The organism is Streptomyces prunicolor NBRC 13075 (genome assembly GCF_000367365.1).
Taxonomy (GTDB): domain Bacteria; phylum Actinomycetota; class Actinomycetes; order Streptomycetales; family Streptomycetaceae; genus Streptomyces; species Streptomyces prunicolor.
Genome location: NZ_BARF01000136.1, coordinates 1 through 48,692 on the forward strand (window position 1 = coordinate 1; position 48,692 = coordinate 48,692).

The 48,692-nt window shown below is 69.4% G+C and carries 54 protein-coding genes, 3 pseudogenes and 2 riboswitches; of the genes and pseudogenes, 31 read left to right on the top strand and 26 right to left on the bottom strand.

Going from position 1 to position 48,692, the window contains the following annotated elements; all coding sequences use genetic code 11:
• On the bottom strand, positions 1-542 hold a 542-nt coding region (locus tag SPR02S_RS50295; protein WP_019064655.1), incomplete at its 3' end, for a TerD family protein.
• Between the two features lie 261 nt (positions 543-803).
• Here SPR02S_RS50295 and SPR02S_RS50300 point away from each other — a divergent pair.
• The 3 genes from SPR02S_RS50300 (at position 804) to SPR02S_RS50310 (ending at position 4,315) form a co-directional block, all read left to right on the top strand.
• On the top strand, positions 804-2,036 hold the full coding sequence (locus tag SPR02S_RS50300; RefSeq protein ID WP_019064656.1) for an alpha/beta hydrolase: 1,233 nt from the start codon (positions 804-806) through the stop codon (positions 2,034-2,036).
• Between the two features lie 360 nt (positions 2,037-2,396).
• A complete protein-coding gene (locus SPR02S_RS50305; RefSeq protein WP_019064657.1) occupies positions 2,397-2,861 on the top strand; it encodes a hypothetical protein in 465 nt (154 codons plus the stop codon).
• 119 nt (positions 2,862-2,980) lie between these two features.
• Positions 2,981-4,315: a Vps62-related protein gene (locus SPR02S_RS50310; protein WP_019064658.1), complete on the top strand. Its 1,335-nt coding sequence runs from the start codon at positions 2,981-2,983 to the stop codon at positions 4,313-4,315.
• Between the two features lie 207 nt (positions 4,316-4,522).
• Here SPR02S_RS50310 and SPR02S_RS50315 read toward each other — a convergent pair whose 3' ends face one another.
• The 4 genes from SPR02S_RS50315 to SPR02S_RS50330 form a co-directional block, all read right to left on the bottom strand.
• Positions 4,523-5,728, bottom strand: a complete 1,206-nt coding sequence (locus tag SPR02S_RS50315) for an alpha/beta hydrolase (protein ID WP_019064659.1) — start codon at positions 5,726-5,728, stop codon at positions 4,523-4,525.
• Positions 5,729-5,818: 90 nt separating this feature from the next.
• Positions 5,819-7,399, bottom strand: a complete 1,581-nt coding sequence (locus tag SPR02S_RS50320; protein ID WP_019064660.1) for an AMP-binding protein — start codon at positions 7,397-7,399, stop codon at positions 5,819-5,821.
• 811 nt (positions 7,400-8,210) lie between these two features.
• Complete coding sequence (locus SPR02S_RS50325) at positions 8,211-8,420, bottom strand: DUF2180 family protein (protein ID WP_019064661.1); 210 nt, start codon at positions 8,418-8,420, stop codon at positions 8,211-8,213.
• Complete coding sequence (locus tag SPR02S_RS50330) at positions 8,417-9,589, bottom strand: cation:proton antiporter (protein WP_019064662.1); 1,173 nt, start codon at positions 9,587-9,589, stop codon at positions 8,417-8,419. The genes SPR02S_RS50325 and SPR02S_RS50330 overlap by 4 nt, the downstream gene beginning before the upstream one ends.
• A gap of 35 nt (positions 9,590-9,624) precedes the next feature.
• Positions 9,625-9,708, bottom strand: a riboswitch (Fluoride riboswitch).
• Between the two features lie 113 nt (positions 9,709-9,821).
• Between SPR02S_RS50330 and SPR02S_RS50335 the strand changes: the two genes are divergently transcribed.
• Together SPR02S_RS50335 and SPR02S_RS50340 are read left to right on the top strand one after the other, a co-directional pair.
• The gene (locus SPR02S_RS50335) at positions 9,822-10,244 is read left to right on the top strand and encodes a universal stress protein (protein WP_019064663.1); all 423 of its coding nucleotides are present in this window, start codon (positions 9,822-9,824) and stop codon (positions 10,242-10,244) included.
• Between the two features lie 180 nt (positions 10,245-10,424).
• Complete coding sequence (locus tag SPR02S_RS50340) at positions 10,425-10,922, top strand: hypothetical protein (protein ID WP_019064664.1); 498 nt, start codon at positions 10,425-10,427, stop codon at positions 10,920-10,922.
• A gap of 11 nt (positions 10,923-10,933) precedes the next feature.
• On the opposite strand, the gene SPR02S_RS50345 is transcribed toward SPR02S_RS50340, so the two are convergent.
• Positions 10,934-11,281: a DUF190 domain-containing protein gene (locus SPR02S_RS50345; RefSeq protein WP_019064665.1), complete on the bottom strand. Its 348-nt coding sequence runs from the start codon at positions 11,279-11,281 to the stop codon at positions 10,934-10,936.
• Positions 11,282-11,409: 128 nt separating this feature from the next.
• Between SPR02S_RS50345 and SPR02S_RS50350 the strand changes: the two genes are divergently transcribed.
• From SPR02S_RS50350 to eno, 3 genes are read left to right on the top strand one after another with little or no spacing between them, the layout of a single operon-like run.
• Positions 11,410-11,910 carry an inorganic diphosphatase gene (locus SPR02S_RS50350; RefSeq protein ID WP_019064666.1) on the top strand — a complete coding sequence of 167 codons (501 nt, stop codon included), beginning with the start codon at positions 11,410-11,412 and terminating at the stop codon, positions 11,908-11,910.
• Entirely contained in the window at positions 11,907-12,662 is a 756-nt protein-coding gene (locus tag SPR02S_RS50355) for a 2,3-bisphosphoglycerate-dependent phosphoglycerate mutase (protein WP_019064667.1), read from the top strand. The genes SPR02S_RS50350 and SPR02S_RS50355 overlap by 4 nt, the downstream gene beginning before the upstream one ends.
• 60 nt (positions 12,663-12,722) lie before the next feature.
• On the top strand, positions 12,723-13,997 hold the full coding sequence (gene eno, locus SPR02S_RS50360; RefSeq protein ID WP_019064668.1) for a phosphopyruvate hydratase: 1,275 nt from the start codon (positions 12,723-12,725) through the stop codon (positions 13,995-13,997).
• A gap of 81 nt (positions 13,998-14,078) precedes the next feature.
• A riboswitch (Fluoride riboswitch) is annotated at positions 14,079-14,154 on the top strand.
• Positions 14,155-14,436: 282 nt separating this feature from the next.
• Here eno and SPR02S_RS50365 read toward each other — a convergent pair.
• From SPR02S_RS50365 to SPR02S_RS63670, 6 genes are all read right to left on the bottom strand, one after another.
• Positions 14,437-14,763, bottom strand: coding sequence for a hypothetical protein (locus SPR02S_RS50365; RefSeq protein WP_218006612.1), 327 nt, complete (start codon positions 14,761-14,763; stop codon positions 14,437-14,439).
• Positions 14,764-14,795: 32 nt separating this feature from the next.
• On the bottom strand, positions 14,796-15,170 hold the full coding sequence (crcB, locus tag SPR02S_RS50370) for a fluoride efflux transporter CrcB (RefSeq protein WP_019064669.1): 375 nt from the start codon (positions 15,168-15,170) through the stop codon (positions 14,796-14,798).
• A complete protein-coding gene (locus tag SPR02S_RS50375; protein WP_019064670.1) occupies positions 15,167-15,514 on the bottom strand; it encodes a DUF190 domain-containing protein in 348 nt (115 codons plus the stop codon). Before SPR02S_RS50375 ends, crcB (SPR02S_RS50370) begins: the two co-directional genes overlap by 4 nt.
• Positions 15,511-15,996 (bottom strand): fluoride efflux transporter CrcB, encoded by a 486-nt coding sequence (crcB, locus tag SPR02S_RS50380; RefSeq protein ID WP_019064671.1) that lies wholly within the window; start codon positions 15,994-15,996, stop codon positions 15,511-15,513. Before crcB (SPR02S_RS50380) ends, SPR02S_RS50375 begins: the two co-directional genes overlap by 4 nt.
• A 377-nt stretch (positions 15,997-16,373) precedes the next feature.
• Positions 16,374-17,201 carry a phosphatase PAP2 family protein gene (locus tag SPR02S_RS50385; protein ID WP_019064672.1) on the bottom strand — a complete coding sequence of 276 codons (828 nt, stop codon included), beginning with the start codon at positions 17,199-17,201 and terminating at the stop codon, positions 16,374-16,376.
• Positions 17,202-17,440: 239 nt separating this feature from the next.
• Positions 17,441-17,590 (bottom strand): hypothetical protein, encoded by a 150-nt coding sequence (locus SPR02S_RS63670; RefSeq protein ID WP_158698007.1) that lies wholly within the window; start codon positions 17,588-17,590, stop codon positions 17,441-17,443.
• Between the two features lie 91 nt (positions 17,591-17,681).
• On the opposite strand from SPR02S_RS63670, the gene SPR02S_RS65445 reads away from it, so the two are divergent.
• The 3 genes and pseudogenes from SPR02S_RS65445 (at position 17,682) to SPR02S_RS65455 (ending at position 18,974) form a co-directional block, all read left to right on the top strand.
• Positions 17,682-17,978 carry a hypothetical protein gene (locus SPR02S_RS65445; protein WP_245607769.1) on the top strand — a complete coding sequence of 99 codons (297 nt, stop codon included), beginning with the start codon at positions 17,682-17,684 and terminating at the stop codon, positions 17,976-17,978.
• A 524-nt stretch (positions 17,979-18,502) separates the two neighbouring features.
• Positions 18,503-18,727, top strand: a pseudogene (locus SPR02S_RS65450) (penicillin-binding transpeptidase domain-containing protein); the annotation flags it as partial.
• An 88-nt stretch (positions 18,728-18,815) separates the two neighbouring features.
• Positions 18,816-18,974, top strand: coding sequence for a hypothetical protein (locus SPR02S_RS65455; protein ID WP_019064677.1), 159 nt, complete (start codon positions 18,816-18,818; stop codon positions 18,972-18,974).
• Between the two features lie 148 nt (positions 18,975-19,122).
• Here SPR02S_RS65455 and SPR02S_RS50415 read toward each other — a convergent pair whose 3' ends face one another.
• Positions 19,123-19,653: a MarR family winged helix-turn-helix transcriptional regulator gene (locus SPR02S_RS50415; RefSeq protein WP_019064678.1), complete on the bottom strand. Its 531-nt coding sequence runs from the start codon at positions 19,651-19,653 to the stop codon at positions 19,123-19,125.
• 158 nt (positions 19,654-19,811) lie between these two features.
• Between SPR02S_RS50415 and lgt the strand changes: the two genes are divergently transcribed.
• The gene (gene lgt / locus SPR02S_RS50420; RefSeq protein ID WP_019064679.1) at positions 19,812-20,696 is read left to right on the top strand and encodes a prolipoprotein diacylglyceryl transferase; all 885 of its coding nucleotides are present in this window, start codon (positions 19,812-19,814) and stop codon (positions 20,694-20,696) included.
• Positions 20,693-21,523 carry a phosphatase PAP2 family protein gene (locus tag SPR02S_RS50425; protein ID WP_019064680.1) on the top strand — a complete coding sequence of 277 codons (831 nt, stop codon included), beginning with the start codon at positions 20,693-20,695 and terminating at the stop codon, positions 21,521-21,523. Before lgt ends, SPR02S_RS50425 begins: the two co-directional genes overlap by 4 nt.
• Here SPR02S_RS50425 and SPR02S_RS61340 read toward each other — a convergent pair.
• Together SPR02S_RS61340 and SPR02S_RS50430 are read right to left on the bottom strand one after the other, a co-directional pair.
• The gene (locus tag SPR02S_RS61340) at positions 21,478-21,672 is read right to left on the bottom strand and encodes a hypothetical protein (RefSeq protein ID WP_078623250.1); all 195 of its coding nucleotides are present in this window, start codon (positions 21,670-21,672) and stop codon (positions 21,478-21,480) included. The genes SPR02S_RS50425 and SPR02S_RS61340 overlap by 46 nt on opposite strands.
• Before the next feature lie 25 nt (positions 21,673-21,697).
• Positions 21,698-23,155, bottom strand: coding sequence for an MFS transporter (locus tag SPR02S_RS50430; protein ID WP_174447615.1), 1,458 nt, complete (start codon positions 23,153-23,155; stop codon positions 21,698-21,700).
• A 104-nt stretch (positions 23,156-23,259) separates the two neighbouring features.
• Between SPR02S_RS50430 and SPR02S_RS50435 the strand changes: the two genes are divergently transcribed.
• Both SPR02S_RS50435 and SPR02S_RS50440 read left to right on the top strand, forming a co-directional pair.
• Complete coding sequence (locus tag SPR02S_RS50435) at positions 23,260-23,523, top strand: three-helix bundle dimerization domain-containing protein (RefSeq protein WP_245607770.1); 264 nt, start codon at positions 23,260-23,262, stop codon at positions 23,521-23,523.
• A gap of 244 nt (positions 23,524-23,767) precedes the next feature.
• The gene (locus SPR02S_RS50440; protein ID WP_019064683.1) at positions 23,768-24,397 is read left to right on the top strand and encodes a uracil-DNA glycosylase; all 630 of its coding nucleotides are present in this window, start codon (positions 23,768-23,770) and stop codon (positions 24,395-24,397) included.
• A 313-nt stretch (positions 24,398-24,710) separates the two neighbouring features.
• On the opposite strand, the gene SPR02S_RS50445 is transcribed toward SPR02S_RS50440, so the two are convergent.
• Positions 24,711-25,388: a DUF429 domain-containing protein gene (locus tag SPR02S_RS50445; protein ID WP_019064684.1), complete on the bottom strand. Its 678-nt coding sequence runs from the start codon at positions 25,386-25,388 to the stop codon at positions 24,711-24,713.
• Positions 25,389-25,455: 67 nt separating this feature from the next.
• Complete coding sequence (locus SPR02S_RS50450) at positions 25,456-26,610, bottom strand: PD-(D/E)XK nuclease family protein (protein WP_019064685.1); 1,155 nt, start codon at positions 26,608-26,610, stop codon at positions 25,456-25,458.
• 158 nt (positions 26,611-26,768) lie between these two features.
• On the opposite strand from SPR02S_RS50450, the gene SPR02S_RS50455 reads away from it, so the two are divergent.
• The 5 genes from SPR02S_RS50455 to SPR02S_RS50475 all read left to right on the top strand — a co-directional run bounded on the left by SPR02S_RS50455 (position 26,769) and on the right by SPR02S_RS50475 (position 32,704).
• On the top strand, positions 26,769-27,542 hold the full coding sequence (locus SPR02S_RS50455; protein WP_019064686.1) for a hypothetical protein: 774 nt from the start codon (positions 26,769-26,771) through the stop codon (positions 27,540-27,542).
• Positions 27,543-27,723: 181 nt separating this feature from the next.
• Complete coding sequence (locus tag SPR02S_RS50460; RefSeq protein WP_019064687.1) at positions 27,724-29,001, top strand: EfeM/EfeO family lipoprotein; 1,278 nt, start codon at positions 27,724-27,726, stop codon at positions 28,999-29,001.
• Complete coding sequence (efeB, locus tag SPR02S_RS50465; RefSeq protein ID WP_019064688.1) at positions 28,998-30,215, top strand: iron uptake transporter deferrochelatase/peroxidase subunit; 1,218 nt, start codon at positions 28,998-29,000, stop codon at positions 30,213-30,215. Before SPR02S_RS50460 ends, efeB begins: the two co-directional genes overlap by 4 nt.
• A gap of 198 nt (positions 30,216-30,413) precedes the next feature.
• Positions 30,414-32,294 carry a phospholipase C gene (locus SPR02S_RS50470; RefSeq protein ID WP_026151641.1) on the top strand — a complete coding sequence of 627 codons (1,881 nt, stop codon included), beginning with the start codon at positions 30,414-30,416 and terminating at the stop codon, positions 32,292-32,294.
• A gap of 146 nt (positions 32,295-32,440) precedes the next feature.
• Positions 32,441-32,704: a NucA/NucB deoxyribonuclease domain-containing protein gene (locus tag SPR02S_RS50475; protein ID WP_078623251.1), complete on the top strand. Its 264-nt coding sequence runs from the start codon at positions 32,441-32,443 to the stop codon at positions 32,702-32,704.
• Positions 32,705-32,747: 43 nt separating this feature from the next.
• Here the strand turns inward: SPR02S_RS50475 and SPR02S_RS50480 are convergent, their stop codons facing one another.
• Together SPR02S_RS50480 and SPR02S_RS62040 are read right to left on the bottom strand one after the other, a co-directional pair.
• Positions 32,748-33,194: a hypothetical protein gene (locus tag SPR02S_RS50480; protein ID WP_026151642.1), complete on the bottom strand. Its 447-nt coding sequence runs from the start codon at positions 33,192-33,194 to the stop codon at positions 32,748-32,750.
• A 304-nt stretch (positions 33,195-33,498) separates the two neighbouring features.
• Positions 33,499-34,509 carry a hypothetical protein gene (locus SPR02S_RS62040; protein ID WP_086021735.1) on the bottom strand — a complete coding sequence of 337 codons (1,011 nt, stop codon included), beginning with the start codon at positions 34,507-34,509 and terminating at the stop codon, positions 33,499-33,501.
• A 435-nt stretch (positions 34,510-34,944) separates the two neighbouring features.
• Between SPR02S_RS62040 and SPR02S_RS50485 the strand changes: the two genes are divergently transcribed.
• The 3 genes from SPR02S_RS50485 to SPR02S_RS63675 all read left to right on the top strand — a co-directional run bounded on the left by SPR02S_RS50485 (position 34,945) and on the right by SPR02S_RS63675 (position 35,854).
• Entirely contained in the window at positions 34,945-35,154 is a 210-nt protein-coding gene (locus SPR02S_RS50485) for a hypothetical protein (RefSeq protein ID WP_019064692.1), read from the top strand.
• Between the two features lie 108 nt (positions 35,155-35,262).
• A complete protein-coding gene (locus SPR02S_RS59410; protein ID WP_158698008.1) occupies positions 35,263-35,610 on the top strand; it encodes a hypothetical protein in 348 nt (115 codons plus the stop codon).
• Entirely contained in the window at positions 35,597-35,854 is a 258-nt protein-coding gene (locus tag SPR02S_RS63675; RefSeq protein WP_158698009.1) for a hypothetical protein, read from the top strand. The genes SPR02S_RS59410 and SPR02S_RS63675 overlap by 14 nt, the downstream gene beginning before the upstream one ends.
• Positions 35,855-36,350: 496 nt before the next feature.
• On the opposite strand, the gene SPR02S_RS63680 is transcribed toward SPR02S_RS63675, so the two are convergent.
• A complete protein-coding gene (locus SPR02S_RS63680; RefSeq protein WP_158698010.1) occupies positions 36,351-36,569 on the bottom strand; it encodes a hypothetical protein in 219 nt (72 codons plus the stop codon).
• 454 nt (positions 36,570-37,023) lie between these two features.
• Positions 37,024-37,161, bottom strand: a complete 138-nt coding sequence (locus SPR02S_RS64235; RefSeq protein ID WP_245607771.1) for a hypothetical protein — start codon at positions 37,159-37,161, stop codon at positions 37,024-37,026.
• A gap of 248 nt (positions 37,162-37,409) precedes the next feature.
• Here SPR02S_RS64235 and SPR02S_RS58270 point away from each other — a divergent pair, with 248 nt between their 5' ends.
• Both SPR02S_RS58270 and SPR02S_RS50515 read left to right on the top strand, forming a co-directional pair.
• Entirely contained in the window at positions 37,410-38,222 is an 813-nt protein-coding gene (locus tag SPR02S_RS58270) for an alpha/beta fold hydrolase (RefSeq protein WP_245607772.1), read from the top strand.
• Between the two features lie 93 nt (positions 38,223-38,315).
• Positions 38,316-38,801: a CBS domain-containing protein gene (locus SPR02S_RS50515; RefSeq protein ID WP_019064697.1), complete on the top strand. Its 486-nt coding sequence runs from the start codon at positions 38,316-38,318 to the stop codon at positions 38,799-38,801.
• Between the two features lie 11 nt (positions 38,802-38,812).
• Here SPR02S_RS50515 and SPR02S_RS50520 read toward each other — a convergent pair whose 3' ends face one another.
• Positions 38,813-39,559, bottom strand: a complete 747-nt coding sequence (locus SPR02S_RS50520; protein WP_019064698.1) for a DUF4118 domain-containing protein — start codon at positions 39,557-39,559, stop codon at positions 38,813-38,815.
• Positions 39,560-40,346: 787 nt separating this feature from the next.
• On the opposite strand from SPR02S_RS50520, the gene SPR02S_RS50525 reads away from it, so the two are divergent.
• Together SPR02S_RS50525 and SPR02S_RS61350 are read left to right on the top strand one after the other, a co-directional pair.
• The gene (locus SPR02S_RS50525) at positions 40,347-40,766 is read left to right on the top strand and encodes a hypothetical protein (protein WP_158698012.1); all 420 of its coding nucleotides are present in this window, start codon (positions 40,347-40,349) and stop codon (positions 40,764-40,766) included.
• Between the two features lie 33 nt (positions 40,767-40,799).
• Positions 40,800-41,144 carry a hypothetical protein gene (locus tag SPR02S_RS61350; RefSeq protein ID WP_245607773.1) on the top strand — a complete coding sequence of 115 codons (345 nt, stop codon included), beginning with the start codon at positions 40,800-40,802 and terminating at the stop codon, positions 41,142-41,144.
• A 524-nt stretch (positions 41,145-41,668) separates the two neighbouring features.
• On the opposite strand, the gene SPR02S_RS50530 is transcribed toward SPR02S_RS61350, so the two are convergent.
• From SPR02S_RS50530 to SPR02S_RS50540, 3 genes are all read right to left on the bottom strand, one after another.
• Complete coding sequence (locus tag SPR02S_RS50530) at positions 41,669-42,499, bottom strand: glycoside hydrolase domain-containing protein (protein ID WP_019064700.1); 831 nt, start codon at positions 42,497-42,499, stop codon at positions 41,669-41,671.
• A 97-nt stretch (positions 42,500-42,596) separates the two neighbouring features.
• Positions 42,597-42,770, bottom strand: a complete 174-nt coding sequence (locus SPR02S_RS64240) for a hypothetical protein (protein WP_019064701.1) — start codon at positions 42,768-42,770, stop codon at positions 42,597-42,599.
• Positions 42,771-42,873: 103 nt separating this feature from the next.
• Positions 42,874-43,692, bottom strand: coding sequence for an RHS repeat-associated core domain-containing protein (locus tag SPR02S_RS50540; protein WP_026151644.1), 819 nt, complete (start codon positions 43,690-43,692; stop codon positions 42,874-42,876).
• 49 nt (positions 43,693-43,741) lie between these two features.
• On the opposite strand from SPR02S_RS50540, the gene SPR02S_RS50545 reads away from it, so the two are divergent.
• The 4 genes and pseudogenes from SPR02S_RS50545 to SPR02S_RS65460 all read left to right on the top strand — a co-directional run bounded on the left by SPR02S_RS50545 (position 43,742) and on the right by SPR02S_RS65460 (position 47,260).
• Entirely contained in the window at positions 43,742-45,334 is a 1,593-nt protein-coding gene (locus SPR02S_RS50545; protein ID WP_019064702.1) for an ISL3 family transposase, read from the top strand.
• Between the two features lie 45 nt (positions 45,335-45,379).
• Positions 45,380-45,916 (top strand): annotated as a pseudogene (locus SPR02S_RS50550) (transposase); the annotation flags it as partial.
• Between the two features lie 398 nt (positions 45,917-46,314).
• Positions 46,315-46,632 (top strand): hypothetical protein, encoded by a 318-nt coding sequence (locus SPR02S_RS58275; protein WP_158698013.1) that lies wholly within the window; start codon positions 46,315-46,317, stop codon positions 46,630-46,632.
• 211 nt (positions 46,633-46,843) lie between these two features.
• The gene (locus tag SPR02S_RS65460) at positions 46,844-47,260 is read left to right on the top strand and encodes a hypothetical protein (protein WP_019064705.1); all 417 of its coding nucleotides are present in this window, start codon (positions 46,844-46,846) and stop codon (positions 47,258-47,260) included.
• An 845-nt stretch (positions 47,261-48,105) separates the two neighbouring features.
• Here the strand turns inward: SPR02S_RS65460 and SPR02S_RS50565 are convergent.
• Positions 48,106-48,384: pseudogene (locus tag SPR02S_RS50565) on the bottom strand (transposase family protein); the annotation flags it as partial.
• Between the last annotated feature and the right edge of the window lie 308 nt (positions 48,385-48,692).

Genomic DNA, 48,692 nt, shown 5'->3' on the forward strand with positions numbered 1-48,692 from the left:
TCGCCCGGTCCGGACTGCTCGGCGGCGCCCATTTCCAAGGTGAAGACCGACGGGTCGCTGTCGAACCCGCGGATCATGTCGTGGAACTCCCAGGCACCAGAGCCGTCCCTCTTGAACTCCGCGATCGTCGTGGCGGTCGCGTCGGCGACCCTGGCGAAGTCGTCTGCCAGTAGTTCCCTGTATCCCTCGACGACCAGCACACCGGCATTGGCCATGTCGCCGAAGGTCCGGCGCCCGCCGTCCTGATGGATGGCCACCCCCACCACGACCCGGCCATAGGCGGATGCCAGCCGGTCGAACTCCAGACTCATGACCTCGACGTAGCCCAAGCCCAGCCCAGTCCGGCTGTGCCGGGACATGTTGATGGTGCCGTCGGGTGACCGGCTGTCGTAGTGGACGACATAGACCGGCCGCCCGTAGACGTCGTCCGCGGAGTAGGTCGCGGCGATGATGTCGAGATGCCGAGGCTGTTCCCCCAGGGGACTCGGATCCCACTTGAGTCGCACCTCGACCTTCCCAAGCCCCTTGCCCGCGCTGCTCACCGGACACCACCCTTCCCGCATCGAACCATCCCACGACCGGCCGGCCCCTACTCGTCAAGTATGGCCTGTGACCAGCCACTTGATGCTTCCTTGACGGCCTCCGGCCCGAGCCGGCAGCACGCGAGACCACCTCTTCAGGCCAGCCGACGGATTCCTGCCCCCTGCTCAATATGCCGACAGACCAGGGCAGTTGGTCTTCCGTCCGGTCACGGCGCGCTCGCACGTGTGTACGTCCACGGAGGAGGGTTGTACGCTGCAAAGGTGGAGGGGGACAAGTATCGCTTCGGGGAGTACGAGCTGGACCTGGGTCGGCACCAGCTCTGCCGAGCCGGTGAGTCGGTTCACGTCGAGCCGCGGGCCCTGGACCTTCTGTGCTGTCTGGTCGCGCACCGGGACCGGGTGGTGACCAAGAACGAGTTGCTGGACGAGGTGTGGGGTGACCGCTTCGTCAGCGAGGCTGCCCTGACCACGGCGCTGCGGACCGCGCGGCGGGCCGTGGGGGACACCGGAAGCCTGCAGCAGGTGATCCGTACTGTGCACCGGCGGGGATACCAGTTCGTGGCCCCGGCGGAGGCCGTCGGAGACAGCCCTTCGGCCGAATCCGGTCAAGAGGGCGGTGTCGAGCCGCCACCAATACCTGCCCCCACCGGCGTCGACCGTCAGACGATCCGGTTCTGCCGGGCAGGCGACGGCACCCGGATCGCCTATGCCTCCGTCGGGTCGGGCCTGCCTTTGCTCAAGGCGGCCAACTGGATGAGCCACCTCGACCTGGAGTGGACGACGCCGGTGTGGTCGCACTGGCTGCGCGGCCTCGCGCGCAACCGCCGACTGGTCCGGTACGACGAGCGGGGGTGCGGCCTGTCGGACTGGGCGGTGCCCAGCTTCACGTTCGACGACTGGGTCGACGATCTCGAAACCGTGGTCGATGCCGTGGGGCTCGACCGTTTCCCCCTGCTCGGCGTGTCGCAGGGCGGCGCGGTGGCGGTCGCCTACGCCGTACGCCATCCCGAGCGGGTCAGCCGGTTGATCCTCGCCGGCGCCTACGCCCGGGGACGCCAGGTACGGGCCCAGAACGATGTGGAGCGCGAGGAGGCGGCTCTCGATCTGGATCTGGCCCGGGTCGGATGGCTCCACCAGGACGCCAAATTCCTGCGGGTCTTCGCCTCCCAGTTCCTGCCCGAGGGCACGCCGCAGGAGTGGGAGGAGTTCATCACCTTCCAGCGGCAGACGACGTCGCCCGCCAACGGGGTACGTTTCCTGGAGGAGTTCGCCCGGATCGATGTGTCCGACATCGCCCACCAGGTGCAGTGCCCGACGTTGATCATCCACTCGCGGGACGACGAGCGAGTTCCTGTCTCGCAGGCCGGCGAACTGGCCGCGCTCATTCCGGACAGCCGGCTGGTCCTGCTCAAAAGCCGTAGTCACCTGCTGACCGCGTTCGAACCGGCCTGGGACGAGTTCCTCACCCACATCGACGCCTTCCTGGCGGAGTGACCTCGAAGCGGGTGGCCGGCCGGAGCCGGACCAGGCAATCGGCTGCCCGCGGTAGCGACCGACGAGGTCGGTGACCGCCACCTCACCGCTCTGGTGCTCGGGCACCGGGGCCGTCCCCTGCTGCTCTCCCCCTCCCCTACACGTCGTGAAGGCCCCGTTCGGGACACCCCACACCCGCTCGCCACGCAACCTGAGGACGCGCGCCCTCAGCTCGCCCTCAGAGAAGCCTCAGACCGCCCCCAAGCTCCAGACCGGGGTATGGCCGAAGCTCGAACTACGCCAGGCCGAGGGGCTCTTGACGAACATCGCACCCAAGCCTGGCCTTCATCCAAGAGAGACACGAGAGAAGAGGGACAGTCGATGCGACTCGACAACACCAGGACGTCCGGCACCATTCGGACTCGACGGGGGCTGGCGCTGCTGATCGCCTCGGGGGCGGGGCTGGGTGCCCTGCTGCTGGGAACGGTGCCCGCGCAGGCCAACGACACGACCAAGGTCGTCTCGGCGGACGGCCAGTCGGTCACGTTCGCCACGAGTGACAGCAGCCGGGACGTCAGCGGAAGCGTCTCCTTCGTGGTCAACGCGGACGGCAACTGGTCGATCACCGGGACCGGGCACAACTCGCACCTCCTCGTCCGCACGTTCCACTGGACCTGTGATCTGACGTGGGACGCGGCGACCGTCACGCACGCCACCGGGGACAAGGCCGTGCCCGGCAAGAAGACCCGCACCATCAGCTCGACGGCGTACGACCCGAACATCCAGGCGGACTTCGCCGACATCGCCGACCACGGGAGGGCCGACTGCGACATCGTCATCGGCTAGTCGCACACCGTTCGCACAGGCCGGCGCGGTGCCGGCCCGGCAAGACCACGGGCGTCCGTGAAGCCGTTCGACGCCTTCACGGACGCCATTTCGGAACACCACAGGGGGAACCCAGACACATGATCACTCAGCGCTACGGCGACCTGGAGGTCGCCTACACCACGCAGTGGCACGCGAACCCGTACCCGTACTTCCCGGCCGGAGTCCCCGCGGGGGACGAGCAATGGCGCGCCCTGGGCGCAGTCTTCGCGAACAATGCATCTTCGACGACGTGGCCGGGCGGCGAGTTCGGAGGGCTCCTGGTCAAGGATCTCTCCTCCGGCCAGGACCTGCTCCGGCCGCCCGTGGACTTCCAGGAGGTGGGCCGTTTTGCCCCCTGGACGTCCCGCGACGCCGTCATCTGGCGACCCGTCCCGCCCGCCGGCTACGTCGCCCTGGGAGACGTGGTGACCATGCACACAAGCGCGGGGGATGTCAAGCCCAGCACCTCTGAGTTGGGCCTCGTGTGCGTCAAGCAGGTGCACGAAGGACGCGCCTATGTACGCCGCGGCGAACTCGGCCGGCTCCCGCTTCGGGTAAATGGATCAGGGGAGGCCCTCTGGGCCGTCACGACCCCGCTGTTCCCGGCGGACGACACCGAGGAGCATCTGCTCCTGCCGGCCGCCACCTTCAGCTGCGGACCCGACACGCCGCACGCGCCGACGGCCGTGACCTGGGTGCTGGACCTGCCGGCCTCCGTCGACAAGACCGGCTACGCCCCGGAGATGACCCTGACGTCCTACAACCCGCCCCCGGCCCAGGCGATCGTCACCGACCGGACCGTGACCGTGCCGTACCACATGGTCAAGGACGATGGGCGCACCGAGGCGTGGAAGGTGGCCAACTCACCCTTCTACAAGATCCAGCGCAAGCGTCAGTACGATCTCGTCCGCCACGTGGACTACCGGGGCTCGGGCAGCGGGACGATCCTCGAGGAGATCCAGCAAGGCGTCTCGGAGGAGAGGGGGCAGGAGTTCTCGCAGAACGTCGGGATCTCCGTCAGCGTCACCGCGGGCGTGGAGGCGTCGGCCAAGCCCTTCGGCATGGGGGCCAGCTCCTACGCGGAAGCCACGGTGAGCGCGTCCCTCGAACTCGGGTACACCTCGCGCTACAGCGTGTCCACCTTCGAGAACAAGGCGGTGAGCGTGTCGTACGACGTGCCCGCCGACCATGCCGGCGCGCTGTGGACCGACACTCATCTGCTGGTCCCGATCCGGGGCGACGGCACCCTGGTCACCAGCGCCAACCTGAAGCTGAACTCCGGCAGCTACGTGGGCCGCACCTTCCCGCACCTCGACGCCACCAAGATCGTCGTCGCCCGCAAGTTCTCGGACGAGGAGATCAAGGCCGCCCAGGACATGGGGATCGACCTCAAGATCCTGACCGAATCCGACGTCACCGAGATCCAGCAGTAACCGTCACCTGGCGGGCAACAGGGGCCCACCGGCCGACGCTGTGCCGGTGGGCCCTCGCCCGTCGCTCATCTCTTCCCGGCATGGCCACGGACTGTGCGACCGCCACACCCACCGGAGCGCGACCGGCATCCGCACGCAGTCGGCGATACGGCCGTGCACCGCGCCGCGCGGGGCCCTCTCGTCAGCGCAGGCGTTCCGTCTGCCGGGCTACTCGGAGAGGAAGTTGTAGAGGTGGGTGAGGAAGGTGGGCCATGCGGGGTCGTCCGCGGTGAACAGGTGGTTGCGGCTTTCCAGGAGGACCAGCCGGCTGTCGGGGATGAGCGTGGCCAGCTCCAGAGCCTGTGCCACGGGGACCCGCGCGTCGTCACGGGAGTGGACGATCAGCGTGGGGCAGGTCACCTGGTGGGCGATGCCCGAGACGTCGATGCGGGCGAACTCCTCCAGGAAGCGCAGGCCGTTGGCGGGCGAGGTCGTCTGCCGTTGGTAGGCGGCGAACGCGTCCCATTCCGCGGGAGTGGCGTCGGCGAGGAACTGGGCCGCGATGTAGCGCAGGAAGCTGCTGTCCTGGGATCGCCATCCGGCGCGGGCGATGTTGAGGTCGACCTCGGCGGCATCGCGCTCGTCGTCACTGCCCGCGCGGATCTGCAGCCCCCGGGCGTAGGCCGAGGTGAGGATCAGATGGCTGACCCGCTCGGGACGGCGCGCGGCGTAGGCGACCGCCACCGCACCGCCCTGTGACACGCCGAGCAGCGGAAAGCGGTCGAGGCCGACGGCGTCGACCACGGAATCGAGGTCGTCGACCAGGTCGTCGAGGGTGAAGCTGGGCACCGTCCACTCGGAGAGCCCGCAGCCCCGCTCGTCGTAGCGGATGAGTTGCCGGCCACGGGTGAGGCCGTCGAACCAGTGGGCCCACATCGGGTTGGTCCGGTCGAGGTCGAGGTGGGTCAGCCAGTTGGCGGTCTTCACCAGGGGCGGGCCTTCGCCGGTGAGGGCGTAGGCGATGCGTGTGCCGTCGACCGACCGGCAGAAGCGGATGACCTCGTGATCGGCTTCCGTAACGGGTGCAGCGGCGGGAGGAGAGAGCGGCGTGCTGGAGAGCACTGTCGTACTCGCGACGAACCGATGGCTGTGCGGGCTCACGGTGCGAATGAGCTGTTGCCCGGTGTCGCTGTCACCGATCGCGAGGCGGGCCGTGCGCAGCCAGTCGGCGAGCGCGGCCTCACTGACCGTGCGTCCGCGCCCCATCCTGTCGCACAGTTCGTCCTCGGACACGACACGGTCGCGGTGCTCGACCAGGAGGCACAGCAATTCGAGGGCCCGGGGCTCGACATCGACCCGCTGTCCACCGCGGCTGAGCCGACGGCGGTCCGCGTCCAACGCGTACTGCCCGAACTGATAAACCGCGCCGCCCACACGAAAACTTTACAACATCCCTTCATATTAAGGGAGTTGTGAGCCCTCTGGGCCGGCCCGGGCGCCGGGCCGGCGGGTACGGCCGGCGCCTCAGGAGCGCGCCAGCTCGCGATCCCTCAGCTGGCGCCGCAGGATCTTTCCGGAGGCCGCCTTCGGCACCGCCTCGATGAACTCGACCCGGCGGATCCTCTTGTACGGGGCGACCTGGCCCGCGACGTGGGCGATCACCTCGGCGGCGGATATCAGCACCCCCGTCATCGGCACCACGAACGCCTTGGGTATCTCGTTGCCCTCCTCGTCATAAACGCCGATCACTGCCGCGTCCGCGATGCCGGGATGCTGCACCAGGATCGCTTCCAGCTCGGCCGGCGCCACCTGGTAGCCCTTGTACTTGATGAGTTCCTTGACCCGGTCGACGATGAACCAGTTCCCGTCCCCGTCGACGCGGCCGATGTCGCCGGTGTGCAACCAGCCCTCCGCGTCCACCGTCGCGTCGGTGGCCTCCGGGCGGCCGAAGTAGCCCTTCATCACCTGCGGCCCCCGGATCCACACCTCACCCGGTTCGCCCGCCGCCGCGTCCAGCCCGGTGACCGGGTCGACCAGCCGCGCCTCGGTCGACGGGAGCAGGCGTCCGACACAGGCGGCGGGCTCGTCGACGTCGCCGTCGGCATGGAGGTGCGAGACGGGGGACAGTTCCGTCATGCCGTACCCCTGCCCGATCTCCACGCCCAGCCGGGCTGCCGCTGCCGCCTGCACCCCGGCGTCCAGCGGCGCCGCGGCACAGATGATCCGCCGCAGGTGCGAGAGGTCCAGATGTCCGACCGCAGGGTGTTTGGCCAGCGCCAGCATCACCGGCGGGGCGACGTACGCGTGAGTGATGCGGTCGCGCTCCAGGCTGCTCAGGAACGCGTCGAGATCGAACCGCGCGTGCACATACACGGTCGCACCGCGCAGCAGCGCGTTGTTGAGCAGTGCGGTCAGCCCGAAGATGTGGAAAAAGGGCAGGATCGCGATGATCCGGTCGCCCTCGCCGACCCGATGCAGGGCGTCCACCTGATCGAGGTTGGTGCACAGGTTGCGGTGGGTCAGCATGACTCCCTTGGGCACACCCGTCGTACCGCTCGAATAGGGCAGCACGGCGACGTCCACAGCCGGATCAATCCCGAACGCCGGCACCTCGCCGTCGCTGAGCATCCCCAGCACCGTCCGGTGACCGTCGGCCGTGTCACAGACCAGGATCTCGATGTCCCGGCCGATCATGCGCCTGACCACCCCGACCGCCGCCCGCGCGGTCTCGACCAGCGCCGACACGCTCACCATCAGCCGCGCCTCGGAGTCGATCAGTTGTTTCGCGATCTCGGCCGGCGTGGCCAACGGCGACAGCGTGGTCACCGTCCCGCCCGCGGTGGTGGCGGCGTAAAGGACCACGGGGAAAAGGATCGTGTTCGGCGAGTGCAGCGCGACCACATCCCCCTTACCGATGCCTTCTGCGGCAAAACCCGCCGCGAGCTTGCGGACCAGCCCTGCCAACTCGCCGTAAGTCAGTGTCCGTCCGCTGGCCACGTCCACCATGGCGGGCCGCGAGCCACGCCGCGCAGCATCGCCGAGCACGCGTTCATGGAGGGGACGGTCGATGTCGGGGACATCCGGGTACCTGCTCTTGTAGATCACGGGAACTCCGTTTCTCGGTCTGTAGCGTTGGCCGGAACCGCCGGTTGTCGGCGCGGTGGGCGACGACGGGCTTTGGAATCGAACGGTCCGCGCGCGGCCGGGGCGTTCGGACCGCAGTACGCGTGCCGCACGAGGCAGGCGCGAGCTGACACCTGCCCCGTAGGCGCCGGCCAGGAAGCGGACCGGCCGACTGCGCAAGTGGAGCCCGTCGGCATGCATCGGCGTCACCTGGCGACTGGGCCGGTCGACGTTGGACAGCTCGATCATCGGTCCTGCCACCGGGCTGTCCTTGGCGGAACTCTGAGCCTTTTCTGAGGACGGGCTGAGGGCGACCGCCTTGGCGGGTCGTACCGACCAAGGGCGCCATCTGCCGCGTCCGCCCCATGACACGGCGCCAGCCGGATCGATCTACGACACTTCCGGAGTCCCACTGGGCTGGAAGTGATTCCGCGAGGGCGCTGTCCACGACTTGTCGCGCCCGCTTCCGAGATCGCGCGGGCTGCGGAATCATCGGAGTCGGATCCGCCGCAGCCGACGAGTGCGAACATCAGCACGGCGGCGGGAGCGGCGGCCAGGACGCGACGGGGCATTGCACGCGTCAGGTTTCTCCGGAGCGGTAAGGGGGGTGGAGCCGGGAGACCGGACTTCCGGGGGAACGTCAACGACCCCAGGAACACGCCTTCCAGAGCAAGCCCAGAGAAACGACAGCGGCAGACCAGCAAACGGCCAATCTTTCGCCACCGCCCCTGTCACGCCGGTGCCCGGGCCGCTAGGCCGCAGCCAACGCGCACCCGGCTCCCCAGACGTCTTCCTACTCTCCGGCCTCCGCCTTGCAGCAGAGCGTGCAGGTGATGCGCCGCGCGGGATGCGGAAGCGTGGCGAGGCCCATGCCCCGTACTCGGTGCACGAGTTCTGGCCGGGTCTGGACGTGGTCGGTGCACAGGGCCGCTCCGCAGCGGGTGCAGAGGGCGACTGCGGTGGTGACGGTGCTGCTGTGCGCGTGGCAGTCGTAGCAGTTCATCGTTGACGTCCGTTCGGGTCGGGTACGGCGACGGGGTGTCGGGGCTGCTGCACAGGGGGTGCAACGGCCGGGCTGAAGTAGCGCTGAGCGACGGCGGTGGGCAAGACCGCGGTGAGGACGACCACGGTGACCAGGACGGAGAACTGGGCCTTGGTGACGATGCCGGCCGTGTAGCCGTACGTCGCGGAGATGGTGCCGAAGGTCAGGCCGGTAATCATCAGCAGCGTGGTGAACGGTGCGTGCGGGTGGGCGTGACGGCGGGCCAGCGGATACACCACCGCCGACTTGAGGGCGAGTTTCGCGCCCAGGAGCGCGCCGAGCAGGCCGAGGTTGGCGATGACCAGGGGCAGGGAGACGTTCATCCCGGAGCGCAGGAAGAAGAACGGGGTCAGCAGGGCGAACGCGACGACGCGGAAGCGCTGTTGGGTCGCCCGGTGGCGGGTGAAGGTGCGGGAGACGGCGAGGCCGAGGAGGAAGGCGGGCAGGACGGCTTGGCTGTTGGCCTTCTCCGCCAGCCACATCAGGACCAGCAGGGCGGCGAACGCGCCCTTGATCTCGGGTTCGATGACGCGGTTGCCGAACTGGGCGAAGAACCAGCGTTCCAGGCGCGGCATCACCAGGATCAGCAGGACCGAGGCGGCGGCGACGGGCAGCAGCCACCACGTGGGCCGGATGAACAGGACGCTGAGCGCGAGGACGGTGGCCAGGTCGGTGACGAAGGTGGCGCTCATGATGAGTTTGCCGAGCGCGGTGGCGTTCAGGCCACTCTCCACCAGGACCGCGTAGACGACGGCGAGTGAGGTGGTGGACAGGGCGGTGCCGCCGATCTCGGCGGCCTTCCAGGTCCAGTCGAAGCCGTAGCGGCACAGCAGCAGGACGCCGGCGAACGGTGCAACGAAGGACGTGGTGCCGATCAGCAGGCTCGCCTTCCAGGTGGCCCGGAACTCGTCGGGGTCGACCTCGGCGCCGGCCAGGAAGGTCAGTACGACGCTGCCGAAGGAGGCGAGGAAGACCAGCCACTGGGGTGCGGTGAGGTGGAGGGCGTTGCCGACGGCGACGCCGAGGAAGATCTCGATGACGGCCACCGACAGGCCCAGCTTCACCGAGAGCATGCTGGCGGCGAGGGCGGTGACGGCAAGGACGGCGGCGATGTAGTAGGCGGACTCCACGCGGTGCCTCCGCAGGGGTGAGCAGTTCCTGACGTGTGCGGTCAGGAACCATCAACCCCGGGAGGGTGGTTGGAGCCGCTGAGACAACGACTCGGGCGGGATCCATCGCCTGCTTCCGAGTGAACCCCTGCCCGGCGTGCGGGTCAAGTGCCTGCCCGGATGCCTGTCTCCGCGGCCGGGCGTGCGGCGACGTGTCTTCCGACCTGTGGCTGGCGGGAGCAGACTCGGTCGTATGTTCCACCGGATCGTGGTGGCCTACGACGACTCGCCGGGCGCGCGCCGCGCATTGGAGCGGGCGGTCGAGCTGGCGCGCTCGTCGGGGTGCGAGCTGATCGCCGTGGCGGTGGAGGCGCATCTGCCGCACTACGGGGCGACCGTCGGGGAAGTGGCCGAGGAGCTGGAGGTCGAGGAGCGTTCCTGTCACCGCTGGCTGGCCGCCGCCCAGGCGTACGTCGCGGAGCGGGAGGTGGCTTTCAGGGGGGAGACCAGAGCCGGGCACCCGGCGCAGGAGCTGGTGCGGGCCGCCGAGCAGCACCGGGCGGATCTGATCGTCGTCGGGCACAGCGGGCACTCCTCGGTCTGGGGCCGTTCCCTGGGCTCCACCGCGGAGAAGACCAGTCGGCACGCCCCCTGCTCGGTACTGATCGTGCGCTGATGGTCGCGGCCGGCTGCCCCGTCCGGCCCATGGCGGGCGGCGGTGGGCTGGCCTGGAACGGCGGAAGGCGCACACTGGAAGGGCACGCCCCTGGGCGGGGGTGCCGGTGATGGGGCTCACCGCAACCGCGGAGGCATCCGCTGACGGTCCCTGGTCCAGCCGTGCTGACCAGGAGGAGCCATGCCTGTATCGCCGACCGGCAGTGGCACCGCCCTGCGGCGCCGTGCCGCCCTCCTCGTGACACGGATGCGTCCTCCTCCTGCCCCGCCCCCTCTGCCACGCCCGGCCCAGGTGCGGGCGCTGCTCGCAGTACTGGAGGACGCTGTCGCCGCCCAGCAGTCCGCCGACGCGGCGGTAGCCTCCTGCGGGGAGCCCGGCCCCGTCTCCGGGCAGACCGCCCGGGACTGCTGCGATGCGAGCTCGGCCTTCCTCCATCTGCGCGCCCGGCTGCGGGAGTTGCCGCTCACCCACCCCGACCTGGTACAGACGCCGGCGTACGCGGGGCGGCTGCTGGACTACGACCAGTGGATGGTGCACCAGTCGGTGAACCTGGCCTTCACCGTGCACCCGGACGCCCGCACGGAGGCGGCCCGGCTGCAGCTCAACGGCCTGGGCCGGCCGGCGGACGATCTGCGGCGGTTGCGCGACACCCTCAAAGCGGAGGAGGACGCCCTGTGAGGACAGGCGATCTAGCTCGCCGCCCGTGCCCCGGCCTGGTGGGTGCGGACCCGGTCGAGGACGGCCACCGCCTCGGTGTGCTCCAGCACGTCCTGCACGCCGAGCAGGAAGCACCGCAGCCGGTCCTCCTCGTCGACGAGTACGACCGCGCACGGGCCCCTGGCTGCCAGGTGGGCAGGGCGTTCGCGGTAGATCCGGCGCTCGGCACCGAAGCCGGTGAAGCCGTGGAAGACACTCGCCCCGGCCAGGCCCTCGCGATGGGCCCGGTGCACGAGTTCGGCGTAGGCGGGCCGGTGGTGCCACAGCACCGCCCCGTCGAGGTGGACGGTCAGTCGGACGGCGCCACCGGCATCAGGCATCGCCCACCTCCTCGTGCGCGCTCTTCCGACCGTACTGCCGCGCCGGCAGGGCGAACAGAGCCCCCACCAAGCCGGGTTCACCAGGCCGGCCCCCGAGTGCAGGACATCGATGAGGCAAGGAGGCCGTCGTGGAGTTCGACGTCATCGTGGAGATCCCCCAGGGATCCCGCAACAAGTACGAGATGGACCACGCACTGCACCGCATCCGGCTGGACCGGCTGCTGTTCACCTCGACCAGGTACCCGGCCGACTACGGCTACATCGAGCACACCCTCGGCGGTGACGGGGACCCGCTGGATGCCCTGGTCCTGGTCGGTGAGCCGACGTTCCCCGGCTGCCTCATCCAGTGCCGGGCCGTCGGCATGTTCGTGATGAAGGACGAGCACGGCCCGGACGAGAAGGTCCTGTGCGTGCCCGCCCACGACCCGCGCTGGGCGGGCGTGCAGGACATCGACGACGTCCCCGCTTTCGACCGGCTGGAGTTCACCCACTTCTTCGAGGTCTACAAAGACCTGGAGCCCGGCAAGTCCGTCGAGGGCTCCCACTGGGAGGGACGGGAGCAGGCGTACGCCGAGATCGAGGCGTCCCGTCGGCGGGCAGCGGACCTGTCCGTGGAGAAGGACTCGTGAACGTGCCGGGCACGCTGGTCCTGCTGCGGCACGGACAGAGCACCGCCAACGCGGAGGGCCGCTTCACCGGCTGGGCCGACGTCCCGCTGACAGCCCACGGGGAGAAACAGGCCGCCGCCGCGGCGCAACTGCTGGCCCGGGACGGACTGGTACCCGATGCCGTGCACACCTCGGTGCTGCGGCGCTCGATCCTCTCTGCGGACATCCTCCTGGAGGAGCTGGACCGGTCCTGGATCCCGGTCCACCGCACCTGGAGGCTCAACGAGCGCCAGTACGGGGCACTCACCGGCCGCGTCAAGCGCGAGGTCCGCCGCGCGGTGGGGCCCGCGCGGTACCAGGCGTGGCGCCGCTCGCTCACCGTTGTTCCCGGCCCGCTGCCCGACGGTGAACTCGCCCGCCTGCGCGCGGATCCCCGCTACGCCGCCCTGCGCGGCGGCGGGCTGCCGTCCGTCGAGAGCCTGGCCGACATGATCGCCCGGGTCGCCCCGTACTGGGCGGATGTCCTCGCGGGGCAGCTGTACACCGGGCGCCACGTGCTGGTGGTGGCCCACGGCAACGCGCTGCGCGCCCTGATCGCGGTCCTGGACCGGCTCACCGAGCAGGAGGTCGAGAACCTGAACATCCCGACCGGGGCACCGCTGCGCTACGACTTCGACCGCCAACTGCGTCCTGTCATACGCGGAGGGGGCTATCTGGACCCTGACAGTGCCCGAGTGGCCGCAGCGGCCGTCGCCGCCGAAGGACAGGCTTGAACGAACAGCCCACGAAAGCGAACCGCCACCCTCTCCGACCGGACGACGGAGGAACCCAGCATGTCCCTGCACATTGCCCACCTGCACGCCACCGAGATCCTCGACTCCCGCGCCCGCCCCACCCTCGCCGTCACCCTCACCACCACCGACGGCACCCGCGTGCGCGCCGGGGTTCCCTCCGGTGCCTCCACCGGTACCCGCGAGGCTGTCGAACTCCGCGACGGCGACAAGACCCGCTACAACGGTCAGGGCGTGCTGACGGCCGTCGGCCACGTCAACGGCGAGATCGCCCAGGCCCTCACCGGCCGCACCTTCACCTCTGCCACCGACATCGACCGGGCCCTGATCGAGCTGGACGGCACCGACACCAAGTCCCGGCTCGGCGCCAACGCCATCATCGGGGTCTCCCTGGCCGCGACCCGCACCGAAGCAGCCCTCGCCGGACGGGAGTTGTGGCAGCACCTCGCGCAGGTCGCCGGGACCGCTCCGCGCCTGCCGGTACCGCACTTCAACGTGGTCAACGGCGGTGCCCACGCCGCGAACAGCCTGGACTTCCAGGAGTTCATGCTCGCCCCGCTCGGTGCCCCGAGCCTGCCGGAGGCGGTGCGCGCCGGCGCCGAGGTCTACGCGAAGCTCAAGGCCCGTCTCTCCGCCGAGGGGCACGCCACCGGGCTGGGCGACGAGGGCGGCTTCGCCCCCACCATCGACCGCCCCGAGGACGTCCTGCAGCTCCTCGTCGACGCCATCACCGACGCCGGATACACCCCCGGCCGCGACGGCATCGCCATCGCCCTGGACCCGGCCGCCAGCGAGTTCCGCAACGCGGCTGACGGGCTCTACCGGGTCGCGGACGACGCGCTGACCAGTGACCAGCTCATCGACCGCTACGAGGCGATCACCGATCGCTTCCCGGTCTGGTCGATCGAGGACGGGCTCGCCGAGGACGACTGGGACGGCTGGGTCCGCCTGACCGAACGCCTCGGCGACCACGTGCAGTTGATGGGCGACGACATCTTCGTCACCAACCCGGCCATCATCAGCGAGGCGATCAGCAAGAAGATCGGCAACTCCGCCCTGATCAAGGTCAACCAGATCGGCACGGTCACTGAGACCCTCGACGCGATGCGGATCTGCCGGGAGGCCGGATACACGCAGATGGTCTCCCACCGCTCCGGCGAGACCGAGGACTCCTTCATCGCCGACCTCGTCGTCGGCACCGGCAGCGGCCAGCTCAAGTCCGGTGCTCCGGCCCGCGGCGAACGCGTCGCCAAGTACAACAGGCTCATCGAGATCGCCACGTCCGAACCCGCCCTGCCGTACGGGCTGAACCGCTGACGAGTACCTGGGTAAAGCCGTGGCATAGAGCGGCGCTCCGGAAAGCCGGCCATCTTGACCGCCGATCCGCGGAGTTGTTCACTCGCTTGTGGCGATGGATCCCGCCGGGACCGTTCTGGTCCGAACCGCCTACCGGGCTGATGGTTCCTGACCTGGTCAGGAACGCATGCCTTCCCGGAGGTGCGCAGGTGGAATCGCCATACAGGACCTCGCTCCCTGAACTCAGCCGTCGGGATGCCCCGAAACCTGCTGCCGCCGATTTTCCACCGCATGTGTCTCCGACGCTCCTCGGACGGGCTGGGCCGCGCCCCATGGCGGGCTCCCGCGGTTCAGCCTCCAGCCCTTTGACGCGGGTCCCGCCGGGCGATCACCCGCGCGCCCGGTTCCGGCAAAGGGCACGGTTGGGGGCACGCCGCCCGACGGGTGGCGCGCCCCCAACTCACGGCGCACCTGGGCTCAGCGCCGGGCCGCGCAGGCCGCCCAGAGTGCGCCCACGACGCCGAGCAGGGGTACGGAGACCACCGTCAGTGCGTATCCGGCGATCGCCAGACCGCAAGAAGCGGCGGGTACGGTCCGCCAGCGGCCCGGAGACCAGCCGCAGCCCCAACGCCGCCGCCTCACCGGCGCCCGTCACCACGCCCACCACCAGCGCCGACGCACCGAGCGACGCCAGCAGCGGACCGGTGATCGAACGGGCGCCCTCGTACACGAAGTCCGCCAGCAGACTGACCGTGCCGAACCACACCACGAACCGCCAGGGCCCCATCCCAGTCGGCTGCTGAGCGGTCGCCCTCTTGATCAAGCCCACAGCGCCTCGGCGAACGCGACACCGACGAACACCGCGCCCAGACCGGCCACCACACTCGCGACCACGTTGGCGGCGGCGAAGAACCGCGCCCCGTCCTCGGCCAGCCGCAGCGTCTCGTACGAGAACGTCGAGTACGTCGTCAGCGCCCCGCACAGCCCGGTGCCCAGCAACAGCTGCACCTGCGAAGACGCTGCCCCGGCCACCACCGCACCGCTCAGCAGGCCGAGCACGAAGCAGCCCACGACGTTCACCGTGAAGGTGCCCCACGGGAAGACCGTGTCATGCCGCTTCTGCACCGTCCGGTCGGTCAGGTAGCGCAGCGGGGCGCCTATCGCACCGCCGACGATCACCAGCAGCCAGTTCACGCGTCGCTCCCCCTGCCGACGTACCGGATGACCTCGCAGTCGTCGAGGATCACCAGTCCCTCAGAGACGAGTTCGTCGAGCTGCGGCAGAAAGGCGCGCACCAGCTCCTCGGTGTCCACGATCACGATCGCCACCGGCAGGTCCTCACTCAACGACAGCAACCGCGAGGTGTGGATCAGCGACGACGCGCCGAAGCCCTCGATGCCGCGGAAGACGGAGGCGCCCGCCAGGCCGGCCCGGTGCACGCGGTGCACGATCTCGCTGTAGAGCGGTTTGTGGTGCCAGGTGTCGTTCTCCCCGATGAAGACCGTCACCCGCAGGGCTCTGCCCGTCAGCCTCGTCATCCCTGCCTCCATGCCAGAACGCGGCGCGTCGCCGTCACCGCGAGCCAAACGGCGCCGAGCGCCGCCAGCAACGTCACCGCGAGATACGCCAGACCCGTGCGGGCATGGCCACCGTCCACGAGCTTCTGGATGTCGACGGCATAGGTCGAGAAGGTCGTGAAACCACCCAGGACACCGGTGCCGAAGAACGGCCGCACCAGCCGGTGCGCCGCCCACACATCCGTGATCACCACCATGAAGACGCCGATCACCGCACAGCCGACGGCGTTGATCCACAGGGTGGTCCACGGGAACGCCCCGGCCGAGGCCGGCCACAGGAGCGAGGCCCCGTACCGGGCCGATGCCCCGATGCCTCCGCCGAGCGCCACCACTGCCACGATCGGTCCCTGCGCCCGCCAGGACTGCTGCCGCTGGGCGGGCACGTGCAGATCGACGTCGGGATCCGTGGGCTCGTCCACCGCCTGGGGCTTCGGGGCTGTCATGAACGTACGTCTCCTACTCGCCGGGGCCCACACGTACGCGGGCACACACCATCGCAAGTAGGGACTGTTGGCGGCACCAGTGCCGCGGTTCGGGTACGGCGAGCCCCACCGCCGCGCCGCGATCACAGATCACGACCGGAGGCCAGAGTAGCGCGAGTGTCTGTTACGGCGGTCTCCGGCTCCCTCCTTACTCGTCCTGATGCTCCGGCTGAAGGCCGCGCTCGCCGCATGCCCAGAGGCGCAGGCCCTCGCCGGGCACATCCGCTCCTTCGCCTGCATGCTCGTCGGCCCGTCATGGGTTCCATCTCTGGCTGCGCAGGGTGCGGATGTTCGTGCAACGCATCGCCGATGGTGCGAGCGGAACAACGCCGTGCATGTCAGCGAACAGCCCCGGCCGTTGAGGCGGTGGATGCCTGCCCCGGCTTTCCGGCGCGCCCGAGGCGGACGGACAGCGCGTCGACGGCCCGCAGTGCGGGCCCTGTGAGGGCGAAGCCGAGGCCCATCACCAGGATGCCGACGGCCGCGTCCATCAGGTAGTGGTTGGCGGTGCCCAGCACGATCACGGTGGTCGCGATCGGGTAGATCACGCCGAGGGTGCGTACTGGCCAGTGCCGCCCGTAGCGGAAGAGGAGGATTCCGCACCACAGCGACCAGCCGACGTGCAGGCTGGGCATGGCCGCGTACTGGTTGGTGAGGTGGCCCATGCCGCGCGGTGCGCTCGCGTCGCTGCCCCACCAGCCGAAGGAGCTGTACAGCGCCATGGTGTCGATGAAGCCATGCCCGCCGTTCAGCAGTCTCGGCGGGGCGGTGGGCAGCACGGTGAAGCCGACCAGGCCGATCAGAGTGGAGATCGTCAGCCAGGTACGGGCCCTGCGGTAGTGCACCGGGTGGCGGCGCCACAGCCAGACCAGGGTGGCGGGAGTGACGATGTAGTGCAGCGAGGCGTACGCGAAGTCGGCGGGCACGCCCAGGAAGGCGTGGTTCGCGAAGAGCCTGTTGAACCAGCGTTCGGGGTCCAGATGTACCAGTTGCTCATCGTGCAGGATGTCAGCGCCGTGACTCACGGCGTCGCCCACCCCTCCCCTGACCAGCAGACGCGCCCCGGAATAAAGGGTGTAGACGACGGCTATGAGCGGCAGTTCGGACCACCAGCGAAGCCGGCCGCGGTAAACCGCGGCACGTAGCGCGGTGGTGTTGATCGTCATGCGGGCGTGTCTCCTGATTCTCCGAAGGCAGCGGGGCGGCGGTCATGGCGTGGGGCGCACTTGTCGCGGCTGCACCGGCAGGGATATGAGCACCGAACACATAGCTGTCAGAACATATTGACTGCCAAATATATCGGTAACCGAAGAGATTCGGGGCTGGTACCCCGCCCGTTCATATTCGTTCACCCCTTCGTTTCGCTCTCCGCGCCTACGTCCACCGCTGTCTGCACGCGGCAGGCTCACGGATCCGGCGCGGAAAAGTCGTCGCCCTCGGCAGGGACCATGTCGTGCGACTCGGGCCCGGCACGCCAGCGCTGGCCAAGATGGTCGAGGATGACGCACCGGACGGCACGGCCGCTCACGCGGTGCTGCGGGGGTGGGAAGCTCATGCCCTGCCCCCCGTCGTGTGGGTGCCGTTGGTGCGTCGCAGGATCCTGCCCCGGCAGTGGACCGAGCTGTTGCGACCACCGGGGGCTGACAGTGAACAGGGCAGCGAAGAGCGGCGTCATCGTGGCCTGCGCGGTCGCGCTGGGCCTGGAAGGGTTCGGCGCCTACAACATCGCGCACGCCCAGAGCCGGCCGTCGGGCGGGAGGCGGAGAACCGTGACTCCCGCGGCGGAGTCGAGCACACCGCCGCCCGCGATGGAGGCCAGGACGTTCGCGCGTGACTTCCTGAAGGACTGGGCCGCGGGCCCGCCCACAACGCGGGAGCGGCAGCCGAGACGGACGCGCCGAAGGGCGCGCGGCAGGCACTGGATGCCTACCACGATGGGGTGAAGCTGCACTCCCTGACGTTCAGCGACGTCACTGCGGCCGGAATCGACCCGCTGCGCGGCAACGCGGTGCGGGTGACCTTAACGGCCACGGCCCGGCTCACGGCGGGTACGTGGTCGCATCCCGGGGCGCTCGACGTGGTGCAGGACGCCGCCGGGCAGCAGGCGGTGCGCCGGTCGCCCTCGGTCCTCCACCCCAGGCTCGGCGCCGGCCAGAGCCTGCGCCTGGGCCCCCTCGCGCCACCGGCTTCGCAGGTGCGGGTGCTCGCCCGGGACGGCAAGACGCGGCTGACGGGTGAGCAGTTCCCGTCTCTCGCGGCCATCGTGACCACCATCGGAGCGCACGCGGCGGCCACCGCGAAGGGCAGCAGCGTAACGATCGTGAACACCGCCGGGGCCACCGTTGCCACCCTGAAGGTTTTCAAGGAGCCGACGGCCGCGTCCGTACGCACCACCATCGACGCCGGGCTGCAGGCGGCGGCCGAAAAGGCGGTGCACGACCAGCGGGTGGGCGGCAAGCCGGCCGGGGTGGTCGCGCTCGACCGCCACAACGGCCACATCCGGGCCGTCGCCTACGACGGACCGGACGGCGACATCGCGATCAACGCGGCCAAGGCGCCCGGCTCCACCATGAAGATCATTACGTCGGCGGCGCTGTTCGACCGGGCGGGCATGACGCCCGACAGCACGGCTCCCTGCAACACGACGCAGGCGGCCTCCGGCGAGGTCTTCCACAACGAGGCGGACGTGCCGGCCAACCCGAACGCCACGCTCCTGCAGGCGTTCGCAGAGTCCTGCAAAACCGCCTTCATCGAGCGCCCGCCTGGGCACCCTGCCCGGGGTGGGCGCGAAGACCGGCACCGCGGAAGAGGGCGACGGCACCAACGGCTGGGTCACCGCCTACAACGACGACCTCGCCGTCGCCTCCCTCGTGGAGGGCGGCAGTTCGGGCGTCGGCTCCGCCGGCTACGTCGTAGGGGACCTGCTCACCGCAGGGTAGCGATACGCGGTCGGCCCCCATTCGTCGCCAACCCGCTGCTCACCCACCTCCACACCGGTTGGAGGCTCCCACCGTTCCGATGCGTGGTATCGCGCAGACTGCCGAACGCCCCTCATCGGTGGGCATACGCGGCGACTCCGCGTCGCTCCTACGGAAGCGTGTCGTCCCCAAGGGCACCGTCCGCCGCGTCCTCTTCCGGCTCGCCGAGGTTCTCGGCGAGCCGGAAGAGGGCCGGCAGTGCGCCCGAGATCGCCCGGCGCTCGGCGCCGTCGAGGGCGGCGAGCGCGGCGTCCATGCGGCGTTCGTGGGCGGCGGTCCAGGCGGCGAGCTGTTCACGCCCGGCGCCGGTGAGGGTGACCACGGAAGCGCGGCGGTCGACCTTGTCGACGTCACGCGCGACCAGCCCCGCAGTGATCATCTGCCCGATCAGCCCGCTGACAGTGCTCGGGGCCAGACGCTGACGGGAGGCGAGGTCGCTGACGCGGGCCGGGGAGTGTTCGCCGAGTACCTGCAGCAGTTCGACCTGGGCCATGGGGAGGGTCTCCCACGGGTAGTCGGTACGGATCGAGGCCCTCAGCGCGCGGCGCAGCCGGGTGACGGCCTCGGTGAGCAGGCGTGCGTCCGGAGCCTGTCCGGAGGAACGGGGCGGAGAAACCTCGGAGTCGGGCTGCGCAGACATGCGCCAAGAATAGTCGGACCGCGCCCGGGTACAGCCGGGCGTCCGCCGTGCGGACGCTCCGCTCGCACCGATTCCGAATGCTTCGGTGTCCGATGTATTGTCGTGCGGGTACTCCGGCCGCGGGCCGGGTCCCCCATCACGCGAGAACGGTCGAGCAGATGAACGTGGCGTACCTGCCCAGCCCCTCGCAGGGAGTGTGGCACCTCGGGCCACTGCCGATCCGCGCGTACGCGCTGTGCATCCTGGCCGGCATCTTCACCGCCGTCTGGCTCACAGGCCGCCGCTGGGAGGCCCGGGGCGGGCGCCGCGAGGACATCGCGGACATCGCGATCTGGGCGGTACCGTTCGGCATCCTCGGCGGCCGTCTCTACCACGTGATCACCGACCCGGAGCTGTACTTCGCCTCCGGCAAGCAGCCCCTGCACGCCCTGTTCATCTGGGACGGCGGCCTGGGCATCCCCGGCGCGGTGGCGCTGGGTGCGGTCGGTGCCTGGCTGGGCTGCCGCCGCCGCGGCGTCAAGCTGTCCGACTTCGCCGACGCCGTCGCCCCGGGGCTGGTGCTGGCCCAGGCGATCGGCCGGTGGGGAAACTACTTCAACCAGGAGCTGTACGGCGGCCCCACCCATCTGCCGTGGGCGCTGTACATCGACCCGGCCAACCGCCCCGCCGACTCCCCCACCGTCGCCCTGTACCACCCCACCTTCCTGTACGAGTCGCTGTGGGACCTCGGCGTGATGGCCCTGCTGCTGTGGCTCGACGCCCGCCACCACCAGCGGCTGCGGCGCGGACGCCTGTTCGCCTGCTACGTCCTGGCCTACACCACCGGCCGGGCCTGGATCGAGGCGCTGCGCATCGACCACGCCAACCACTTCCTGGGCCTGCGCCTGAACGACTACGTCTCCCTCATCCTGTTCACCGGCGCGCTGGCATACCTGATCGTCTCCCGGCGTCCACGTCCGGACGACGACGCCCCGTACCCGGCCCCCGACGGTGCGGATGCCGAGCCGGTGCCTGCCCAGGCGTCCGCGCGGGAGAAGGCGTGACGCAGGCCACCCAAGCGTCACCGGCCGCCTCCGGGCACCCGCGTCCGGGCAGGCGCATCGGCCCGCTGCTGCCCGCCCGCCTGCGTCCCCTGGACCGGCCCCGGCTGTGGATGGAACTGGCCTGCAGCGGGCTCCTCTACTGGGCCTACACCCTCACCCGCAACGCCGTGCCCGCCCACCGCACCGCCGCCTTGCACCGCGCACACGCCATCTGGCACGCCGAGCAGGTGCTGCACGTGGACATCGAACTCACCGTCAACCACGCCGCCGACCGGGTCGGCTGGCTGATCGTGGGGATGAACTACTACTACGCCACCCTGCACTTCATCGTCACCATCGGCGTCCTGGTGTGGCTGTACGTCCGCCACCCGGGCCGCTACCGCGCGGTGCGCACCGCCCTCTATACCGCCACCCTGCTGGCCCTGGCCGGCTTCGCGTTCCTGGCCACGGCCCCGCCCCGGTTCCTGGCCGGACGCGGGTTCATCGACACGGTGGTCGTCCACCACACCTGGGGATCGTGGGCCTCCGGGGACGTTGCCTCCCTGTCCAACCAGTACGCCGCGATGCCCTCGGTGCACATCATCTGGTCCGCCTGGTCCGGACTGGCCCTGGCCTTCCTCGCCCGCCGCACCTGGGTGCGGGTGCTGGGCGCCTGCTACCCGCTGGCGACCTTCACCGTCATCCTGGCCACCGCCAACCACTTCGTCATCGACGCGGCAGCCGGCGCAGCCACCCTCGCGGTCGGCTTCCTCGTCCAGCGGCTGCTCACCGGCCGCCCGGCCTACCCAGCTCTACGGCGGAACGCCCTCACGGCCAGCAAGCCCTGACGCAGCGCCAGTACCGCCCAGATTCCGGCGACGGCGGCCAGCCAGCGCGCCTGCAACACCACCGCGCCCGTCACCGAGAGTGCGGCAACCAGGACGTCCAGACTGGTCACCCAGGCATCCCACACCCACTCGCCGGTGTTCCGGATCACTCTCGCGATCCCCTCGCGGACCTCGTCACAACGTCTCCCGTACCCCCTCCGGCTCCCCGCCCGGGCTCAGCCAGGCCGACGCGACCGCGACGGCCGAGGCCGCCACGAGGATCGCGGAGGCCCACCGGGCACCGGCCTGGCCACCGCCACCGCCGGCCAGGTGGAGGGCGAGCGTGACCAGGGCGACGCCCAGTGCGGTGCCCAGACCACGGGTCATGTTGACCAGGCCACCTCCGGTGCCGGACGCGCGGGCCGGGATCCCCCTCATGATCATGGTGTTGTTGGCCGGGGTGAAAGTGCCCAAACCCAGCCCGGCCAGTGCCAGGACCGGCACCAGCCAGGCGATCGTCAAGGGAACAGCCAGCAGCGCACCCATGGCGAGGGCGAAGACACCGGCTCCGGCCACGCAGCGCCTGCGGTCGGCCAGGGAGCGCGGCAGCAGCCGGTCCCCTCCGGTCGCGGCCAAAGCGAACCCGGCCGGCAGCGCCGTCAGCACCGTCCCGGCAGTCAACGCCGAAGTGCCCCGCGCCATCAGAACGACCGGCACCAGCACCAACGGTCCGAACAGCACCAGGTACCCGCTCAGCGCTCCGGCCAGCCCGAACGCCACCGCCCGCCCCCGCAGCAGAGCCAGGTCCAACAGCGGCGCGACGGCCCGACGCTGCCGGCGGACGAAACCCCAGCCCGCCACCGCGGCCAATGCGAACAGCACGGCCACACCCCAGCCGGGCACCGGCAGCCCGGAGGCCGCCGACACACCCAGAAGCACGCTGGTGGTCGCCACCGCCAGCAGGGACAACCCCTGCCAGTCGAAGCCCACCACGCGGGTACGGCCCCGGGTACGCGGCACCAGATAGTGCCCGGCCACCAGCGCGACCAGCCCGACCGGCACGTTCACCCCGAACACCCAGCGCCAGCCCAGCGTCGACACCAGCACCCCGCCCACCGTCGGCCCCAGCGCCAGGCCCAGCGCCTGCGCGGCGGCCTGCACCCCCAGCGCCGTGCGCATCCGCTCCGGCGGCGCGCTGGTGGTCACCAGCGCCACGCTGTTGGCCTGCATCAGCGCCGCCCCGGCCGCCTGCACCACCCGAAAGCCCACCAGGGCCCCCAGCGACGGCGCCAGCCCACAGGCGGCGGACGCCAGCGTGAACACCGCGAACCCGTACAGGTACAGCAGCTTGCGGCCGTGCGCGTCGGCCAGCCGACCGGCCGGGATCAGCAACGCCACCAGCGTGAGCAGATAAGCCAGCGACACCCACTCCACGGCCGCCAGCGAGGTATGGAACTCGTTGCGCAGGCTGCCGTAGGTCAGCGTCACGATGCTCGCGTCCAACTGCCCCATGAACGCCCCGAAGCACACCGTGCCCACCGCCAGCCACCAGGCGTTCGGCCGCGACCGTATCCCCTCCGGACGAGCCCGCTCCACGGTGAGCACGGCGGACCAGCGCCTCCTGGACGGGCGGGGACTCATTCGGGTGGCCATACCCCTCAGGATATATCGGTCACCGAAATGTTTTGCTATCGTTCCATCTCGGGTTCCGTGGCAGCGCCACCCGCTCCGCCCAGATGACGGCGCGAGGAATGTCCATGGCGCTGCCGCGGGCCTCCCCGCCCAGACGCAACACCCTGACATCAGGGGGAGCCGTGCCGATTGACCTCGACGAGGACGCCGCCATCCTGCGCGTCACCGAGCAGCTCAAGACCTCCTACAGCGATCGCCACACACCCGACGAGATCGAGGCCGCGATTGCCGAAGCCCGCGAGTCCCTCAGCGCCCTCCCGATTCGAACCCACATACCCGTCCTCGTGGAACGCAAGGCGCGCCGCATGCTCAGCGAGCACACCGGCTGAGGAAGAGCGCAGGGGGAGCTCCCGCCGTGACGTGGCCGCGGATCACCGGCTTCCCCGCGCACGCCAGCAGGCGTCCCGGGGTCGTCGGCGCGCGACGGACGATGGCCAGGCACCCTCTGGACCGAGCCGTATCGGGCCACTCGCAGCACCGGAACCGCGATCAGAAGGTCCGCCACGGCCTCCTCGGACCAGTGTCAGTGGGCGCGGCTACCGTGGACCGCCACATCTGAATCCGGAGGATGACATGGTCAGACGCATGGCGGACGAGGCGTTCCGTGACGAGCAGGAGAGCGGCCGGTACGCGCCGCACGTCCGTGCCATCAACGAGATGGTCGATGAGCTGCGCGACCAGGACGGCCGCGGCTGGATGCCGTACGTGGCTCCCTGGCACGGGGGCGTCGACGCACGCGTGTTGTCGATTCTGCGCGATCCCGGCCCCAAGACCCAGGACGGCAGCGGTTCGGGTTTCCTGTGCGTGGAAAACGACGACGCCACGGCCGAACGCCAGTGCACCGGCTTTGCCGAAGCGGGCATAGACGCCCGCGACACCACCCCCTGGAATGCCTACCCCTGGTACATCAACCGCGCTCCCAACGCCGAGGAACGCAGAGCCGGCGTCACGGTTCTTGCCCGCCTCCTCGGTCTGCTTCCCCGCCTTGAAGTCGTCCTTCTGCAAGGAGTCGACGCGCAGGACAGCTGGCGACGACTGGAGAAGACCCACCCCGAGCTCGTGCGGGAGGCACGGTACGAGGTCGTCCACACCTATCACCCCGGCCGGCAGGCCCTGTGGTCGCCGGACCCTGCCGTCCGAGCAGCCCGGGAACAACAGCGCCACGACTCTTACCAGCAGGTGGCGCAAGCGCTCCAGCGGTAGCAGGCACAGCGGCAATCCGACGGCGGCAGCACCGCACCGTCGCCGGCTTCCCGGATGAAAATCACTGCTCACGTCGGCGGGCGGATGGCGTGGAGTACGTGTGCCGCGTGCCGGCACACGTCACCCGCGTGTAGGTCTTGTCCAGCTCCTGCGGATGAGACGAGCCTGCGAAGCGGCGGCGAAGCGTGCTCCCGGGCCGGACGCCGCTCGACCCGTTCGGTAGGGACGACCGCCATCGCATGCGGACGAACGGGTCGCTCAGCGCCCATTGTCTTCCCAGGGCTCTGCGAGAGGCATCGGCGTCCGACGCGGGTCAGAACCGAATCTCGACGGCGCGGCCTTCCGCGTCGAGTTGGGGCACCTCGGGTACCCGGTCCGAGGTCCCCCGTGTGATCCGGTGCGCCGACCAGGCCGCGCCGGCAGCGTCGAGAACGTCGTCCGTGGGAACGCGATCCGCCTCACCGAGCACGTCCGGGAGGACGATCCCGGCCTGGGCCAGCAGGGAGCGGCGCAGGTGCTGCCCCCGCCAGGTCTTCTTCGCGTAAGCCGGCGCAATCCCGTCCGCCATGGCGGAGAAGCACACCTCGGGGTGCACCTCGTGGACCCGCTCATCGGCCAGCCAGCATGCCCGCGCCTCAAGCAGCTTCGGGGCCAGCGCCCACGCCTGCTGACTCAACCGGTTACCGGTGAGCTCCTGGCACCGGTCGGCTGCCGCCACGTATTCGCGTTCCTGCCACACCGGCCTCGGCGCGATGAGGAAGACACTGTTGCGCCGCACACCGAGCAGGGCCTTGGCCGCCAGGTCCGCGGCACGCCAGCCCTTCTCGACGAGCCCGAGCGGCATGTCCACCGCGATCACCCGCGCTCCGACGGCACGCTCGATCAGCGTGTCGAGCCGGCTATCCACCAGGCTGCCCGCGTACGCACCGCCCGTGAGCCCGATCCCGACCCAGCCCTGCTTACCGCAGGCATCGACTCCCAGGACGTCCATCCCATCCACCCCGTCATACAAGGAGCGCAACCTACCGCGACGGCGCCCGTCCGATAGCCCACCACGGTCAGCTGTCCGCGCGGAGGACTTCACCGAACGCGTCTGCATGGGCCTTCAGCGCCTCGCGGGCGAAAGTGACGCCCAGGTCCACGACCTGTTCGATCGTCAGATCGGGTGCCGGGATGCTGCGGTAGACGAAGTCGGGGGCGAAGCCGTTGAAGGTCAGCGGCTGGTGCGGGGCGACGCCGGGACGTTCGGGTCCGGTGTCGCCGAGCAGGTCCCGCGCCCGGTCGAAGCGGAAGTAGTCGCCGAAGGCGCGCGCCTGGCCCTCGCGGACCGCCCGCCGCTCCTCGCCCTTCCCGTGCCCGGGCCCCGCGCCGGTCAGATACACGAGACGGAACTGGCCCTCCTGGATCTGCCAGCCGAAACCGGGCCCCGGGCAGGCGGTGAACATCTCGACGATGCCCTGGCCCCGGCTCATCGCGGTACGTACCAGGATCCCCTCCCGCTCGATCTCCCCCGCCAGCTCCGCCCGGATCCGGTTCGTGGCGTGCAGGCAGCGCATCTTCTGCACCGTCGCGTCCAGGCGAGCGGGCCGGAGAATCGCTGCCACCTCCTCGGGAAGCAGCAACGGCTCCGAGTCGGCGGGCATACCGACCTCGGCGCTCAGGTCCACGAGGGTGCCGATCAGGCCGAGCCAGCGCTCGAACACGTCGGCGCCGAAGCGGTCCGCCCCGCGCAGCTCCGGAAGGCAGGGACTCAGCACGGCGGCCAGCTCGTCGTAGCCGCGCCAGTGCCACGCCGTCCCGGCCGGTGTCGTCCACATCCGTCCCGGCCATCCGGGATCGAGCAGGCTCAGTAGCACCAGGACGGGACGGTCGAGCCCGTGCAGCTTGCCGTCGGCGTAGGAGTCCAACTGGTCGGTGTCCGGGAGCGAGAACACCTTGTTCTCGATCACCAGCGGGCTGCGACCAGGGTATTCCACGACAAGATCGAGGTTCCGCCACTCCCGCCGCACCCGCACCTGACCGGACCCATGACCACTCTCGGGTATCAGCCAGGCATCCAGCAGGGCCTCGCCCAGCACCGGATGGCGCTCCACGTACCAGGCCAGCATGTCGCTGTGGAACAGTTCCTTGCTGCCCCTCGACATCGCGAAGACCACGTCGCCGGTCAGCGACTCCACCAGGTCCGAGAGTCGCCCGAACGAACCGCCAGGCACCCGATGCCTCCCGCAAGGTCGCAGCACAAGGGCACAGCCGACCCTCTTAGCCTCGGCGGGAGCACCCGGCAGGCCAGGCTAGCCACCTCCCCCCGTCCGCTCCGTGCCGGGTTCCGCACCCACCCCCGGCACCTGCGTCCCTGGCATCATTCCGCGGCATGGGAAGGGACAACAGCGACGAGGCGTACGTCCTCGATCTGTGCGACGAACTGCTCGGCGAACGCAGCCTGCGCCAGCACCGGTTCGACTGGCTGCTGGGCGACCCGGCGGCGAACGGACGGCGCACCAGGCTGCCGGTCGACGCGTACTGGCCCGGTCAGCACCTCGTGGTCGAGTACCGGGAGATCCAGCACGACCAGCCGGTGCCGCACTTCGACAAGCCCGACCAGCTCACCGTCAGCTGCGTGCACCGCGGGGAGCAGCGCGCACTCTACGACGCCCGCCGCGACACCCTGATCCCGCAGCACGGGATCCGTCTGGCAGTAATCCGGCCCGCCGACCTCGACGCCGGCTCCAGGGGACGCCTTCGCCGAAGCAGACACGCGGACCTGCAGGCGGTACAGACGATCCTCGCACCGGTGAGCGACGAGGACCGCGTCACCGATGCCTTTCGCCGTCATCTGATCGCCGACGGATGGACCGTGGTCACCCCCACGGACCGGTGGACCGACGCCGAGGCCGTACGCGGCGAGGAGCGACTGATCGCCGAAGCGAAGGGCCGCACCCAGGAGAAGGGGATCGACGCCGACATCGGCTACGGCCAGTTGTTGCGCCGGATGACGAGCAAGTCCCTGAACATCCGCTACGCGCTCGTCGTACCGACATCCTCGCTGTGGCATGCGCAGCGCGTCCCAGCCCACATCCGGCGGCTGCTGCGGATCGACCTGTACGAGGTGACCGACGACGGACGGGTGAACCATCACCCCTCCTGACCAGCCCACGGCCGGAACCCGCCATGAGACCGCCATGCTTGTGGACGAGCGGATGAACCACGGGCGAATTCTCGATCGCCGTCCGGTCAGAACCGGGTCAAGAGGCCCGGTCAGGGCCCTGCGACCTGCCTAGGATCAAGAACACCGCCCCCGTTCGTACGACTCCCCCTGGAGGCCCGGCGTGCCCGACACCAAGCGCGGCGCCGAAGCCGAACCCGGTCCGATATCGCCCGCGGATCCGGCACCGGCATCGTCTGCCCCGGCCACCCGCCGCCGTACCGTGCTGCTCGCGGCGGGTGCTCTCGTGGCCGTGGCGGCCGTGGGAGCCGGAGTGCTCGCGGCCCGGGGATCCGGTTCGAGCGCGTGGCCAGCCGCCGCTGCCGACGGGCTCCCGCACACCACCGTCGAGGTCGCGACCTCCGGGTGCGGAAGTGGCTGGACGCACCCGCAGGCCGGTCACCAGGTCTTCGAGCTGCACAACACGTCCAGCACGGCGGCCGAGGTGTATCTGACCGACGCGAAGAGCGGCGCGGTCTACGGCGAGGTCGAGGGGCTCGCGCCGGGGACGGTCCGGCCGCTCGGGGTGACCCTCGGGAACGGCTCGTACGCCTTCAAGTGTCTGCCCGACGACGCGGACGCCGTGACCGGGCCCACCGTGCAGATCAGCGGCTCGAAGGTGAAGAGCGGGCCCGCGGCCACACCGATCACTCAGCAGGAACTCATCCCGCCAACGCTCGCCTATCAGAAGTGGATACAGGGCCGGACGGTCGAACTCGCCCAGAAGACGGACGTGTTGCGGGCCGCCGTCGATCGGGGCGACCTCGCGGCGGCCCGTAAGGCGTGGCTGCCCGCGCATCTCGTGTACGAGCGGATGGGCGCCGCGTACGGCACGTTCGGTGACTCCGACGGGGCGATCAACGGCACCACGGCGGGGCTAGCGGGCGGGGTGCACGACGCCGGGTTCACGGGGTTCCACCGGGTCGAGTACGGGCTGTGGCACGGTGAGTCGGCGAGCGGGCTGCGCGGTCCGGCCGATCAACTCGCGAAGGACGTGCACGCGTTGGAGGGCAGTTGGCCCTCCCAGCGGATGGATCCGGCCGACACCGGTCTGCGCGCGCACGAAATCCTGGAGAACACCGTTCAGTTCGAGCTGACCGGCCGCACCGACTACGGCAGCGGCACCAACCTGGCCACCGCTCGCGCCAATCTCGACGGCACCCGCGTACTGCTCGGGTATCTGCGCCCGCTGTTGAAGACCCGGGACGCGGAATTCGCCGAACTGGGCGACTGGATGGACCGGGCCCAGCACACCCTGGACGGCCTCGACCACTCCGGCAAGTGGACGCCGTTGCCCCAACTCACCCGTCCGCAAAGGGAGAAGGTCGACGCCGACCTCGGTGGACTGGTCGAGCGGCTGGCCGACGTGGCCGCCCTCACGGACGTACGGAGGACCGCGTGAAGCGCGTGAACGAGGTGGGCCGCCGGGGTTTCCTGGCGAGTGCGGCGGCGGTGGCCGGTGCCGGGCTGGTGGCCGCCGACCTGGGTGCGGCCGTAGCCGCGGTGGAGACCGCCGCGAGCGTGCCTTTCCACGGCCTCCATCAGGCCGGGATCGTCACCCCGGCCCAGCGCGCCACGGCGTTCGTCTCCTTCGACACGACGGCCGCCGACCGGACCGAACTGACCGATCTGCTGCGGACGTTGACCGAGCGGGCGCGTTTCCTCACCACCGGCGGCAGCCCGGAGGACCTGGGCATCACCGCCCCGCCCTCCGACTCGGGCACGCTCGGCCCGGACCTCCCCGCCGACCGGCTGAGCGTCACCGTCGGCGTCGGGGCTTCGCTGTTCGACGACCGCTACGGGCTCGCGAAGCTCACCCCGCGCCGGCTGACCGCGATGCCGTCGTTCCCCGACGACGATCTCAACTCCGCCTGGTGTCACGGCGATGTGAGCGTGCAGTTCTGCGCCGACAGCGCGGACACCGTGCTGCACGCGCTGCGCGATGTCACCCGGCACACGCGCGGCGGGCTCCAAGTCCGGTGGCGGACGGACGGGTTCATCAGTCCGCCGCGCCCCTCGGGCACCCCGCGCAACCACCTGGGCTTCAAGGACGGCATCTCCAACCCCGAGGTGACCGACGCGCGCGCGATGAACGACCTCGTCTGGGTGGGCCGGGGCAGCGGCGAGCCCGACTGGACGACCGGCGGCAGCTACCAGGTCGTACGGCTGATACGGATGTTGGTCGAGTTCTGGGACCGGGTCTCCATCACCGAACAGGAGCGGATGTTCGGCCGCGCCCGGGACACCGGCGCCCCGCTGGACGGACACCACGAGAAGGACACACCCAACTTCGCCCAGGACCCGCAGGGCGACGTGATCCCGCTCGACAGCCACATCCGGCTCGCCAACCCGCGCACCACGCAGAGCGCCGACCAGCGCATCCTGCGCCGGGGCTACAACTACGACCGGGGCACGGACAGCAACGGCAACCTCGACATGGGTCTGCTGTTCTGCTGCTACCAGCAGGACCTGGCCCGGCAGTTCGAGAACGTGCAGAAGCGGCTGGCCGGTGAACCGCTGGTCGACTACATCTCGCCCTACGGCGGCGGCTACTTCTTCGCCCTGCCCGGCGTGCGGGACACGTCCGACTGGCTGGGCCGCACACTGCTGACCTGAGACACCGCCGATCTGAGACACGGGTCAAGAACAAGCCAACAAACCATGAGAATCTCCTGACCCGCCGTTCGCCCTGACGTCATTGCCGCTCCCCCGGGCCGCCGCCACCATTGCGCAGGATCCGGCCGTAGATGGCACAAACATCGAATCTGCGGGCCCGGCCCTGGACTTCGATGCTCCCTCGGAAGGCGAGACAGCATGATCGGCACAGGAAGATCCACAGGTGGGCGACGTCAGGTGACGCGCATTGGCGCCTTGCTCGGCGCTGCCGCACTGGCGACCGCTGGCGGGGCCGTCCCCGCGTCGGCGAACTCCGGCGGTCACCACCCCTCCGGCACCCACACCGCGACACCGATCAAGCACGTGGTCGTGATCTACGACGAGAACGTCTCCTTCGACCACTACTTCGCCACCTACCCCAAGGCCGCGAACACCGACGGCACCAAGTTCAAGGCCGCAGCGCACACGCCGAAGGCCGACAACCTGCTCAACGCCGGGCTGCTGAAGAAGAACCCGAACCTCTACACCCCCACGCGGCTGAGCAGCTCGCAGGCCATGACCTGCGACCAGAACCACTCCTACGGCCCCGAGCAGTACGCGGCCGACGGCGGCAAGGCCGACAAGTACGTCGAGAACACCGAGGTCAACAAGTGCACCGGCCTCTTCGGTGAACCCGGCCTGGTCATGGACTACTACGACGGCAACACCGTCACCGGCATGTGGAACTACGCCCAGCAGTACGCCCTCAACGACAAGTCGTTCAGCTCAAACTACGGCCCCTCGACGCCCGGCGCCCTGAACCTCATCTCCGGTCAGACCCACGGCGTGATCTCCGTCGACCCGGCCTCCGGCACCGAGCACCCGAAGCAGACGACGACCCCGGACTCGTACACCGTGGTCTCCCCGAACGCCAAGGGCGTCGGCACGGTCATCAACGACCCCGACCCGGCCTTCGACGACTGCTCGGACAAGGACCACACCGCGACCAGCGCGCTCGCGCAGATGCAGGGCAAGAACATCGGCGACCTGCTCAACTCCAAGAACGTGAGCTGGGGCTGGTTCCAGGGCGGCTTCCGGCCCAGCACCGCCTGGGACGGCAAGAGCACTGACTACGCCAAGTGCGCCGGCACCACCCACACCAACATCGGCGGCGCGGCCTCCGAGGACTACAGCCCGCACCACTCACCGTTCGAGTACTACAAGTCGACGTCCAACCCGCACCACTTGGCGCCGAAGTCCGTCGCCGAGATCGGGCACAACGGCCGGGCGAACCACAACTACGACCTGACCGACTTCGACGCCGCGCTGAAGGCCGACAACCTCCCCGCGGTGAGCTTCCTGAAGGCGGCCGAGTACCAGGACGGGCACGCCGGTTACTCCGACCCCACCGACGAGCAGAACTTCCTGATCAAGGAGATCAACGCCCTTGAGAAGTCGCCCGAGTGGAAGTCGACGGCGGTCGTCCTCGCCTACGACGACTCCGACGGCTGGTACGACCACGTGACCTCCAAGGTGCTCAACGGCTCCAAGGACTCCACGGTCGGCTCCAACAGCAAGGCCACCGACAGCCCCGCCTGCCAGTCCGGTCCGGCCGCCAAGAGCGGCTACGCGGACCGCTGCGGACCGGGCACCCGGCAGCCGCTGCTGGTTATCTCGCCGTACAGCAAGGTCAACAAGATCGACCACACCGCCACCGAGCAGGCATCGATCACGCAGTTCATCGAGGACAACTGGCACACGGGCCGGATCGGTGACGCCTCCTTCGACCAGCGGGCCGGCAGTCTCACCGGCATGTTCGACTTCAAGCACCCCAACAACAAGCAGGTGCTGCTGAACACGAACGGCTCCGTGAAGTCGGTGAAGCGGATTCCGCACTACTCGAAGACGGCCTCGTCCGCGTCCGACCTGGCCGCATACAACCAGGACCTCGCCGCACAGAACGTCTCCTACTCCGGTTCCACCTCCACGAGCCTGCCGATCGCCATCGCGGCCGGCATCCTCACCGCCGGCGCGGCGACCACCGCGTTCGCCCTGCACCGCCGCAAGGCGCGCACCCGGGGTGCGACCACAGCCGTGTGACCCCGCAACACCCCTGCGGACGCCGGGGTCCCTGCTCACGGGCCGGGACCCCGCCGTCCGCGCATACCTTCATCCGGGCAAAGCCCAGAGGCCCGCATCGTGCCGGCCGCCGGGTGGAAGCCTTGGCCGCCAGCAGGTGAACCCTGATGCCGCAGGCGACGTCTGCGAGGCCGATGACCACCAACCACGGCACAGCCTGCCTCGACTGCGAGGAATTCCCCTTCGCCACCACCTATGAAGGCGCCGCACAACACGTCTACGACGCAACCGCGTCGGCGGACAACTTCTCCGCCAAGATGATCGACTCAGCCGAGAACCAGGCAGGCGGAAGCCAACTCGGCGTCTACTACGGGTACAACCGCATCATCGACGGCAGCGACGACACGTTCTACGTCGAGATCACCCCGTAGCGGCGCCCGGGCTGGGTCGGCCGCAGCCGGTGACCCTGCCCGCTCACTGCGTCGCGTCGATGTCCGACTCGGGCCAGAACCGCAGAGTGATCTCCTCGGCCTCCCGCGGTATACGCGTGGCCTTCTGCCGGGACAACGCACGGGCCTGCTCACGCCCGGAACAGCGGGCGTCGAGCCGGTACGTACCCGCTCCCTGCGGCAGTGCGAATGTGTCGGGGGTACGACCCATCATCTCCCAGACGGCCATCTCCCCACTCGGAACCGCGAGCGTCCCCGACGCCACCGCGTCCCACGCGCCTTCCTCCGATGCTCCCGGATCACCGGACCAGCACTCGACATGCAGCCTCACGTACTGCGTGTGCACCCCGGTCGTGATATCCAGCCGGCCCGGAAGCGCGGTCACGAGATCGCCGCTCGCGCCCCCGTCGGGGAACAGCGAGGGGAGAGCTGCCTCGTCAGTGTCCTGGATGCCGAAGAGATAGAACGACACCGGAACAACGAAACTGTGGTCCCCGCATAACCGGCTCATCGCTTCTCCCAATTCCGATTTCCGAACAGTTCGGTGCAGCCTACCGATAGTTCGTTAAACCCTGCGGTAGAGGTCAAGGGGTCTGCCTGCGGTGACCGCATCGAGGAGGGCTTGGAGTCCGGGCGGCGGGTCCTGACCTGTCCATACTGGCCACCAACGGCGCAGGGTCATGGCCGGGGTGAGCCAGGAGCGGACGTGCGGTTGGAGTGAAGTGCTGAACTGGTAGGTTGTCCCGCCTCAATGAGCCGTGACGCGCAAGCGTCAGCTACGGCATATTCAGACGTTGCCGAGACTGGGCCAGCACCAATGGAGCTGCCATAACTGCTTGGCAGGACAGGTAATATACGAACATGACGGCGGCGCAGCCCAGCAGTGTAGCCACTGTCGACAAGTTTGCCTGATCGTTCTTTGCCCCAGCCGCCCACATCGCAGCCGAGATGGCTGCACCGAGGAGGCCGAATATCGCGAAGACAAAAGGCAGGCCGCCAAACAGAAATGCCAGAGAGTCGGCTTTGACGCCTCTTCTTGCCTTGCGGTAGGCAGAGATTATGCAAAGAACTCCCAGAGCCAGAATGCCGACAGATATCGGCGTCTTGTCACCCAAGACAGTCGCAATCCCTTGCCTGCGTGCGAACTCGGCGGGGGGTATGTCTGGTCCGACTTTGGCATCGATGGAAATAATCACCCCAAGAACGTAGTCGCTGACCAACCACACAACTTGCAAGAGGAGGACTGCTAGGTAGGCAGCCGCCACAGCACCCGCGCTCGACGGCTTGATTTCCTGAAACTCTCGGACCCTGTGTCGCGCCGTAACAGCAAAGGACAGTACTGAACGGCCCGTATCACGCCAACCGAGGGCGCTGATAACAACGCTGTAAGTGATAACGACGAGGCTACCTGGGCCAAAGAACCAGGCAAGTGCCGCTGTAATGAGATCTTGTGCAGAACCGTAGTCAGACAGATGCACGACCGCTGCCATTCTCTCGGCTGATGAAAAGGCTGGCGTATTTTCTGTTGGTGGGACCCCGCATACTGGCCTGGGATGGAACGCGGATGCCTGATGCGAGCCGAAGAACGACGGATCACTTGATCGCACCCAATTTGGCCGTTGTCGGGCTGCAAGAACCCACGGGATATCTGTGATCGCCAGTGGATCCTGCTCGGCCTGGACCTCCTGGTGCTGCTTGGCCAACTCCTCAACAAGGGCGTCCAGTTCGCCCCGGCGGGCGGTGATCCACTGCCGCTCCTGCCCTCCCGCGTTCTCCCGGCGTCCCAACCTGCTGACGGATCGTAGGCGGGGCCGGTCGTGGGCGCAGCCGAACCCGGCATCCTGCCGGAGCCGTACCTGCCCGATGATCTACGCCATGGACATCGGCCACCGACCGGCACGAGTACCCAACTCGCCCTTCACACCAGACCCGTGACCTGCGACTTCACGATGCACACCGCCCAGAGAGCGTCCCCGTCATCCCTCCTCGTCGCCCCTGGCCCACGGCGTCGCTTGCGCACCAAGCACTCACACCGCCGACGGCCGCTTCGGCCGGTCCGGGGTTCGGGACCACGGACCTTGGCAGAGCGCGCGGCTGCTCCCCGCCGTCAAGGCGCGGAGCATCGGTCCCAGGCCGACGGCGAGTTGTCAGCGACGTACCACGGGACGGCCTCGTTGCCTCCCGCCCCAGCGCCGTGGCTGTCGGCGCCATAAGCTCCCGCCATGAAATCCGTCATCACGGCCATCGACGAAGTGCCGCCGGACAGCGACCGCAAGTGCAGCATGCACACCGCGCCGAGCCCGCATTGCAGCGGCCCGGTCGTGGCCGTCGTGACGTTCGACGACGCCGGCGGCAAGGACAACCACTGGAACGTGTGCCGCTGGTGGCTCGCCAACACCCCTACCGCGATCGCCTTCCAGCAGGAACACTGACTGGGACGGGTCAGCGCCTACGACCGGCTGCCCACAGGGCTTCCTTCGTTCGTCGGCAGGCTCGACCTGGTAACCCGGGCGCAGGCTCTGCTGAACGCCGGCAGAGAAGTGTCCGCACTGGCGATGGAAGGCATGGCGGGCGTCGGCAAGACGTCACTGGCCCTGCACATCGCCCACAGGTGTCTCGCCGAGGAACGCACCGACGTGCCCGTTCTGTTCGCGAACCTGCGAGGCTCCACACCGCAGGGACCTCCCGCCGATCCGACGGCAGTGTTGGAGACCTTCCTGCGGCTGCTCGGCGTCAGCGGAGACCGCATCCCGTACGGGCTGGACGCACGAACGGCTCTCTACCGCCAACTGCTGGCGGAAACCGGTGCGCTGATCGTCCTGGACGACGCGGCGAGCACGGACAGCTGCGGCCTCTCCTGCCCGGGATCCACGGATGCCGCACGCTGATCACCAGCCGACACGCCCTCACCGGCCTCCGCGGAACCACCCGGCTGCCGGTGCCGCTGATCCGGGCGACTCCCTGGAGCTGCTGCGGGCCACGGCGGGAGCCGAACACGTCGACCCGGATATCCCGGCCGTTCAGCAGATCGCGGACCTGCTGGGGCACCTCCCGCTGGCCCTGTCAGCCATCGGCCGCCACATGCGAGCCCATCCGACCTGGGGGCTCGGGACTACTACCGCGAACCCCTGATCACCCTGGCCCTGGAGGACGGCGTACGAGCCGCGTTGGCCGCCTCCGACGCACGGCTGCCGAAGGGTACGCGTCGGCTACTGCGCCTGCTGACGCTCCATCCGCCGCAGGAACTGGACGGCGCCACCGCCACCGCGCTCCTCGGGGATACGTCCACCACCGCCGAGTGTCACCTCGCCACCCTGGACGAACCGGCAACCCGCATCCGACAGGCCCTGGGCCGCTTATCGGAACACAGCCGCAGCCGCGGTACCTCCATGCGGCTCGGGACCCGGACCATCCGTGGATCCCGCTTGCCCATGCCCTGGCAGCACACCGACCTAGACGAAGACCGACTGCCGACGCGGCCGCCACTCGCAGCCTGACGGGCCTCCACGGCGTCGCTTCCCACGACACCACCATCCAGACCAGTAGCGAGTCCTGACCGCCTCACCTCTTCCAAGGCCCAGACGCCGGCGACGGCTGAAGAGGCAGGCAGCCTGAACGCCGTCCGGTGTTAGCCGGTCCCGGAGGTGGTGCGGAGCCGTGTGATGGCCTGCCGCAGTTCGTTGAAGGCGCGGTCTTCCTCCCGCGGGTCGGCGCGGGAGGAGGCTAGGACACTGTCACGCGCACCACGGACGCGGGCATAGACATCGAAGCAGGTGAGGACCTCTTGGATCACCACCTCCTGCGGCGTGGGGAAAGGTGTGGAGGAGGGGCCGTTTCGGAGTGACATGGCCGGACTCTTATCTCATTGCGAGGCTACGAATCGGGAAGAAGCAGTGTGTCCATCAGACGCTGCGGGGCGAAGCGCGGGCGATGACGAACCGCATATGGGACCGGCTGCAGGGCGCTGGTCTCCGGGGCAATACAGGGACCTTGCCGGGGCCTGCTTCCACGACGCTGGGGGCCCGGGCTAAGGCTCTCAGGAGTTCTCGCCGGGCACGATGAGTATCACCGGCAGTCAACTTGCCCCGCAGCCGGACGACCGCACGAGAGCGTGCAGGGAGCGTGAGCGGCACAGCAAGCCTTTCGGGCACGGACTGACACGTCGCCGACCAGGCTTCCCGGCACACCACCCACCCCCGAGCAGCGAGGTGAGCTGTCGTCACCCTACGCGCCGCCAGGGCCACCAGCACAGTCCTGGGCCGCTGCCTCAGTCGTTCCGCCCTGCCGTACGCATCACGCCGTCACTCCGCCTCGGCGCGCGCCTCGACGTCTTCGATGCCGGTGGGGCGGCCGGCCCGCGTCCACCGCACGTACAGGCCAGCCGCGATCAGGAGGGTGGCCGCCAGGGACAGCATCGGCCATCCGCGCAGCAAGTTCACCGCGAGGGTGCAAGGCATTAGGGATGCATCATGATTCCTCGCCGGGCGCCGCCCGTGGCCAGGGACGACGGCCGACGCGACACGGCTGCCAGGTAGCCAGCCGATCCGGGCCGCTTGACGGCCCCCTGTACGCCGATGCCAGCCTGGTTCCGAGACCGGCCTGCAGGGCTACGCTGCCGACGTGGCCTCCGTCTATCGCGGCCCCAAGTGCCGTCAGCAGATGCGGGACTGGTGTCTCGCGCGACTCGATGAGTGGGGCGTGCCGCACCACCGACGGGAGATCTCGACGGCAGCCGGAGCCACCAGCGTCGTCACGGTTGGCCCGGACCCGGCAGCCGCGTCGCGGACGGTGGTGCTGGTGCCCGGTACGAACACGAACGGTGCCGTCTACCGGCACGTCGCCCAGGCGCTGCGCCCGGTGGCCCACGGTGGTGCTCGACGTACCCGGGCAGCCCGGGCTGAGCGCGGACATCCGTCCGCGGCGGGGGCGGTCGGCGTGGTATGGGCAGTGGCTCACTGAGGCACTGGAGCAGACGGTGCCGGGCAAGGCCCTGGTCGTCGGGCATTCGCTAGGCGGAGCCATCGTGCTCGCCTCCGCCTCCCCGCGGATCGCCGGGCGGATCGTGCTCTCCAGCGCCGGGCTCGTGCGGCTGCTCCTCCCGCCGGCCGTCATGGTCAGGACCGTGCCGTGGCTGACCCGGCCGACCGTGCCGCGGACGGCCCGAATGCTGCGGCCCATGGTGGCTCCCGGTGGCCGCGTGCCGGATGAACTGGCCGAGTGGATGTGCCTGGTCGCCCGCTGCTGCCACAGCAGCCTCGCCCCTCCCCCGCTGCCTCCGGCGCTGCTGGCCGAGCGCCGGACGGTGCCCTGTCTCGTGGCCACCGGCCGCTACGACGTCTTCCTGCCGCCGCGGCGAATGGGCCCGGCCGCCCAGCGGCACCTGGGCACTCGGTTGCACGTCCTGGACGGCTCGGGGCATCTGCTGCTGGACGAGGCGCCCGACGAGATCGTCGCGCTGGTGGAGCGGGCCCTGGCCGCGTCAAGCGGGGACGGCGCATAGGCTGCGCATGTTTCCCTTCGATGACCTGGCGCCGGGGCGGGAGACGTACGACGCTGGGCGCGAGGACGTTGTGAGGCAGACGAAGAGCCGACCGTGCGCGCACGTGACCTGGCGGTGGAGTACGAGTCGGTGAGCGTCGACAGCGACGCCCTGGATGCGGCCCGGCTGATGGCCGAGGACAAGCTGCCCGGGCTGCTCGTCCTCGGCGAGGGCGGGGAGCCGAAGGCCATCCTGCCGGCCTCCCAGATGATCAAAGTGCCGGTTCCCGTCTACGTCATTGAGAACCCCACGCTCGGCGCGGTGGTCGACGAGCAGCACGCCGACCGGCTGTGCCAGGCGCTGGCTGGCCGCCGCGTCGTCAACTGTCTCTCCAAGACGGCGGCCCCGCCGCCGATCGCCGACCCGGACGACACCGCCCTGGAGGTCGCCGCGCTGATGGCGCAGGTGCGCAGTCCCCTGCCGTCGGTCGCGGAGAAGACCAAGGACGGCACGCACCTTCTCAGCGTCATCGCCGCCTCCCACCTGTTGCACGAACTCCTGGGGAAGGCGGGCACGTTGAGCAGCACGCCGGGCGCCTGAAACCTGTCGGGTCAGCGGTCGAGCACCGGCCCCGCAGTGTCCAGCGCCGAACCGACGTGATCGGCCAGGCTCACGGCGACCAGGCGTGTCTGCAGAGGCGGCGGTGCCGCGCCGGATTCCGGCACCAGCATGAACCGGCCGAGGTAACGGCCGCCCACCGAGGCCCGCAGTTCGATCTCCTCACCGGGCCAGCCGTCCTTCTCCAGATTCCAGGACGCCCGGCCGACGGTCACCGAGCCGTCCTGTTCCAGGCGAGGGTGCCGTCCGAGCAGCGTCCCGTGCTCGAAGCGGCAGCTGCGCAGTCCCAGGATCTCGACGAGCTGCTGGGACACCTGATCGACCACGGCATACGAGGCCCCTGCCTGGACCAGGCTCGCCGTGTCGTGGATCCGTGCTAGGAGAGCCGCGTCGGTGACGGTGACCAGCTTCAACGTACGGGCGCGGGCGGCCAGTTGGGAAACGGCCACGCCTACCGCCAACAGCAGCAGCATGGTGGTGATGTCGTCGCCGTGCGAGATGGTGAACCGCTGGTAGGGGCGGGTGAGGAAGAAGTCGAACCAGGCCGCGGCCGACAGCGCTGCCAGCACCCCGGCGGCCCGGCTGCCCAGGGCCGCGACCGCCACGACGACCACGACGACCATCAGGGCCAGGTTCGCGGACGTCATGTGCGTACGGAACGGTGCCAGGGCGAGCGCGACGACGAGCGGGGCGAGCAGGGCAGCCACCAGGGCGATCCGGTCACGCAGCGGCATCCGCATGGTCCACCACCTCACGGGAGCGAGGAGCAGCCCCTTGCCCAAAGGGCCGCTCATAAAGGGGTCGACGCGACAACACGGTCGACAAGGCAAGAATCCCGCTGCCGCACCCACCCCGGTACTGGGACGGACACGCTCTTGATGCAATCCTGACGCCCCTCTCACCACGGTGGACGTGCTTCAAGATCACCAGCAGGGGGCTCAAGGCGTTACACGGGTCCCACCGGTCCCTGAGGCTGGGCCACGACGGCATCCCGCCGTTCCTCACGCGATGCATGGACGTCCAGACGATGAGCGCCCCGGCGCCAGTTGCAGCGATCAGCGCCGTGGGACCTGCCGGCCACCTCCCCCCGTCCACAGGATGCGGCGCCCGTGGCGTTGGTGATCGCGTCCAGGTCGCCGCTGCCGCCTTGGACAGTCCTATGGGCTGTCCTCCTCCGGCATCCCCCTCGCCCAGTCGTGCATCCTGGTCTGGAACCGTCCCCCGGGCAACCTCAAGACCGGATGGCAGTACTTCTACTGGGACGGCACCCAGTGGGGCGTGTGCCGGCAGCTCATGGGCGCCCAGAACCCCGACGGCACCTGGAGTGGCTACGCCAACACCACCGAGACCTCCAGGATGGAACTCACCTACGGCTTCGGGGTCTACCTCCTCCCGGCGGCGGCTGCTACGCCACCAAGGCCGGGTCCACCGTCTACTACGGCGGCACCTGGTACGGGGACAACGTTCCGATCTGGTCCGGACAGCACTTCATCGAGCCGTAGCCTGCAAGGACTGGAGACACCACGCATGAAGAAGACATGTGTATCCCTGGCTGTGGGAGCGGTGGCCGGGGTGCTGCTGCTGGGTGCTCTGGCGGCGAACGCCTCCGCCGATGAGGCACCCCGCTCTGGCGTCAGCGGGCAGGCCGAGAAGGCCGCGGTGCCGCCGGCGCCGCCCACCCCGGAGTGGGTCAACCCCGACGGCACGGTGGACGAGTCCAAGATGCCCGAAGAGCTGCCGCTGATCGGGGCGGACGGCAAGGTGGTCAAGGACGCAGACGGCAAGACCCTCATGGTCAAGACGCGCGTCAAGATCGCGCAGTCCGGTGCGCCCCAGGCGCCCTTAGCCGGTCCCAGGGCCGGGGAGAAGCGGTCCACCAGCACGGACGCAGAAGGCCGTAAGACGGAGACCGTCGAGGTCGAGGCGTCCGTTCCGCCCGCGCACTGACCTGACGGAGACGCCGGAGAAGAAGGGCACCGTATGAGCAGGCTGCTGGAAGCGGTGTGCGCGCTGACCGTGGGCGTCCTCGTTGCGCTCCTTGTATGGGGTGCTGACCCTGGCGCCGTGCGGGTGGCGTGGCGGGACGGCCAGCTGAGCGGTGTGACGGTCGTGTTCGTGGCGGCGTGTGCGCTGTGGCTGGTGCTGTGGCGCAGGCGTACCGGGCGCGGCTGGCCGGCATGGCCGCTTGTGGTGCTGCTGTGCGGTGCGGCTGTTGCACTGGTCGTGGCGGCCATGCCGGTTGACCGGCGCAGACAGGCAGGCGGGGCTTCCCGTTCTTGTGGGCGGGGATCCCCACTGGCGTTTTCGGGCTGGGACTGCTGGTAAGGATCTTGGCAAAAAGGGCAAGGGATCCCTGCTTGACGGCCGCTGTGTCGCTGATCTAGTCCGATCCCGGGACGTCACACCTGTGATCACAGGGCTGCCCGGAACCGGTCCCTTACGCGAAGCCAGAAGTATCGAGCACGGCGCTGGAGGCCGTGCGGGCACCCGTCGAGCACAGCTTCACCCACCACACGGCGTTCGTAGCCGCGGGCGAGGCGTCGGTGGTGCATGAGTCAGCCGAAGCGGGCAGACGACTTTCTCGCCTTGGCGCGGCCCCGACCACCCGGCTCGGGTTCCAGGAGCGTTCCAATGCCCAGCCCCCTGAGGGCTGTTGCGATGACCAAGCCGCGCCGGACAACAGGGCCAGCACAGGGCGCTAAACCCAGACGAACGGCGGGGACGTGCGGCGCCGGTCATGTGTCGGACTGGAGGCCAAGGCCCGCCAGGCGCCACCTCGAAACCGTCACCAGGGGCTACGGGGCCAGTCAAGTCCACATGGCCGGCGGCGCTGCACGGCGGCACGCAAGTCAGCCGATGATGGCGACCGGGGCGTCCCAGGCATTGCGGTCGACGTTGATGGTGTAGCCGCCGCGGGTCTCCTTGCTGTTGGCCTTGTACTGGTGGCCGCGGCTGTGGTCGGTGTACAGCTTCGGGTCCCAGGGCCAGTCCTTGGTGGTGGTCTCCTGGCCGTTCCACAGGGCGTACCAGAGGTTGCCGGGCAGGTCCGTGCGGTTCTTGGCGGTGGCGATCGCCTTGGCACTGGAGCTGCTGAAGCCGTAGAGGCCCGCGCGGTAGGTCCTGGCGCGCAGGGTTTTGGTGAAGGACCGCACGTAGGTGAGGGTGGCGTCGTTGCATGCCTTGTCGGCGATGTCGTACGACTCCATGTTGAGGTAGATCGGACTGCCGGGCTTCATGCCGAGCGCCGACGCCTTGGCTACCGCGTCGTTGGCATTGGCAGCGCCTACCGAGGCGGCGGTGGCCGCGGTGAACCTCTCCTTGTTGAGGCTCTTCTGGCAGGGCGGCTGTGCGCCGACGTACAAGGGGATGATCCGCCAGCCGAGGGTGTCGACCGACTTCACCCAGGACTTGGTGAGGTTGGGCTGGGCGCAACCCCGGTTCTTGCCGCCGATGTAGACGGCGACGCCGCTGTAGTAGGCGTCCTTCTTCCACGCCTTCATCGCGCTGAGCGAGGGCGCCGTACAGGCGTCGAAGGCCCGGCCGGTGAAGGTCCTCTGCGCGGGCCACGTTGTGGCGGCCATCGAGGTCTGCGCCGCGATCCCGGCGCCGGACACGACGACGATGCCGGTCGTCGCCAGGGCGATGTAGCGGCCCTTTCTGGACAGCCGATGCTTCGGCATTTCCCCACCTCACAAGTATTCAACCGGCCAGGGTTGTTGCAGCCCAGGCGGATAACGAAAAGAGAAATCGGTGCGCTTTATGACGGCCGATCAGCGTTCAGCTTGCGGAGTTGCGGCCGATGAACCATACGGCCGCTCCTGCGACGACAGCGGCGAGGCCCAGCAGCAGGACAGGAAGGCCCGGGCCGGGAAGAACGTACATCGCTGCTCCGGCCACTGTGAGAGCGACGCCGATCGACATCACCAGGACGCCGACGCGGGACTGGGACATGCTTATTGCTCCTTGGTTTTCACTGTTGAGAGGTGCTCGAGAAGTCAGGGCGGCTGCCCGGGCCGCTTCTCAGCGGCCCGGGCAGCCTGGGATGTACCGGGGGTCAGTATCCCCAGTAGATCTTCGACGAGTAGACGTAGGTTCGCCGGTAGGTGGTCCACCAGGACGACGTCTCGGAGAACCGGAAGTTGGTGTATGTCTTCCGGTAGGTGATCCGGTCCTGGTACTGGGTGGTGTAGACGGACACCCATTCGGCCAGGACCTTTTCGCGGCTCCACGACAGGAGGGTGCAGCGGACACCGCGCTGGGTGCGCCAGCGCCACCGCTCCTTCCAGCCCACGATCGCCAGGGGCGTCCAGTCGGCGAGCGCGTCCCACATCCAGGAGTACTTCTTGGTGCGCCAGCTGGTGTAGGACCACTTACCGGACCAGGTGATCTTGATGTCGCTTCGCCAGCCGGTCCACGCGTACCACGGGATCTTGCAGGGCAGGCAGCCAGAGACGTCCTCTGCGTTGACCGGGTCGGCGCAGACGTAGTCGTAGTTGCTGCAGCTGCCGCCGGCGACCGGATCGGTCTGCAGGAACCGGCCGGAGGCCGGGTCGTACAGGCGCACGCCCATGAGCACGAGCTTGCCGAGGGTGTCGGCGGAGCGCTGTTCGCCGCCGAAGAACCCGTAGCGGGCCTGCTCGGTGCTGGTGCGCTTGCCGAACTCGTCCGTGGTCAGGGCCGTGGGGGCCTTGGAGGTGTCGAGCGGGAGTGCGAGGGAGACGTCGTTGTGCAGGTCGACGAGTTGCAGGACGACGTCACCGGTCTTGCTGGTGGTGGCACCGAGGCTGCGTCCGGCGGATTCCACGTTGCGGGTGATGGCCCCGGTGGTGGTGTTCTCGACGATCCAGGTCGGCTTGTCGCTGGGCTCAGTCAAGATTTCCGTGACGGGGTGACGGAGTGTCATTCCGGTGGCATGGTCTGCCGTGTGTGATGACTTGCTGGGCATCGCGTTCCCGCACCTGGAGAAGGTGCTGGTGGAACACGTGTGGGTGGAGGACGGCGTGGTGCGGGTCAAGGCCCGCACTCTGGACGGTTCGCTTCCATGTCCGTCGTGCGGTCTTTGCTCCTACCGCGTCCACAGCCGGTATGAGAGACACCTGGCGGACGCCGCCGTGGGCGGGTGTCCGGTGGTCGTCGACCTGTCAGTGCGGCGGCTGTTCTGCGATGTCACTGATTGTGCGCGTCGTACTTTTGCCGAACAGGTCGAGGGCCTGACCGTCCGCTACGGACGTCGCACTGTGGTGCTGGTGGCCCTGGTGCAGGCGATTGCCCTGGCACTTGCCGGCCGGGCAGGCGCCCGGCTTGCCGCGGTACTCCACATCGTCGTCAGCAGAGTGACGCTGTTGAACGTACTGACGGCGCTGCCCGACCCGTGCCCTCCCTCACCTCGGGTGCTCGGGGTGGACGACTTCGCCACCCGACGTGGGCGCAGATACGGGACGGTGCTGGTCGACATCGAGTCCCATGCCGTCCTCGACCTGCTGCCCGGCAGGGAGAAGGAACCCGTGGCTGCCTGGCTGGCCGGACACCCGGGCATCGAGGTGATCTGCCGGGACCGGGCCGGCGCCTACGCCGAGGCGGCCCGTGCCGGCGCTCCGAACGCGCTGCAGGTCGCCGACCGGTGGCATTTATGGGACAACCTGGCCACCGCTGTCGAGCGCACTGTGATCGCCCACCGTGTTTGTCTGCAAGCACCCGAGGTGGGCACCTTTTCGGCCCGGCGCATGGCCGTGGCTCCTCCCTCGACGCTCAGTCCGGACACCGGCGCAGAGAAGTGGCTGGTCACCCGGACCCGGGAGCGGCACAAGGCGGTTCACCGACTGCTGGCCCGCGGATGGACGATCAGCGCCATCGCACGGGAGTTGGGCCTTGCCCGGCACACCGCGGAACGCTATGCACACTGCACGAACCTCGACGGCCTCATCGAGGGCGCCCTTCGCACCACACGCCTGGACGACTACAAGCCTTACCTGGTCCGGCGCTGGAACGAAGGGTGCACCGATGCCGCCCGTCTCTTCCGGGAGATCCAGACTCAGGGCTACCCGGGACGAACCCCGCAAGCGGTGCGACGCTATCTCCGGCCGCTTCGCACCGGCCTCGGCTCCATCCGGTCGCCGGCCCCCGTGCTCAAACCGCAGCAGATCACCAACTGGATCATGTGGAACCCCCAGCATCTGCGCGATGACGAAGAACGCCAGCTGGGTGAAGTACTCATCCGGTGCCCGGAGTTGACTGCCGTCCGAGGCCACGTGCACGCCTTCGCACGCATGGTCTGCGACCTCGGTGGAAACAACCTGCCGGCCTGGAGGAACGCCGTCCACGCCGATGACCTCCCCGCCCTGCACGCCTTCGCCGACAGGCTCCAGCGTGATCACCAGGCTGTCACCGCGGGACTTACGCTGCCCTGGAACTCCGGCCCTGTCGAAGGCCACGTCAACCGGATCAAGATGCTGAAACGACAGATGTATGGGAGAGCCGGATTCGCACTACTCCGCAAACGAGTCCTCCTCGCTTGACCCCAACCACACTCCGTCACCCCGTCACGGAAATCTTGACTGAGCCAGGGTCTGAGGCCGCCGAAAGGACGCACCTGGGGCCGCCGTGGCCACACACCTGTCGTGAAGGTCACCGCCCAGGGCACCAAACGCGTCTCGATGGCCGCCCTGATCTGCATCAGGGCCGGACACCGGCCACGGCTGATCTACCGCGTCCACCTCGACCGCGGCCCCGCGAAGGGCCGGCGCAAGGGCTTCACCGAGACCGACTACGCCCGCCTTCTGGATGGCGCACACCAGCAGCTCGGCGGTCCCATTGTCTTGGTCTGGGACAACCTGAACACGCACGTCAGCCGCACCATGCGACGGCTGATCGCCGCCCGGTTGTGGCTGACCGTCTACCAGCTGCCGCCGTACGCTCCGGAGTTCAACCCGGTCGAGGGCGTGTGGTCACACCTGAAGAGATCGCTGGCCAACCTCACCAAACACAGCCTCGACCAGCTCACCGCACTGGTCAGGACCCGGCTGAAACGGATGCAGTACCGGCCCCACCTCATCGAAGGGCTCATCGCCAAAACCGGACTCGACCTCCAACCGCCGTAACCCCAGCCATTGAAGATCTCTAGCAGCATCTCCTGATTGTTCCCACAGCGCAGAGCGCCCACGTGCCAACAGGCCACGCGCCAACTCGCCGCCAGGTGCGGCCCGGACCGGCAGACAGAGCGTGTACGCGAAGTGGCAACCCCGCTGTCCCAGTGCACCTCGGCCGCGCCCGACGCCATGCCTCCCGATGCCTTCGACCGCGTCCGCCCCGTCGTGGGGATGCGGATCTCCCTCGCGGACCAGAGGCGCCACCCAGTGGGCATCGCACTGGGCCCGATATCCACCGGCTCGGCCGGCAGCACGCACTGGGCAGCGATGTCAGGGCGTAAACACCGCCCTTCACGGAACTCGCACGGCACACGTCGGAGATGGGGAGATGGTTCGTGGAGGTGGTGGCCGTGGACGGATCCCGGCTGTCCCCACGTGAACAGCAGATCCTGGACGAGATCGAGAACACTCTGAGCAAGGACGAGCGCTTGGAACGGGAGCTGCGCACGCTGCACCTGAGCGTGGCGGCGAAGTGTGTGGAAGAGATGCACCGGATGCGTACGGCGGTGCTCCCCGTGCTGGCGCTCGGCTCGGGGCCCCTGCCGGTCATAGCTGCCCGTACGCCGGCGGCGGGGCCCCTCGCCGCCTTCGCCGTGACGTGTGCGGCGGCCCTGACCCTGGGTGCCGCCGTCCTGTGCGCGTGGGCCCGCCGCCGCCGGCGGCCGTGACCTCACCGCCCCGTCGGCCGGGGCTGTTGCGCCTCGACCTGTTGCAACAGCATGCTCCGCGCGACGGCCTCCCCCGGGAACCCGGGGGCAATGCGTGGCACGCGTGAGCGGCCGGGGCCGTGGTGTGGTGGAGTCGGCCCCTGCTATCAGCGGGCGTTAGGGGTGGCCCATGGCGGGTAGCCGCAGAGGCAGAGACCGGAGGTGAATCGGCATGCTGTTCCTCGGACTACTTCTGCTGGCCGCGACCGCCGCCTTCACGGGACTGGCGATCTCCGACAATCTCGGCGGCGGACCCCACTACACGGTGTCCGTCCTCGGCAACGACATCGCCACCATGAACACCCTGGCGATCTTCTGCGCCGGCCTGGCCCTGGCCCTGATCTTCTCGCTGGGCCTGTGGATGGCCAGCGGTGGCGCCCTGCGCCGGCGCAGCCGAAGGGTTCGGATGCGCGCGGAACGGGATGCGCTGGCCGCCCGGCTGTCCGAGCGTGAGGCGGCTGCGGGGTCGCCGCCCTCGGCGACCCCAGGCGCAGGGTCGGCAGCGCCCGCGCCTCCGACATCGGCGCCCGAGGAGTCGCCCGCGCCGCACCGGCTCCGCGGCAGGCGGATCCACCTCTTCGGCCACTGAGACAATGCAGCTCTGACCGGCGAACTCCGGGATGCCCGGGGTAGGCATTGGCCGCGGTGGGGGTGGCCCCTACGGCGGGAGCGCCGGCCGGGCACACAGTACGAGCCGGCCGACGCCGCTGGTCATCACAACGGGACCACGGGCGTGCGATAGGCAGTTTGAGACTGTGCTCGAAAGCGCCCCGTAGCGGCGGATCGCCCGCGCCACCCGGGCCTGCGTAATGGGAGGGGCCAAGTCGCGGCCTGATCCCGCTTCTCCGGGGCCACGAGCCGGAGCCGCGCCTATGGCAAGGAGGCGTAGTCGCGCACGACAACGGACGGCGGGCCACCGAGGCCCTCGCCCGCCACCGGACACCCGTGTCGGCGGTTACTCGGTGCGGGCTGGACAGCCGGCTTCACGGTGACTGGTTAGCCCGAGGGCGGCGGGCGCCGAGCTGGGCGGCCACCCGTCGGTGAGCGGCACCGGACGGACGGCCGGGCGCAAGGTGAGCTCGGTGAGTTCCTGCGCGCCGTAGCTGACCAGACCGGTGTGCCGGAGGGTGGGTTGATTTTGATGGCCGCCGTGCGTCGCGCAGTTGCTGCAGCCAGGGACGGTAGGCGTGGACCGGTCGGCAGGCGTCGGCGCCCAGGTCGGTGTCCAGCAGGTTGCCTGGGTCGTGCCGCAGCCGTCGGCAGAGGACCGCGAACCGCGCGACCGGGTCCCCGGTTGGCATCGTCGCCCGGTGTACCGGCAGTGCTCTGGGTATTCGCCTGCTCCCGAGCCAATGACCTGCGCGGACAGCAGCACCAGGAACCACATCACGCGGTAGGCCACCACCTCATGCGGCACGACGAGTTTGATCAAGTGATGCCGAAGGCGGCCAGTTCCTCGGGCGTCGCGTGCCGGCACCACTCCGCCGCCGCGGTGATCGAGTCATGGCCTGCCGCGGTCATCGCGCAGGCCATCAGGGCCGGCAGCGAGGGGAGCCGGCAGCGCACCCCACTGGCGCCCCGAGGATCGGTGAACGACTCGAACTCGGCGACCAGGCTGCGGACTTGATCGCGTACGACACCTCCGGCGAGGGCTTCCAGGCGGGGTGCCGGAAGCGCGGGAGCAACGGAGGGAGATGACGGAGGAACGAACACGGCACCTTCGTGGATCTTGCAGCGTAGAGAACTCCATGATCCACAGGTGCCGTGTTCACCTGCTCCCGGGGACCGCCGCCAAGACCAATTAGCCCAAGCAGGGGCGAACCAGGCAAGCGCCAGAGCCCTGGTGGCGCACCGCCACCCGGACAGGGGAAGGCTGAGCGGTGAGCGCCGACGTATCCGTTATCACCCCCGGATGGACCGTGCAGGCACCGTATCTCCGATGCACGCTCAAACGGGGTCTTGCCCTGCAGTCAACACAGAGTGTCTGGTCAGGAACCGAGAACATCAACTGTGCGAGTCTG

Bases quoted from the DNA above. Each gene is read 5' to 3' on its own strand.
- SPR02S_RS50310 (WP_019064658.1), top strand. From the start codon at position 2,981: ATGATCACTCAGCGCTACGGCGACCTGGAGGTCGCCTACACCACGCAG.
- SPR02S_RS50335 (WP_019064663.1), top strand. From the start codon at position 9,822: ATGTTCCACCGGATCGTGGTGGCCTACGACGACTCGCCGGGCGCGCGC.
- SPR02S_RS63675 (WP_158698009.1), top strand. From the start codon at position 35,597: ATGCCGCACGCTGATCACCAGCCGACACGCCCTCACCGGCCTCCGCGG.
- SPR02S_RS63680 (WP_158698010.1), bottom strand. From the start codon at position 36,569: ATGTCACTCCGAAACGGCCCCTCCTCCACACCTTTCCCCACGCCGCAG.
- SPR02S_RS50435 (WP_245607770.1), top strand. From the start codon at position 23,260: ATGGCGCTGCCGCGGGCCTCCCCGCCCAGACGCAACACCCTGACATCA.
- SPR02S_RS50325 (WP_019064661.1), bottom strand. From the start codon at position 8,420: ATGAACTGCTACGACTGCCACGCGCACAGCAGCACCGTCACCACCGCA.
- crcB (WP_019064671.1), bottom strand. From the start codon at position 15,996: ATGACAGCCCCGAAGCCCCAGGCGGTGGACGAGCCCACGGATCCCGAC.
- SPR02S_RS63670 (WP_158698007.1), bottom strand. From the start codon at position 17,590: ATGAGCTTCCCACCCCCGCAGCACCGCGTGAGCGGCCGTGCCGTCCGG.
- lgt (WP_019064679.1), top strand. From the start codon at position 19,812: ATGAACGTGGCGTACCTGCCCAGCCCCTCGCAGGGAGTGTGGCACCTC.
- SPR02S_RS50385 (WP_019064672.1), bottom strand. From the start codon at position 17,201: ATGACGATCAACACCACCGCGCTACGTGCCGCGGTTTACCGCGGCCGG.
- SPR02S_RS50475 (WP_078623251.1), top strand. From the start codon at position 32,441: ATGCCGCAGGCGACGTCTGCGAGGCCGATGACCACCAACCACGGCACA.
- SPR02S_RS50525 (WP_158698012.1), top strand. From the start codon at position 40,347: ATGAAGAAGACATGTGTATCCCTGGCTGTGGGAGCGGTGGCCGGGGTG.
- SPR02S_RS50455 (WP_019064686.1), top strand. From the start codon at position 26,769: ATGGGAAGGGACAACAGCGACGAGGCGTACGTCCTCGATCTGTGCGAC.
- SPR02S_RS50520 (WP_019064698.1), bottom strand. From the start codon at position 39,559: ATGCGGATGCCGCTGCGTGACCGGATCGCCCTGGTGGCTGCCCTGCTC.
- SPR02S_RS61350 (WP_245607773.1), top strand. From the start codon at position 40,800: ATGAGCAGGCTGCTGGAAGCGGTGTGCGCGCTGACCGTGGGCGTCCTC.
- SPR02S_RS50470 (WP_026151641.1), top strand. From the start codon at position 30,414: ATGATCGGCACAGGAAGATCCACAGGTGGGCGACGTCAGGTGACGCGC.
- SPR02S_RS58270 (WP_245607772.1), top strand. From the start codon at position 37,410: ATGAGTGGGGCGTGCCGCACCACCGACGGGAGATCTCGACGGCAGCCG.
- SPR02S_RS50440 (WP_019064683.1), top strand. From the start codon at position 23,768: ATGGTCAGACGCATGGCGGACGAGGCGTTCCGTGACGAGCAGGAGAGC.
- SPR02S_RS64240 (WP_019064701.1), bottom strand. From the start codon at position 42,770: ATGTCCCAGTCCCGCGTCGGCGTCCTGGTGATGTCGATCGGCGTCGCT.
- SPR02S_RS50340 (WP_019064664.1), top strand. From the start codon at position 10,425: ATGCCTGTATCGCCGACCGGCAGTGGCACCGCCCTGCGGCGCCGTGCC.
- eno (WP_019064668.1), top strand. From the start codon at position 12,723: ATGTCCCTGCACATTGCCCACCTGCACGCCACCGAGATCCTCGACTCC.
- SPR02S_RS50415 (WP_019064678.1), bottom strand. From the start codon at position 19,653: ATGTCTGCGCAGCCCGACTCCGAGGTTTCTCCGCCCCGTTCCTCCGGA.
- SPR02S_RS50345 (WP_019064665.1), bottom strand. From the start codon at position 11,281: ATGCCTGATGCCGGTGGCGCCGTCCGACTGACCGTCCACCTCGACGGG.
- SPR02S_RS50305 (WP_019064657.1), top strand. From the start codon at position 2,397: ATGCGACTCGACAACACCAGGACGTCCGGCACCATTCGGACTCGACGG.
- SPR02S_RS50445 (WP_019064684.1), bottom strand. From the start codon at position 25,388: ATGGACGTCCTGGGAGTCGATGCCTGCGGTAAGCAGGGCTGGGTCGGG.
- SPR02S_RS65460 (WP_019064705.1), top strand. From the start codon at position 46,844: ATGCTGTTCCTCGGACTACTTCTGCTGGCCGCGACCGCCGCCTTCACG.
- SPR02S_RS50375 (WP_019064670.1), bottom strand. From the start codon at position 15,514: ATGACGAGGCTGACGGGCAGAGCCCTGCGGGTGACGGTCTTCATCGGG.
- SPR02S_RS50485 (WP_019064692.1), top strand. From the start codon at position 34,945: ATGAAATCCGTCATCACGGCCATCGACGAAGTGCCGCCGGACAGCGAC.
- SPR02S_RS50430 (WP_174447615.1), bottom strand. From the start codon at position 23,155: ATGGCCACCCGAATGAGTCCCCGCCCGTCCAGGAGGCGCTGGTCCGCC.
- SPR02S_RS50365 (WP_218006612.1), bottom strand. From the start codon at position 14,763: ATGGGGCCCTGGCGGTTCGTGGTGTGGTTCGGCACGGTCAGTCTGCTG.
- SPR02S_RS50530 (WP_019064700.1), bottom strand. From the start codon at position 42,499: ATGCCGAAGCATCGGCTGTCCAGAAAGGGCCGCTACATCGCCCTGGCG.